A 47,009-nucleotide genomic window follows, 5' to 3' on the forward strand; every position below is an offset into this window, starting at 1 on the left:
GCAACGGCACCCCGGTCGAGACCGCCTCCTCCTACCTCCCGTGGGACGTCGTCAAGGACATCCCCGAGCTGTTCGCCGAGAACCCCGGCGGCGGTGGCATCTACGCCCGACTCGAAGACCACGGGCACGAGTTCGCTGAGTTCGTCGAGACGCTGCAAGCACGGCCGGCCTCTAAGGCGGAAGCCACCGAACTGGCTCTCAGCCCAGGCGCCCCGGTCGTTCACCTGATCCGGGAAGCCCGCACCACGGCCGGGCTCGTCGTCGAGGTCTGCGACACCCTCATGGCCGCTGACCAGTTCGTTTTCGAGTACCGGATCCCAGCAGCCGACTGACGACCGCTCAACTCCTCACAGCCCGTCGCGAGTTCTCTGTCGCGGCGGGTTGACTCATGTATAGGAGTGATGCACTCTTCTTCATGTCACTCATATACATGAGTGACGGAGTCCAGCCTCTATAGAGGAGTGATCCGCTGTGCGTCAGATCCCCGTCGACACCTCCGCCGCGACCGTGATGGTCGCCAAGACTCCGGAGCCGAAGGTGAAGGACCGCCGGACCGGTGAGCTGGCCGTCGACGCCGAGACCGGTGCCAAGCTCATGACCGTGAACGTGATGTTCGCGGCCAACGACGAAGTCGAGATTCTGTCCGTGACGGTCCCGGAGACCGGTATCTCCGGTGAGCTGGCCATGGGTACCCCGGTCGCGCTGACGGGTCTGATCGCCCGGCCGTGGGAGAACGAGTTCAACGGCCAGAAGCGGCACGGCATCGCGTTCCGGGCGGTCGCTGTCACGTCGCTGGCCGCTGCGGGCTCGAAGGCTGCCTGATCATGACGTGGTTCATGGTCGCTGTGGTTGTGGTCGTCGCTGCTGCGGGTCTCCTGCGGTGGCGGCGCCCCGCCTGGTACTGGCTCACCTTCGGGGCCCTGGTCGCGACGGTGCGGGTCCTGGTCCGCTACGCCTCGGTCATGGAAGCGTGCGGGCTGACGGTCCCGCCCTCACGCTGGCGGCTGGCTCTGGCCCGGATGGCGAATCGGCCGGCGCCTGAGTCCCGGCCACCGCGCATCTTGCGGTTACGGTTCACCCGTACCGGCCTGGTCCTGCGGCTCAAGCTCCGGCCGGGACAGGATGCCTTCGACGTGGCTGCCGCTACCGACCGGCTCCGCCACTCCTTCGGCGTCTACGGCGTCACCTCCCGCGAGCTGCGCTCGGGCGTGGTCGAGGTGCGGATGACCGGCTACGACGTCCTCCAGCGGGTGCAGATGCCCGCCATGGCCGAGACGCGGCCGATGCGCATCCCTGTGGCGCTGCGGGAGGACGGTGCGGTGCACTACCGCGACTACCGTGCCGTCCCGCACGGCCTGACCCTGGGGGCCACGGAGTCCGGGAAGTCCGTCTACCAGCGCAATCTGGTCGCCGGGCTCGCTCCGCACCATGTTGCCCTGGTCGGCATCGACTGCAAGCAAGGCGTGGAACTGTTCCCGCTGGCCCGCCGGTTCTCCGCGCTCGCCGACAACCCCGACACCGCCCTCGATCTCCTCGAAGCGCTCGTCGGACACATGGAGGACGTCTACCAGCTCATCCGGGCCGAGCAGCGCATCAGCGTCGCCGTGCCGGATGCGGAGATCGCCGCCGATATCTGGGACCTGCGCGAGGATCTGCGGCCGGTGCCGGTCGTGGTCCTGGTCGACGAGGTCGCCGAACTCGCCCTCTTCGCGAGCAAGGAGGAGGAGAAGCGCCGCGACCGCATCATCACGGCGCTGGTACGTCTCGCTCAGCTCGGCCGTGCCGCCGGCATCTACCTCGAAATCTGCGGGCAGCGCTTCGGCTCCGAACTCGGCAAGGGCATCACCATGCTCCGTGCCCAGCTCACCGGCCGTACCGCCCACCGCGTCAACGACGAAACGTCCGCGAACATGGCCTTCGGCGACGTGTCACCCGACGCCGTCCTGGCCGCCATCCAGATCCCCACCGACACCCCCGGCGTCGCCGTCACCGGTGACTCGACCGGCGGCTGGGCTCGCATCCGCGCCCCGCACACCACGCTGCGTGAGGCCGTGAACATCTGCAACAAGCACGCCGACCGCACCCCCGACGTGCCCGCGCTGGCCGCCTTCCGGCCTGCCCTCGCTCCGCTGCCCAAGGCCCGGGTGCCGCTGTCCAAGACAGCCCCCGCCACCGCCTGACCGTCCCGCATTCACGGTCGGCGCGACCGCCCTTCGCGCCAGGTCCCTACCCCTCCCATGCCTGACGACAGGAAGGAGCTGTGATGGCCCGCCCCGCTCTCCGCATCGACGCCGTGCTCGTCCAGGCCGTCATCGCCGGGGCACTGTCCTTCGCCCACCTTCACGACCTGGCCGCCGCTGCCGGACAGGACGGCTGGAAAGCCTGGGCCTACCCCGTCTCGGTGGACCTGCTCCTGGTCGCCGCGTGGCGACGGCTGCGCACCGACGGACCGTCCCGGCTGGCCTGGTGCTGGTTCGTCATCGCCCTGGTCGCCTCGCTCGGCGCCAACGTCGCCACCGCCGGACTCCTCGACCTGAACGACGTCCCGGCCTGGCTGCGCATCCTCGTCGCCGCCTGGCCTGCCCTGGCCTTCATGGGCGGCACCCTCCTCGCCCACACCGCCGCCCACCACGAGCCGGAAGCGCCGGCACCCACCCCACCGGCGCCCGAACCCCCGGGCTTCGCGGACGATCACGACCTCGTGCGCATGGACGACACGGAGGAGCCCCCGGAACTCCCTGCGCCCGAACCCGAGCAGGCCCCGGCTCCGCCCGCGGTTCCCGCTCCGTCGGTCCCGGCCGCGCTGGTCGACCACGCCCGCAAGGTCGCCGCCGACCACGAACACCGCACCGGCAGCCCTATCGACACCGACACCCTCCGCACCCGCCTCGGCGTCCCGCCCCAGCTCGCAGACGCCATCGCCGCCCAGCTCGCCTGACCCGAAAGGAGAACGACGCCTCATGCCTGCCCGTGACCACTTCCACTCCGTGATGCGGATCGGCCCGGTGCAGATCGGCACCCACCGCGACCGCTACGGCCGGACCAAGCACGCCGCCGTGTGCACCAACGACCGCTGTGGCTGGTCCGCCGACTACACCGCTCAGTCTGCCGCACAGCTCGCCGCCCGCACCCACCGCTGCAAGGTCAGCTAGGAGGCCACCCGTGGACGTCCCGCTCTGGTTCGCCCTGCTCTGCGTCGGAGTCCTCGGCATCAAGCTCATCCGCCCGCCCTGGTGGCTCATCGCCGTACTCCTCCTCGGCGGCTACCTCCTCGCCGACAGCCTCCTCGCCCCCGTCATCGACACCGCCGTCAAGTAAGGAGATCCGCCCATGTTCCGGCCCAAGCACCCGACCATGCCCCAGCCCACCGGCACGGTCACCCCGCCCGCCGTCGTCGAGCCGACGACCATCACGCCCGGCACCCCGGCCCCGCCGCCGGCCCCCACGGCCCCGGCTCCTCCGTCGCGCCCGGTCGTCCAGCTCACCCCGGGCACCGCGCTCGCCCTCGTCGGCGGCGGCACCGCCGTCGTCCTGGTCGTCGGCGCCGTCCTGGTCTCCATGCTCCTCGCGGTCGCCGTCACCGCCGCCTCGCTGGCCATCTGCGCCCTGGTCATCCGCTCACTCGTCAACGCCCAGCACCGCCGCTGAACGGATCACCGGGGCGACGCACAAGCCGCCAAGCACGCCGCCGCCCCCGGGCTGACCGTCCCGCCAAACCAACCGCCATCGCCAAAGGGAGAACACCGTGGACCCGCAGACAGCCGCGACCCTCCTGCCGTTACTCGGCTGGGCACTGCACGGAAGCGTCCTCACCCGCCGCCTCGCCTCCGCCCGCCGCGACCCCCTGACCGGCCTGCACACCCGCGCCGGATGGACCGCCCGCGCCGAACACTGCATCCGCCGCCACCCCCGCGCGGCCGTGCTCCTGGTCGACCTCGACCACTTCAAGACCCTCAACGACACCCACGGCCACGCCGCCGGAGACGCCGCCCTCATCTCCACCGCCCACCGGCTGAGCAGCTGGTGCGGACGCCACGGAACCGCCGGCCGACTCGGCGGAGACGAATTCGTCGCCGTCATCCGCGACCTGGACGCCGTCGACCTCGACGCCCTCACCACCGCACTCCACCAGCCCACGAACTACGAGGGCTCGGCCCTGCCGCTGGCCGCCTCGGTCGGTGTCTGCCGCCTCGTCGAGCTGCCGGTGCCCGCACTCACCGATGCCCTCGCCGCCGCCGACGCGGCCATGTACACCGCCAAGGGCCGCAGCCGCCGGGGCTCGCACACCGCTCGCTGACCGGCCACCGGGTGGCGCACAAGCCGCCAAGCACGCCGCCACCCGGGGCCGTCCCTTCCAACCGCAATCGAAAGGAACCACCATCATGGCCCACCACACCCCGCCCCGGCCGAGGATCTGCCCGGCCTGCGACGGCTTCGCCTCCGTCCACATCACCACCGGCGGCCGCAACGCCCGCGGCCACCTCCGCACCATCACCGCCCACTGCCCGACCTGCCACGGCACCGGCACCACCACCCGCCACACGCGGGAGGGCGCCCGTGCCTGACACCCTGCTCGACCCGACCACCCTCGGCGACCTGCTGAGGGTGGCTTCGGCCCCTGACTACGCCCGCTGGGAAGCGCGGTGCCCTGCACTTCCATGCCGTGATCAGGCTCGATGGACCGGAGGGGCCCGACACCACGCCACCGGCCTGGGCGACCGTCGATCTCCTCGCCGACGCGATCCGCGCCGCCGCCGCGCACTCCTACACCTCCGTCTCGGCCCCGGCCGCCGAGGACCAACCGGCACGCACCTTCCGTTGGGGCACACAGCTCGACGTACGGCCCGTGAAGGCGTTCGGAGACGGTTCCGACATCACTGAACAAGCCGTCGCCTCCTACGTCGCCAAGTACGCCACCAAAGCCGCCGAGACCACCGGCACCCTCGACCGCCGCATCGGCGAACTTTCCGAACTCGACCGACACGACGTCCCCGACCACACTCGCCGCCTGGTCGAAGCCTGCAACATGCTCGACCCCCTGTACCCCGAACGCCGCCTGTGGGCCTGGGCTCACATGCTCGGCTTCCGAGGTCACTTCTCCTCGAAGTCCCGGCAGTACTCGACCACCCTCGGCGCCCTCCGCCAGGCACGCGCCGACTACCGCGCCGCGCAGGAACACGCCGCCCTCGTCCTGGACGACCGCGAACCGGACACCGTCCTTGTCCTCGCCGACTGGCAGTACGCCGGACACGGCCGCACCCCCGGCGAATCCGTCCTCGCCGCCACCATCGCCCGCAACCTCCAGCTCAACCGCGAGACAGCTCGTGAAGCCGTACGCGACCAACTCGACCAGGAAGGAGTCGCAGCATGACCACCGTCACTCCAGAACTGCTGACCGTGCCGGAAGTCATGGCGCGGCTGAAAGTCGGACGCAGCAAGGTCTACGACCTCATCCGCACCCGTCGTCTCGCCTCCCTCAAGATCGACGGGGCGCGTCGAGTGCCCGCCGACGCCGTACGGGACTTCATTCAGTGCCAGTTGGGAGAGGCCATCTGATGGCCAAGCGACGTAGCCGGGGTGACGGCGGCCTCCACTGGGACGAGAAGAGACAGCGTTGGATCGCCACGGCGAACCTCGGCTTCGATCCGAGCGGTAAGCGGATCGTCAAACGGGGGAGTGGCAAGACCAAGACGGAAGCCAAGAACAAGCTCAAAGAGGTTCTGCGCGACCACGAAGACGGTCTCGCGATCGCACCCACGGGGTACACCGTCGCCGACGCGGTGAATGACTGGCTTGCGTACGGTCTTGCGGGCCGTGATCAGCGCACCGTCGAGAACTGCACCAACCTGAGCAGGAAGCACGTCATACCGGGGCTGGGTGCCCGGAAGCTGCGTGACCTCAGCGCAGAGGACGTCGACCGTTGGCTGGTCACCAAGGCTCAAACTCTGAGCACGCGCAGCCTTCAGGCGGTCCACTCCTGCCTGAACCGGGCGGTCAAGCGGGCCATGGCGCGGGACAAGGTGAAGCGCAACGTGGTGGAGCTGTGCTCCGTGCCCCAGGGCCAGCCTGGCCGGCCGTCCAAGGCGCTCAGCTTCGCCCAGGCCGAGGCGGTGCTGAAGGCTGCCGAGGGCACCTCGATGCACGCCTATATCGTCGTTGCCCTGCTGACCGGTGCGCGTACCGAGGAACTACGGGCGCTGACCTGGGACCACGTCTTCCTCAAGGGAAATCCGGACGCCGACCCGCCACAGCCTCCGCACCTCGCCGTCTGGCGCTCGGTTCGGCGTGGTGGAGACACGAAGACCCGGAAGTCTCGGCGAACCCTCGCCCTGCCGGCGCGTTGCGTGGAAGTCCTCTGGCAGCACTTCGAGGACCAGGGTTGGGAACGGCTCGCCGCTGGTGATAAGTGGGCGGAACACGGGCTCGTCTTCTCGTCGGCTGTGGGCAAGCCGCTCGATGCCACGAACGTCCGGCGCGCTTTCCGCCAGGCGCTCAAGGAAGCTGAGGGCATCAACGCCGACGAGTGGACCCCTCGGGAGCTGCGGCACAGTTTCGTGTCGCTGCTCTCCGACCGTGGCGTCCCGTTGGAGGAGATCTCTCGCCTGGTCGGCCACTCCGGTACGGCCGTGACTGAGGAGGTCTACCGGAAGCAGATCCGGCCCGTGATTCAGACCGGCGCCGTGGTCATGGACGGTATCTTCAAGCGCGCTCCAGAGCGGTAGTCACGCAGTTAGACACGCATACGAAACAGGTGAGGCACTTACTCTTAAGAGTAGGTGCCTCACCTGGTGTTTCTCTGTCGGGGTGGCGGGATTTGAACCCACGACCTCTTCGTCCCGAATGAGGTTCGGCTACCACCCCTGCCAGCATGAATCCTGTTTGCCCTGGTCAGGTGGGTGGTCTCGCTTGGTCTCGCGCCGTATGGAACGGGCTTGGGGAGTGGGTCGGCTCCCAAACGGCTCCCACAGCGTTTCCTACCAGCTCGGGCGAGGACCTTCACGCCAGCAACCGTGCGACATTCCCCTTCACTTGGCCCTCCTCCTGTGCCACCGAGTCGGTGTCGTCTCGGCTCTCGCTGAGTGACCCGTCGACACCGACCCGTGACGTACCTGCGCCTTACAACTTGTGAAGGTTTGGCGTAGGTTTCTATCCTCCTGCTTCGACGACCGATCTGGTAATAACCGGTCGGTCTGTCAGTGGATGCGTCTACAGTCCGTGGCAGGTCGGCGGTGTGGTGTGTGACACATCGTCGGTGAACATGGTGATCGACGTTTCAGGAGCCATGCAAGTGCGGCTTTGGCAGTGGTGCGTTGCTGTGGCAGTAGCGGGGGCGGTGTAGGCGTGGCGACGAATCGAGCCGGTTGGATTCCCGACGAGCGTCTGGTTCGCGAGGTCGACGACCTCTTCGAGCGGGCGACCAACTCGTATCGTGCGAATTCGCACCTGATCGCGGAGCACGCCAACCAGGAGGAGTCCATCCGAGTCGGCGGTTACTCGAACCGCACGCTACTGGAGCTGGTGCAGAACGCGGCCGACGCGATGTCGGGAGCCGACGAGCACGAGGAGGGGGCCGGGCGGGTCGAGATCGTCCTCGACCTCGATCGCCAGACCTTGTACTGCGCGAACGCCGGGCGTCCGTTTTCGCGTAGCGGCCTGACCACGCTCGCGCACGCGCACCTCAGCGGTAAGAGAGGTGATGAGATCGGGCGGTTCGGACTCGGGTTCAAGTCGGTGCTCGCGGTCACCGACGCTCCGCAGGTGTTCAGCCGGTCGATCGCCTTCGAGTTCAACTCTCCCAAGGCGAAGGCGGCCCTCGCGGCGATCGCCCCCGCATCCAAGAGGCTGCCGGTCCTAAGGACCCTGACGCGGATCGATGCCGACGTCGAGTTCGCCGAGGACCCGATCCTGGCCGAGCTGGCGGAGTGGGCGGTGACGATCGTCAGACTGCCGCGCGCGTCGAGGTTGGAGAACCTCCGGAGGGAGATCGAGGAGTTCCGCTCCGAGTTCCTCCTCTTCGTCAACTCGGTGCGCGAGGTCCGGCTCCGGGTCGTCGGCGCCGACGCCGACTTCGTGACGAGCCACGTGTCGCGTGACCTCGGTGACGGTAGGTTCCGCATCGAGCGTCCCGACGGTGACCACGAGGAGTGGTACGTCGAGAATCGGATGCACGCACCCAGCCCCGAGGCTCGGACCGAGGTCGGTGAAGCGGTGTCGCGTGACCGGATGAAGGTCACGGTCGCCATGCCAGCACGGTTCGCCCAACTGAAGACGGGCGGGTTCTGGTCGTATTTCCCGCTCCAGGACAGGACGTCGGCATCCGCCCTCTTCAACGCCCCTTGGAGCGTGAACGACGACCGCACCACGCTGCTCGCGAACACGTACAACCGGGAGATCCTCGTGACTCTCTCCGGGATGTTCCTCGACATGTTGCCGAAGGTCTCGTCCTTCGACGATCCTGCAGCGCACTTGGACTACATGCCTGCACGTGGTCGCGAGACCCACTCGTTCGGCGACGAGATCCTCTGCGTTCATATCCCGCAGCTCGGATGCGAGAGGGCTCTGATCCCCGATGCTGCAGGTGTACTGCGCACGCCGCCGGAGCTCCGTCCTCTCGACTTCCGCGTCAGCGAGGCGTCCGAGCGCGACCACGAAGAGTGGATCAAGTCGCCCCACACCAGTGGCGATGTGCCGCACTGGCGTTGCTACGCCAACAATCAGCGTATGACGCGTCTGCGGACGCTTTACGTGTGCAGTGTCTCCTCCGCCTTCGTCGACTCGCGGCCGAGGGATGAGGCTAAGGCGCTGGAGAAAGTACCCAAGAGAGGCGTCCTGTCGTGGCTGCGCGAGTGGGCGGAAGGGGCCGACGCGGCCTCTGCCGCGAGAGCGCTCGACTTCGTGCTGCGGAATCCCAGAGTCGACGGCATCGGCTCCGCGAAGGTCATACCCACGACCGACGGCATGAAGTCCGTCAAGGATCGCGGTCAGGTCTTCCTCCATCGCGTGGAGGGCATCGAGGTCGAAGGATCGTGCTTCGTCGATCCGGATTTTCTGGCCGTTCCCGGCGTCGAGAAGAAGCTCGGTGACAGGGGCTTCCGAGACCTTGACCCGCTCGCGAAGTTCGAGGCCAGGATGGCCAAGCTGTCGCCGGAGTCGGAGGACGACGAGCTTCCGAAATTCTGGGACGCGGCCGTCGACGTGCCCATAGCGCAGGCGCAGAAGGTCGTGGCGGGCAACAAGGCCGGTGCCCTCAAGGTTCCGACACGGGACGGCGGCTGGGCGTCGCCCGAGTACGTACTGGACATCGACGGCCTCGGTGACGGCATTGCCGACCGAGTGTTGGACAGGACGAAGTGCGTTCCCCAGATCGCCCATGCAGCAGGCGTCATCACAGAGCCTGTGGCTTCGTACTCGGTCGAAGAGGAGGTCCATTTCGACGACTACTGCCAGTACGTCCTGGATGAGCTGAACCGGAGGTTGGGGCCCGGGGAGCGCCACGTCGAAGAGGTCGAGTTCGACAAGGGCGACGGCCCGGGTCCGTTCTCGGCACTCCTCATGCTTAAGGAGGCGGAGGCGCCTGAGAGCATCCGCGAACACTGGACGGAGAGGCTGCTCAGGCTCGACGAGGCGGGTTACTGGCTCTGCACGGACGTCGACACGGGGCTCACCCACCGAGTCGCTTCCCCCGTGCGATGGGCGGTGGACCAGGCTGGCCTGCTGAAGTCGAGCCGCGGTTACCGGGCTCCCGGTCACGTCGTCTCCGCGTCGCTCGTCGAGTACGAGGCCCTGCTGCCTCTCTTCCGCGGACCGCGCCACGTCGAAGACGCCCTGGCACTGCCGAAGGCGCTGGACGAGGTTCCGGCGGAAGTCATGCGCGATGCGCTCCGATCGGAGGTCCTCAAGCCGATCAAGAACGGGGCCCTGACGGGGTTCGTCCTCACTGCCGGCAGGACCGCATTCCCGGACGGGCGTCCGGATCTCATCCCCGCCAGGGTTGGACGCGTCATCGAGGCGAGGCGACCCGACGCGGTGTACTTGGCGACGACCGAAGAAGAACGCGCGTTCCTCAGCATGAGACAGAAGCCGTACCTCAAGGCGGACCCCGACGAAGCGGAGCTGCTCGTCGAGGAGGTCGGATGTCGTCGGTTCGAGGACAGCTTCTCCTTCTCGCTGCTGGTCGACGGCCGGCAGGGCGAGGAGCGCGTCATCGACTTGTACGCCGGGCTGCGTTCGACGTTCGTCGAGGACAAGGTCGTGAACGCGACCGTGGCGAAGGCCGTCCAGATCACGAAGCGCGTGACCACCGAGGACGGCGTCGAGGACCAGACGCTCGAGTGGCATCTCGAGGGGCTGACTCTCGTGGTCCATGCCGACCTCGACGAAGAGCGCGTTCTGCAGATCGTCAACGGCGCGTTCGACCTGCGTCTGTCGAACGCCGAGCTGAGCGACATCCTCCGAGCACGTGCAGACCAACGTCTGGAGGAACAGCGGCAGGCCGCCCGGGCCGCAACCGGTGATGCGGAGCGCCTGGAGATCTTCTTCGGCGACGACACGCTGAAAGAGTGCCTGCCGAAGGGGCTCTGGCAGGCACTCGACGGGCAGGGCCTGGTGGACGACTCCACGTCCGTTGCGGAGCTCTTCCTGACGGTCTACGGCAGCGACTCGATCAGATTCCTCAAAGATCAATTCAGCGTCGAGGGGTACACGGACGTTCCCACGGCGTGGGCGGGGGGAGCGTCGACCGTCGCCTGGCTCCGGAAGATGGGATTCGGCACGCAGTATGCCGGACGCCGCGGTCGGCACCAGGACGAGGAGTTCGTCGTGCCCGGTGCCGTGAGGCTCAACCCTCTGCACGATTTCCAGAAGGAGATCAGCCGGGAGCTGAAGGAGGTTCTGACGTCCCGAGAAGCGGACGGGCGCGCACGCAAGGGCATGGTGGAACTTCCGACGGGAGCCGGAAAAACTCGCGTGGCCACCGAAACCGTGCTGCGGCTCTTCGTCGACGGCGACATGAGCGGAACCGTGATCTGGATCACGCAGTCGGAGGAGCTCTGCGAGCAGGCGGTGCAGACGTTCGAGACCGTCTGGCGATGGCTCGGCGACGAGCGTCCGTTGACCATCGGCAGGCTCTGGAACTCCAACGTGGTCCACGAGCCAGACACCGAGTTCAGCGTGGTCGTGGCCACCGACGCCAAGCTCGACAGGGTTGCAGACACCCCCGAGTACGAGTGGCTCAGTCGCGCGTCCGCGGTGTTCATCGACGAGGCGCACCGGGCGGGCGGGTCGAAGATGTACACGAAGATCCTCAGGTGGCTCGGAGTCGACGGCCGTAGCTGGGAGCGGCCTCTGGTGGGCGTCTCGGCCACCCCGTTCAAGGGGAAGAGCGACGTCGTCACCAAGCCGACGGAGGAGCTGGCGGCCCGCTTCGGCCACCACATCATGAGGGCCTTCGGAGGCAACGCCTACGAGGAGCTGTCGAAGAGGGGCGTCCTCGCGCGGGTTCGACACGAGGTGCTGAAGGGCGTGGACGTCGCGCTGAAGCCGGATGAACTCGAGCAGGTGCAGTCGTGGCGCAAACTCGAGCCCAAGGTTCTCGACCGCATCGGGCGGGACCAGGCTCGTATGCGGATCCTCGTGGAGGACATTCTTCACCGGGACCCGGAATGGCCGATCCTCGTGTTCACTCCGAACGTCCTGTCCGCCCAGGTCCTCGCCGCCACGCTTCGTTACCGGCAGGTCGCGGCCGAGGCGGTCAGCGGCCAGACCGGACGGCAGGCACGCCGTGACGTAATCGAGAAGTTCAAGAAGGGGGAGATCCGGGTCCTGGCCAACTGCGATCTGTTGATCCAGGGCTTCGACGCACCGGGTGTCCGGGCCCTGTACATCGCGAGGCCGACGTTCAGCCCCAGCGCGTACATCCAGATGGCCGGCCGCGGACTGCGCGGCCCCGCGAACGGCGGCAAACCGGAGTGCCTCATCGTGGACGTCGCCGACAACTTCGGGGCGGTCAACGATTTCCTCGGATACCGCGCCTACGAAGACCTCTGGCGAAAGCAGGGAGCATGATCCTGGTACCGGATCTCGCCGACGTCGAGACGACGACCACCAGCAACGCCGAACGGCGGGTGGCGCGACTGCTGCGGGCGATCGACGGGCCCCACGGGGCGGTCGCCTTCCACTCGGTGAAGCTGCGGAGTCATGCGGTCAAGCAGCAGGGGGAAGCCGACTTCGTCGTGCTCTGGGACGGTGTCGTCGTCATCGTCGAGGTCAAGGGCGGGGGCGTCAGGAAGTACGACGGCGTCTGGTATTCCATCGACCGCCACGGTGACTGGAAGAAGCTGCGCGAGTCCCCGATGGACCAGGCGCAGTCGGCGATGTACGCGTTGCGCGACATTCTTCAGGAGGAAGGCGTCGGTTGGTTCGCGACCGAGGCCGTCGCCCTCACCCCCGACATCGACGCGCCTCCGGCCGCGGTCGAGTGGAAGGGGAGCCACTGGTGGGCCAGGGACCAGATGACCATCGCGGCGATGACGGAAGCCTTCGAGAAGGTCGCCGGTGAGGCCAGGACCGCACCCTTCGGAGTCAGGATCGCTCGGTCCGAAACCCTGCGGGCGCGCCTCTTCGGCGAGTTCACGCGGATGCCCGTTATCGATGCACAGCGGGGCGCCGTCCTGGAGGAGCAGAACCGGGCGACCGAGGGGCAGGCACGGGTCCTGGCCGCGCTCTCCCGAAACCCGAGGATGCTCGTCTTCGGCGGTGCGGGCACCGGAAAGTCCCTGGTGCTGGTGGAAGGCGCGAAGCAGGAGGCGGGCGAGGGAAAGTCGGTTCTCATCACCTTCCACTCACCCGCCCTCGTCGACTTCTTCGGTCCGCGGATCGAGGGCAGAGACATCGATCTTCTTCCGTTCGCGGACTTGTCAGGTGACAAGCAGTACGACGTCGTCTTCGTCGACGAGGCGCAGGACCTTATGAACGCCGAGGGTATGGACGCACTGGACTCCGTGATCCGCGGAGGTCGCGAGGGCGGTCGGTGGAGGATGTTCCTGGATCCGAACAACCAGGCGCGCGTCGACGGCGAATTCGACCCTGATGTCTGTGAGCTGGTCCAGCAGGAGGCGCTCCAGTACGACCTGGACCGGAACGTCCGCAACACCCGGGCGATCGTCCACGTCGTGCAGGAATACCTGGGCGCCGACGTCGGAGACCCGGGCATCGTCCACGGTGACCGAGTGGAATGGCGGTGGTCCGATGCGACGGCCGACGTCGACGCGGCGGAATCCGTGGCCCGGGACCTCGTCGCGGACGGCGCCCGTCGTCAAGACATCTGGATCATCAACGTCTCCGAGGGTGCCGAGCCTTATAGAAGCGAGGCCGGGTTCCTCGTGACGAACCCGCGGTTCGCCAAGGGGCTGGAAGCAGAGCACGTCATCGTCTGCGGCCTGCCCCGTGAGTACGACGATCGGGGCCTGGCCGCCTTCTACGTGGCAGTCACGAGGGCGCGGGTCACGCTCCACGTGATCGCGTCCAAAGAGGACAAGAAGCGGCTCCAGGCTCTTCTTCGAAAGCAGGTCTGCAAGTGAACCTCACCGTGGCTCAGAAGAAGGCCCTGGAACACCTTCGAGAGTCCTACGTAGGGCCCGAGGCGGGCGATGACGAGGTCACGACGAACCTGCCTCACCGGCAGTACGCCGTCGGCATGCTGTTCCCGGTCGAGGCCGGGAATCGAGGGACTCACGGCGGCGGAGACACGGACGAACACGTTTCCGCCGACGTCCCGGACGGCGAGGTGGAGGAGAGCGGCGCCGGGGTCCCCCTGGCAGAGGACTGGAGGCCCTCGTCCGTCGCGATCTCCTTCGTCACCGACGGCGATTCCGTCGACGTCGACTTCTCGTGCGGCACGTACGCCGTCGTCGACGGGGACGGGCCACCCGGATGGCGGCGTACTCCGTTCTCCGCCGGCGTCATCGAGCTCCGGCGGGAGAAGAAGATCGAGCGCCTGTCCGTCGGGGGTGTTTCGGTCGAGGTCGGATCGCGCTGGCGCGTCTTCGGGGGAAACTCGTTGGTCACCGTCCATGTACGGGTTCTGACCGAGTCCACGGGTGACGACCGTCTCGACATCCCCGGGATGCTGTTCCAGGTCCGTCTGGCCGTCACTCCGCCCGCTGGTGCAAAGATCCTGGAGTACGACACGACGCGTTCGTTCGACGCCGATCCGGAAGCCGCCGAGCTGCGTCTGCGGTACCGCAACCGAAAGGTCTACGCGGTCGGGCACGGAATGGCCGCGGACTGGGAGTTCACGGCTGGCCGTTGCACACGGATCTTCCTCGAACCCGTCCCGGCGTTCGTGGTGCCCGCCGTCGAGACCACGGGTTTCGACGAGGGGACGGCCGAAGCCGGGGCCTTGGAGCTGAGGCACCTCCAGCAGATCGACGAGGACCCCGGAGCGGTACTGCAATCGTTGGATGCCTTCGTCGAGGCGTTCGCCGGCTGGGCTTCCCGGCAGATGGAACGGGCGGAAGCGTTCGGCGACGACAAAGCCGTGGCCGTCCGTATCGCCGAACGTTCGGAGAACACGGTCGGCAGGATGAAGAAGGGCGTCGACCTCCTCCGGTCACCGGAACAGCAACATCTCCGAACGGCATTCTCACTCGGCATGGCCGCCATGCGCCTTCAGATGCGGCAGGGGGCGATCAACCGTGGGGAGCCGGAGGACCTGGTTCGGGAACCGGAGTGGCGGCCGTTCCAACTCGGCTTCCTGCTAGTCTCGTTGGCTTCCACCGTTGACGAGAGGCACGAGGACCGGGGACTCGTCGACCTCATCTGGTTTCCGACCGGTGGTGGTAAGACCGAGGCATACCTGGGTCTCGCCGCGATCGAGGTCTTCCGCCGACGGCTCGACCACGGTACGGCCGGTGGGGGAACCGCCGTCATCACCCGCTATACCCTGCGGCTCCTGACCGCTCAGCAATTCCAGCGGGCCGCGGCATTGGTCTGTGCGATGGAGAGGTTGCGGGCCACGGACGGCCGGGCGAAGGGGATGGCGCCTTTCTCGATCGGTCTGTGGGTCGGCAACGAAGTCACCCCCGGTACGCGTGGAGAGGCGCGTGACGCGCTCAAGCGTCTTCAGAAGGCCGCGCGTCCGGAAGAGGCGAACGAGTTCCAGGTCGAGAGCTGCCCGTGGTGTTTGACGCCGATGGTGCCGAAGCTCAGGAGCGACAAGCCGCATGACTACGGCATGCGTCTGGTGGGACCGGACGTCGTACTCCATTGCGTCGACGAGTCGTGCGAGTTCACCGACGGGCTTCCGCTCGCGGTCGTCGACGAGGTGCTGTACGAGGAACCGCCCACGATCCTGCTGGCCACCGTCGACAAGTTCGCACGTCTGCAGTTCAAGCCGGAAGCCGGGAGGCTGCTCGGTCTCGGGACCATTTTCAAGCAACCGTCCGTGATCATTCAGGATGAGTTGCACCTGCTCTCGGGGCCGCTCGGGACCACCGTCGCCGTTTTCGACGCGGTGATCCAGCTCCTGCTGAGCCGGTCGGGGGTCAGCCCCAAGATCGTGGCTTCGACGGCCACCATCCGCGCGTCCGAGGAACAGGTGGGAGGGCTCTACGGACGAAAAGTCGCCCTGTACCCGCCGTCGGGGCTCGACGACGACCGGACGTTCTTTTCCCGCCCCGTCGAGAGCGGAGAAGGGCGTCTCTACGTCGGTTTGATGCCGCAGTCGGTCTCGCAGCCGTCGGCCGTCATCGCCGCCGTCACCCCCATGGTGGAGATGCCCGAGGCACTCGCCGCCCGCGCTCCGTCCGCCGCGCCACGGGACGCGTACTGGACACTGGTCATGTACCACAACAGCCTCCGCGAGCTCGGGCGTACCGGAACGCTGGTCGTCGACGACGTCAACGGCCGTCTGGAGCCTCGTGCCGAAAGGCTCGGTTTCCCGCTGCGTCCCGTCAGGGCCGGAAAGGTCCTCGAACTGACGAGTCGCCGCGGAGCGGAGGAGCTGCCGAACGACCTCCGTGCGCTCCGGATCGGGGTCGACGAGTCGTCGGACGCCGTGGACGTGGTCCTCTCGTCGAACATGCTCTCCGTGGGCATCGACATTCCGAGGCTCGCGCTGATGCTCATGGTGGGGCAGCCGAAGACCACGGCCGAGTACATCCAGGCCACCAGCCGTGTCGGGCGTGGAGACACGCAAGGCGTCGTCGTCACGCTGTTCCGGTCGAGCAGGGCCCGCGACCGATCGCACTTCGAGACCTTCCGCGGTTATCACGAGGCTCTTTACCGGAGCGTAGAGCCCACGAGTGTCACGCCGTGGTCGTTGGCCTCGCGCAACCGCTCGCTCGCCGGCGCACTCGTGGCGCTGTTGAGGCAGTCGTTCAGCGCGCTCGCCCCGAACGACGCCGCGGGTCGGCTCGACCTCGGGGACGACAAGATCCGCGAAGCGGTCGACCGACTCGTCGACGGGTTTCTCGGTTACGTGACGCGCGCCGACGGTCTCGAAGCGGAGGAGACGCGCTCTGCGGTGGGCAGCCTTCTGAGGGATTGGGACCGGCGGGCGGCACAGGCACGCGAGGCGGACGAGCCGCTGTACTACCAGCGCACGAAGAAGGATCAAGCAGCTCTGTTGAAGAGGTTCGGTCAGCCCGGAGAAGGGTGGCTCGTCGGAGACTCGATGAGGTCTGTGGAGCCAAACGTGGCGGTCGAGGTCCAGGAGCCGCAGGAGGAGGTGCACCGTGGAGAAGATCAGGCATGACCTGCGCCTCTCCGAGACGATCTCGCCGTTCGGTGTGGGAGCGATCGTCGACGTCCGGGGTGAGTCGCTCATGGCGCCGGACACGTCCTGGTGGGACAAGAGATTCGCCCATGAGATCAGCTGTGAGCGTCTGATGGCGCGCCTCGGTGCCGGCGTTCTCAGGCAACCGCCGGAACATGCGGGTCGCGCCGGCAAGGACACTCCCGCGTTGCCCTACTGGCGCTTTCCCGCTTGGCGGTTCTGCGAACGCTGCGACAAGCTCTCGAAGCTGACCGGGAAAAAGAAAGGTAAGTGGAGTAACGCCTGTGAGTGTGGCGGCGCCCTCGTACCGATGCGCTACATCGCCGTCTGTGAGAAGGGTAGCCACGCCCAGGACGTCAACTGGTTCAAGTGGGCGCATCGTGGGCGCGGGGCGAGCCTGAGCGAAGCGGTCCGTTTCTGCCGCGATTACAAGGCGCTCAGGTTCCACAAGCTGGCCACCCGTGGCGAAGGTCTCGCGGCGTTGGTGGTGAAGTGCTATGGATGCGGAAACGAGCGCAGACTCGCGGAACTCGTGACGAAGGGGGCTCTGCACCGGGACGGGATCCGTTGCGCGGGGCGGCAACCCTGGGAGCCGGAGGACTCCGTCAAGAAGCCCTGCCCGTACGAGCTGGTCGCCGTTCAGCGCGGTGCCACGGGCAACTACATCGCCGAGAGAATCTCGGCTCTCGACATACCCGAGGAACGTCCGCAGTCCGCGGAGGCGGCCGACAAGATCCGCGGGCACGTGTTCTTCGAGAAGGTGGTGACGGACAACGGCGGGCCCTTGTCGGAGCAGGTGGCGGAGTGGATCGCCGACGATCTCGGAGTTACGTCGGAAACCGTCCTCGCCGTGGCGGCGGGGGAGGAGACCGCACCGGACGAGATGCTGCTCGATCTCAAGGATGGTGAGTGGGCGGCGTTCCTGAAGAAGCTGGACGGTGGACGCGACGGTTCGGGAAGCGACTTCGTCGTCGACGGACGAAGCCTCGGAGGCGTCACAGGGCCGCAGAGTCTGCTCGGCAAGATCAGCGGCATCGGGCAGGTGCGCAGGGTCCGTGAGGTCCGTGCTCTACGAGGATTCCGGCGTCATGACGCAGAAGCGGCGATGATCAGCGTTGATCTGGGCTCGGACCAGCGGCGTTGGCCCACCTACCCGGCGATCGAGCTGTTCGGGGAGGGGATCTTCCTGCGGTTCGACGAGCGGAAGCTCGCCGAGTGGGAGGCGCAACCGGAGGTGGAGGCACGCGCCGGCATCCTCAAGGAGCGCAGGGCCGACTCTCCCTGGGCCGGCCGCCTCGACATGCCGGAACCCAGGTACATCGCCCTGCACACGCTGGCGCACCTGCTTATCCGGCGACTGGCGTTCGCAAGCGGTTATGCATCCGCCGCGCTGCAGGAGCGGATCTACGCTAACTCCGACCGTACGGACAAGACCGCCGGGATCTTGATCTACACCGCGGCGGGGGACGCTCAGGGGACCCTCGGCGGCCTCGTCAGACTCGGGGCCCCCGAGAAGTTGATCCCGCTCCTGGTGGCCGCTCTGGACGACGCGGACATCTGTTCCAACGACCCGGTCTGCATCGAGAGCGATCGGCAGGGAGCCTCGCAGCTGAACCTCTCGGCCTGCCACGGTTGCTCCCTTGTGAGCGAGACCTCCTGCGAAACCGGGAACCGGCTGCTCGATCGACAGCTGGTGCTGGGCGGAAGCGATGTGAGGGGACTCTTGGACGATGTTCTGGCGGAGGTCCGACAGCCCAGGTGATGTGGCCTCCAGGCCGTCATGCGACGCGCAATGTAGGACGGGCCGAAGCGGCTCGTTGCGGATTGCGAACCCGTGCAGAGCGACTACGAGGTCTGGTCACGCTGGATGCGCCTGCCGCCCCCAGGGCAAATACGGGGGTGGGAGCGGCGTGCGATCCTGGCGGCATGATCCGAGAACCGGCTGAGGCCATGGTGCGTGAGGACGGCTCCGTAGAACTTCCCATGGGGATTCTCGTCGAGGCCGGTCTGGCCCCCGGCGCCCGGCTCCTCGCCTACAGCGACGGAGACGGGCGAATCGTGCTGCGAAGGGAGGCGGACGCCCTGGACGATCTACTCAACGGACGTCCGCTCTGAGCACACGGGCGGCGTGCTTCGACTTGGACTCCTCCAGTCCGAGTCGTACGAGGGCGGCCGCGTCGTCGATCGGCGTGTGCTCCCAGACTCGGACCACGAACCAGCCGTGTTCCACCAGGAGGCTGTCCGTCTCTCTGTCACGGCTCTTGTTGCCTTCGATCTTTGACACCCAGAACTCCCTGTTCGTCGATGGGATCGACCGGTGGGTGGAGCACCCGTGCCAGTAGCAGCCGTCCACGAACACCGCCACCTTGTGCTTGGTGAAAAGCACGTCCGCGGTTCGGCGCAACGTGGCCACCGGCCTGGCGTTCACCCTGAAGCGCAGCCCTTCCCGATGCAGAGAGGAGCGGAGCCTGAGCTCGGGCTTGGTGTCGCGTGCTCGATTGGAACGCATCGACGCCCGGGTACCGCTCGACGAGGCCCAGGAGTTCCCTATCTCCTCCGCCACCAGGAGCCCGGCCTCTTCGGCCAGGAGCCAAGCGGCACGAAGGTTCGCGCTCCGGGTGGGGTGGTCCACTTCGCCGAGGGAGTATCGGCGTCTGCGTCCTGCGACAGCCCATTCGAGTCTGGCGACGACGTGCCCCGTCCTTCGAGACTCGGTCAGGACGACGGTGGCGGGTACTTTGACGCCGGACTCGTCGCTCACGAAACGCTTGGCGTGACCTCCGGCGGCTCGATCCTGTTCACGTTTGCGATCAGTCCTCGTCATCCCGGCCCTTGGGCGCCAAGCGCGGGAGGGCGGGCGGTAGGCAGAGGTGCGCCGTCGGCTCGCGGGGCCGTCGGATGATCCGCGTGAAGGGTGCCCAAGGTCCACTCCTCGAGCTTAAGGTGCTGCATGACCTGATCGAGCAGTCCGAAATGGACCTGATTGGGGGCCGGCGCGAAACGCTGTTGAGCTGTACAGTCGGGAGATTGCCTTCCGGCCTGGTGGCCGGCTACAGTGCGCCAATGCGCCAACCACACAATGAAGTCGACGCCTCCGAAGTGGAGGCGGGGGATCCCGGTCTCGCTCCGCTGAGGACGATCGACCTCTTCGCCGGCTGCGGTGGGCTGACGCAGGGCTTCGTCGACGCGAAGTGCGGCGGCCGTCCGGTGTACCGGCCCGTCGCAGCCGTCGAGCTCGATTGGGCAGCGGCGGCTACGTACGCGGTGAACTTCACCGAGAAGTTCGGGGCGCATATCCACCAAGGGGACATCGCGGACTGGGTCGACAGGCCCGGAGGACTCCCCGAAGCCGACATCGTGTTGGGTGGCCCGCCCTGCCAGGGGTTTTCGAGGCTTGGAAACCAAGATCCGAACGATGCGCGCAACCAGCTTTGGCGCCATTATCTGGATGTGGTTTCAACCGTCCGGCCGATGGCTTTCGTTATGGAGAATGTTGACGCCTTCAGGAATTCTCCCGAATTCGAACTCTTGCGCAGAGAAGTTCGGGATGGGGGAGCTCTCTCCGAATACTTCATCTACGATGATCTTCTCAACGCTGCTGATTATGGTGTGCCGCAACGACGTTTCCGTGCGATTGTCGTCGGAATCCGAAAGGATCTACGATCCGCCGTGGACTCGGCTCGTCTAATCGATGACCTGACGGACATGGAACTACAGGCCGCGCTCATCCCGACTCCGGCTGCCGGGCCCGAACGCACCGTATGGCAGACGATTTCCGACCTCGTGCTGCGCAAGCTCTCCTCCGATCTACCCACACGCGAGGTGTCCGCTAACGGGCGTAAGATCGCCGGCCCGTTCCGTATGGACGAGCTTCATCTGCGCCGAAACGGCATAAAGCCGATCTCGATGGCGCGCTATCGTTCCATTCCCGAGGGGGGAAACCGGTTCGACATCCCCTTCGAGTTGCTTGCGCCTTGTTGGAAGAAGCACAAGAGCGGTTCCGCCGACGTCATGGGGCGACTGCACCGCGACAAGCCGTCGGTCACCATCCGTACGGAGTTCTTCAAACCGGAGAAGGGCCGTTACCTGCACCCTTGGCTGCATCGGCCCATCACACACCTGGAAGCGGCCAGACTGCAGGGCTTCCCGGAGTCTTTCCAATGGTGTGGAAGCAGGAGCGACATCGCACGGCAGATCGGTAACGCCGTGCCCGTCGGGCTGGGACGGGCCATCGCCGAGCACCTCGCCCCGCTGCTACTCGCTCAGCGGGACCTTCAGGCAACGACCACGGTGAAGGCTCCCCGTCCGCCCAAGCGGCGACGAAAGCTGGCGGCGGCTGCCTGATCGGTCCTGCGTAGAACGTTCGGTGATTCCGTACGGGGAACTTCCCGCATCCGGGCCCGGTTGTCGGTGCGCGCGGATATAGAGTTGTTTCATTGGACACCGACGCCGGGGCCTCAGCCGTTGGTTCACCTAGGGGAGGGTGAGCGGTGGTGGCCGTGGCCGACCTGACGTCCGCGGCCGACGGGCGCGCGGGTCGGACGCCGCTCGTATGGCGGTCGACCTGTAGGCCACCCCTACGATCGCGGTACGCCGTGTATCCGAAGGGGTGGGGCTTGCAGGAGTTCGAGGATCAGTACGAGGCGTTCAAGCGCCTGATCAAAACGCACACGCCCGAACAGGCGTTGGCGACGATCAAGCTCTTCGGTATGTCCGACGAGCTCGCCAAGCGCATTGCGGAGCGTCATCAGCAGGAGACCATCGCCGTCCGCGAGAAGCGGGAGCCCGGTTCCGTCGTCCGGAACAACCGCGAGACTTGGTACGTCGGCCCCCAGGACGACGACAGGTGCTGGCCCGCTCTCAGGAACCTGCTGGCGAAACAGTCGTGGGACGAGGACAGCCTGCGCGGCCTCGACTCCGCTTCGACCAAGGTCGTTTCTATGCTCGACCACCCCCTAGAGAGCGCGTTCTCTACCAGAGGGCTGGTCGTCGGCTACGTGCAGTCGGGTAAGACCAGCAACTTCACCGCGCTCATCGCGAAGGCGGCCGACGCCGGATACAAGTTCTTCATCGTCCTCGCCGGCGTCCACAACGGGCTGCGACTGCAGACCCAGCTCCGACTCGAGCGGCAGCTCGTGGAGCCGGTGATAGACCAGTGGCACCCGCTCACCGGTCGCGTCGGGGACTTCGAGCCTCCCGCGGGCAACCCGGCGGCCTTCTTCGGCGACAAGAGTCAGCAGCACGTCCTTTGCGTGATCAAGAAGAACGTGCCCAGGCTGCGGAAGCTCAAGGCGTGGTTGGAAAAGGCGCCCGACTACCTGCGCAACTGCCCGACACTGATCATTGACGATGAGGCCGACCAGGCGAGTGTCGCGTCACGTAGCACCAATCCGCTGATCCGGGAGATCGTTGATCTGTTCCCCCGCGGGGGATACGTCGGTTACACCGCCACGCCTTTCGCCAACCTGCTGATCGACCCCGCCGCCAAGGACCTCTATCCGGAGGACTTCGTCGTCAATCTGCCGAAGCCACGCGGACACTTCGGCACCGAGGTTCTGTTCGGCCGGGACGCTTTGGACGGCGAGGACCCCCAGGAGGTACCGGACGGATACGACATGATCCGCACGGTCCCCGACGAGGAGGTGCCCCTCGTTCGACCGGGACGAGACGAGATCGAGGGGTTCGTACCCGAGATCAGCGGTGCCTTGAGGACGGCAGTCCTGTACTTCTGGCTCGTCACGGCCGCCCGACGGGTGCGTGGTACGGGGGTTCCCCACTCCACGATGCTCGTCCACACGAGTGTCAGCACCGTCGTCCACGAGAGCTTCGAAAGGCCCTTGGAGGCGTTTCGCAAGCGGACGGCGGGGTGGCTCGATGCCGCGGACGGGGAACTGCTCGAGGAGCTGAGGCGGCTCTGGGAGGCCGAGATCGCCCGTGTCCCCGGTAACGAGCCGGACCTCGGGGAGACGCCCGTTCCCTTCGACGCTCTCCTTCCGTTGTTGGCCGGTGTGGTGGACGACTGTCGCATCATCCTGGACAACTCGAAGAGCGTGAAGCGATTGGACTACGAGGCCGGCCCGGTCGTCGCCATCGCCGTGGGCGGCAACACTCTGTCGCGTGGCTTGACCCTGGAAGGGCTCGCCGTCAGTTACTTCGTGCGAAACGCCACGACGTACGACTCTTTGCTGCAGATGGGCCGCTGGTTCGGCTTCCGCGAAGGGTACGCAGACCTGCCGCGCATCTGGATGACGGACGGGATGCGCGACTGGTTCAGGCACATCGCCACCGTCGAGTCGGAGATGCGTCGGGACATCGATGTGTACATGGTCGAGGACAAGACGCCCAGGACCTTCGCCGTCCGCATGCGGACCCACCCGTCACTCCGTATCACGGCGGCGGGCAAGATGCGGGACGCGGTGAAGGCGAGTGCGGCGTACGGAGGGCAGCGTGTGCAGACCCGCTACTTCCGTACGCGGGACGCCGAGTGGTTGCGGGCCAACCGGCAGGCCGCCCACGACCTCGTCGACCGCTCCCTGCGATTGGCGGGAGCCCGACACCAGGACAACGGAATGCAGGGCAGGCACATCCTCCGAGGTGTGTCCTACGACATCATCCTGGACTTCCTCGACGAATACCGCTTCCACGGCAAGTCGTTGGAGTGCGACGCGGGTCTGTTGCGCAGTTACGTAGAGCGTCGGGTGCGGTCCGGGGGCGGCGGTTCGCTGAAGCGCTGGAACGTGGCGATCATCGGCAATCCGCTCAGCGGTGATCCGGAAAAGCGGTACGAGTTCGGTCCCGGGCTCGCCGTGGACCGCGTCATCCGAGCGAAGCTCGGCGAAAGCGGAGGCGACGCCGCCGACATCAAGACCCTGATGAGCCGTCGCGATGCCGGCGTCGATCTCGACCTCGGTGCGCTGACGGAGATCAACGAGGCGGCGCTGAAGAACGCCAGGCGCGAGCAGGCGCCCGACACCGCGTTGCTGACCCTGTACCCGATCGACGCTCTATCGCCGTCACCGACGAACCGCGAGAGGCGTGCTCCGCTCGATGCCGTCGACCACGTGATCGGCGTCGGTCTGGTCTTTCCGATGCCTCGGGGTGAGGACAGTGAGGTGGAGTACTACAGCGCCGACCTGTCCCGCGTACAGGACGACGAGGAGGAAGACCTGTCGTTGCTCTTCGAGGAGGACGACAGTTGAGCGGGGGCGCCGATCTGCGGCGTGTGCTCGACCGGCACTGGGCCGAGTTGGATCTCGCCCCACTCGGCCCAGGAGCTGCTCTCAGGACCTCTCCGCTCCCCGTCGTCACCGAGCACGGGGCGGTCGCTGCGGCTACCGACGGTGACTCGTTGCGTCACTTGCTGATCCCCCTCCGGGGACGTCGACGTGTCCCCACCGGGCGGATCGGCGGAACACTCCGCGTCATGGAGCGGGCGTTGCAGGACGACGAGACCTACGGACGTTTCGCGGACATCGTCTGCACCCGTAGGGATCTCGACGACGTCTTCACGGGGCTGTGCGCCGACGTCCTCGTGGCACTGGAGGCGGACGGGCGGCAGCCCTACCGCACTACGCTGGCGGTGGTGAACCGCTGGCGTCAGCTCTTCAGCGGCATACCCCGCACGCTCACCGAGACGCAGGAGATCGGCCTCATCGGCGAGTTGTCGGTCCTCCTCCGCCTGCTCGTCAAGGACCCGGGCGCCGTGAGGTGGTGGACCGGCCCCGAGGGAGGACGGCACGACTTCTCCGACGGCCTCCGCGCCGTGGAGGTGAAGAGCACGCACACGACCTCGGAGCGTAGGACTTTCGACGTCCACGGACTCGACCAGCTGGAGGCACCGCAGGACGGTCGTCTGATGCTGGCCTGGCAGCGGTTCGAAAAGAGCCCGCGGGGGCGGACCGTCGGTGAGCTCGCCGCGGAGGCGGCCCGGATGTGCGACGACGAGTCGGAGCTGTGGCTTCGACTGGCACGTGTCGGCTATCGGCACGGACAGACGGACGACGAAGGCGCACTGCGCGTGTCACCGCTTGAAGAACGTTGGTACGAGGTCGACGGGGCCTTCCCCCGCCTCACGGCCGCTTCGCTGACGGAGCCGGTACCCGACGCACTCCTGGACGTTCGCTACACCGTCGACCTGGCCGGTGTCCACTCGCCGGTGCTGGACGACGCGTCCGTGGATGCCTTCCTGGACGAGCTGGGGTGGACGCCATGAGCGCGGAATCCCCGCGTTGGTCGTCCGAGCCCTACGCCCCCGGCGGCGGAGGGACGGCCGAAGGTGCCTTGAAGAACCTCGACGGCACCGAGCTCGACCCGCTGACACTTCTGGTGAGGGAGTCGGCTCAGAACAGCTGGGACGCACGAACCGGGAATGGTCCGGTGAACTACCGAGTGGAACTGCGCACCCTCGGGCCCAGTGAGGCTCCGGTGTGGCGCGAACTCCTGGCCGCGGGCGCGCCTCAGCTTCGACACCTCAAGCTCCGGGCCTCGCTGGCACGTCCCGCCCCGCGCATCCTGACCGTGACCGACACGGGGACGAGGGGACTGGGCGGACCCACCCGCGCCGACGTCGCGGTTCCCGGGCAGTCGGACTTCGCGTCGTTCGTCCGCAAGACCGGCAGCTCCAGCAAGGTCACCGGCCGTGGTGGCACCTACGGTTTCGGGAAGGCGGTTTTCCACCTCCTCTCCGCATCGCACACGGTGATCGTGCACACGCGCTGTCGGGTGGACGACCGATTGGAGACCCGACTCATCGGGTGGGCGGTCCACGAGAGCTACACCGTGGAAGGTGACGACGGTGCGAAGACGTTCACCGGCCGCCACTTCTGGGGAAGGGTCCGCCGCGGTTACGTCGAGCCGCTGCTCGGGGATGAAGCGGACGAGGTCGCCGGAAGTCTCGGCCTGAACTCCCTCCCCGACGGCGACACCGGGACTTCCGTCGCGATTCTCGACCCGGTCTTCGGCGAACGCGACGACGCCGAGGCCATGAGGTGGATCGTCGACGCGATGGTCTGGAACCTTTGGCCGAAGATGCTCCCGGAGGGAGGAGACGCCCCCATGCGCTTCTCCGCCCACCACGAGGGCCTGGCCGTCCCCGTTCCCAGGCCGTCGGAGGTGCCCCACCTGCGACCGTTCGTCTGGGCCTACGACGACATGACCCGTCTCGTCGAGCACAAGTCCATGGGGCGCGTCCTCGGCCGACTCGGTATGCGGAAGTTCATCTCCCCGCAGGGAAGGCCCCCTCGGGTGGCGCAGGAGGCGGGTATCGGGGACCGGCTTCACCACACGTGTCTCATGCGGCCGGTCGACCTGGTGGTGAAGTACCTCGAAGGTCCCCCGTTCTTCGAGGAGAGCGGAGGTTACGCCGCGGTCTTCCGTGCCGACGCCGCAGTGGACCGGGTCTTCGCGGCGGCTGAGCCCGCATCGCACGACGCCTGGTTGGTGGACAAGCTCAGTGGCGACGACCAGCGCCTGGCCAAGCACGCCCTCCGGAAGATCAACGACGCGATGAAGGAGGCTTCCGGGCCGGCCCGGGTGGCGAACGAGGCGGGCGAAGGTGTCTCCCTCGCGGGGATGAGCCGACTCATGGCTGGACTCATGGCGGGTACGGCGGGGGAGGGGGCGGAGGCGGTATTCGCCGCGGATACGACGCCCCCGGGAGGTTCGTCGGGCACCGGACGGGGCTCCGGAGGGCCGGCCGGAGCCGGCGGGAGCCCCGGCCCCAGAGGAGGATCCGGCGTCCCTCCCGGTCGCCGGCGCGTTCTGTACGACGGAGCCCCCGAACACGACGTCGTGGACGGTGAAGCCGTCATCGTCCAGCGATTCATCCTGCCCGACGCGGGCTCCTACGTCGTCCACGGTCGCCCCGCCGTCGCGTTGGGCGACGGACGCGGTGTCGAGACGGAGCCGCCCATCGGAGCGTCGATCCCCACGGTGCTGGGATGGCGTGCGGGGAGCGGACCCGTGACTGACGGGTCCTCGTTGCACACGGTCGGCGGTGACGGCACGGTCTGGTCGCTGGTCGTCCGGCCGGCCCCCGACACCATGACCGAGGTGACGGTCGTGGCCGAGGCAGGGGGTGACGATCGGTGAATCGTCGCGCCTACCCCTATCGCAGCGCGGCCGTCGGGTCGGTGACGATGTCCGAGTGGTCCCTCAAGTCCGAGGACGGGGAAGCCGTTCCGCTGCCCTCCTTCATACCCGACTGGGACTTCCAGAGAGACCTGTCCCTCGAGACGGTGGTCGAGGTCGACCTCGACGCAGTCAGGGCTTCGGCCGGACTCCCATACGAGGCCGAGCTCGCCCTCTCCGCGATCTGGAGTTCCACCGGCAGCGGCCTCCGGCGACTGGCCCACCGAATCACACTGCACGGTGGGGGCATCCGATCGGCACAGCTCTCGTTCACCGTGATCGGACGCGACAGCGGCGGCCGATTGTCCCTCGACACCCAACTGGTTCTCGCGAAGGCCCTGGACAATCCGGATCCGACCGGCCCCCGACGCGCGGGGTCCGTGCTCTGGCAGCACCGGGCCGGGGTGCGGCTGCAGGGCGACGCGTCGCAGTTCCCCATGGCCGTGGTCGACTTCAAGAGTGCCGGCTACCCGGAGAACGCTCCCTGGTACCTCGACGTCGGTCCGAACCTGGAGGCGGCGACGATGGGCGCCGTCGTGCTGCTCGTGAACAGCGGCACGCCGGTCGTGCTCAACGCGCTTCGCCGCGCGGAGAAGGCGTCATACGCGGAACGGCTCATCCAGTCCGCCGTCCGACAGGACGTCGTCCGCCTGATGATCGAGCGGGCCGTGTCCGACGAAGAGCTGACGGACTCGTCCCGGTTCGAGCCGGACACGCTCGGTCACACACTGCTCGGCCTTCTGCGTACCTTCCTCCCCGGTACATCCCTCACCTCCCTGCGCATGACACGTCGCACGGATCCGGCGCTCTTCTCGGCGAAGATCCAGCACGCCGTCGGCCTCTTCTCCAAGGAAACGTGATGGTCCACCTGTATCCGCGGCTTCTGCCCGCGGCCGCGGCCAACCTCCGGGAGGAGTGCCTACACCGTTCCGTCGAGTATCTGCGTGATCGTTCGGCTCTCTCCCACCCGGCCATGTTCTACGCGGCCACCGGCGGGTCCCGTCTTCCCGAGCGGAGCCTCGGCTCCCTACGCGAGGCGGTGCTCGCGTGCGCCACCGAACGCGGCTATCCCGCCAAACCCGGCAGGAGGCAGGCGGCGGGTTTCGACATCGACGTGGCGACGGTCCTCCACCGAGACTCGGGCATCGTTCCGGCGGAGGCGGTCGCGGGTGACCTCTGGGCCTTCCTCTCCCTCGTCGTCCTGCCGGACGTGTCCGCGTGGAGATTCGCGGACCTGCATCGCGACCGGGTGCTGGGGACCGACGTCACACGCCACGTCTTCGGCCGGCTGTGGTGGCGAGCACACCTTCTGTACGACGAGGACGGAGGGAGGGAGGACCTCTACGCCTCGTTGTCCGTGCTCAACGAGTCGGACTTCGACCAGATCTACGCCCGACGCACCTCGATCGGCGGGAGCCCGCATCTGGTGCGGGCGATCGTCAGGGTGTGGCAAACGCTCGACGTTCCGCCCAACGCGGAGAGGCGGGTACTCCGCGATTTCCTCATGCGTGTGCTCAGGCTCAACGCCTTCATCTCCTTCGACTCGCTGCCGGCGGAAGTACTCGACGAAGAGCTGGAAGGCGTGTTCCGGGAGTCGCTGTCCGTGGTGGCCGGAGGGTGAATCCCCGAGTGCCGTCAGGCGCGTTCACCCTGGAAGAAGAGCTGCCGGGGTTCACCGTGCGTAAGGACGGCCGGTGGCCGGCTACTGCAGCAGGATTTCCTCGGGGCGTCGGTTCGTGATCGCGACCTCCCGTCCGGCGAGGACGTGCTCGATGCACGCCGCCAGGTCGCCGCCGTGGTCGTCCCTGGCCATGCTCCGCAGTTCCGCGACCAGGCTCGTGCCGTTGAGGAGGATGATCGGATACTGATCCTCCACCATCTCGGTCTGTGCCGACTCGGAGTAGGCGCCGGTGGTGACGTAGACCCCGATCCACCCGCGTCGGAGCCGGGCTACCACCCGGGCGATCTGCTCCGCCGTGATGAGTGTGTCGGGTTTGACGCACTTCGCCTGCCCGAGCACGACGAGGCTCGTGCCCGCCAGGCCGCTTCCGCCGCCGAGGTCGAGACGTCCGACGAAATCGGCTCCGCCGTCACCCGACCGACGTGTGAGCCAGCCTTCCACGTACCCGTGACCCGCCCCACGCAGTACACGAGCCGCCACCGCGGCGGCCAGAGCCTCGAAGTCGTGCTTGCGGCCGTCGAAGTACTTGTAGATCGTTTCCAGGTCCGCCGCTTCACCACTGCCTGGCTTCGGGCGCTGATCACGCACCTTGGCCACCTGAGCCCGGGCGACCCGGCGACGCAGTCCCGGGAGGGCCGAGGAACCGTGCTTGACCCACTCCCGCCATGCCCGTGGCGCGAGGTCGAGTGCTTGAGCGTGGGACACGCCCTTGTCCCTGCGGGCCCCGATCCATTCCCAGTCGACCGTGTCGTCCTCGGAGGTCAGGTCGATGAGGGCGATGTCGTAGACGTAGTTCACGAACGGGGTGTGCTCGCGGCCTCCCCATTGCACCAACCGTTCGGTCCGCTCGATGACGCCGAGCCCACAGAACGCCACATGGCCCTTTGGCTTGCCGTTCCGGGGCACTGCGCGGAACAGCAGCAGAGGCGTGGCGGCGGCTCGTTCATCGGCGGTACGCCCCTGGTGGTCGGTGAAGGCGTCTAGTAGGGCGGCGTTGCCGGTGGTCGTGCCGGGCGGAACGCTCGAACCGGCCTTGTGATCGCCGAAATAGCGGACGTGGCCGTTGTCCATGTCGAAGACGTCGTGCCAAGGCGTCTGCTCGGTGCCGGCCTTCCAGGGACTGGAGCGGATGAGGATCGCCGGGCGCCGTATGCCGTCGGGGGTGGAGACCTTGGCCATCCCGTTGATGCCGGCTTCCAGAAGAGCCCGTTTGTGGCCCGACGAGTGCGTCACGTGGTGGAAGTTCGGGAAGCCGTCGAGCGACTCCGGCTTCGGGTCCTTGCCGCTCGCGTAACGGTAGACCTGTCCCACCCGCAGCTTCCCACCCACAGCCGGCCCTCTCCCTGGACTCGCTCCCCTATGCGTCATCACGACAGTAGCGGCGGGTACTGACAGAGCGGTGTGCTTGCTCCGGGGCCGAGGATCTCGAAGGGTCCCGCCGGCGGCAGACGGGCGCGCTACGGCGATGCCCGGCTGACGCAGGTCGGGTCGAAGGGCGGTGCCTGGCGTCCATCGCCCCGGGTGGCCAAGCGGATGACCGAAGAATCTCCCGCGGTCTCACCGCCAGGGACGCCGACCGGCTACGCGAGAGCCTCGCGCACCGTCTCGACCAGGGAGGACGCACGCACATCGTCGATGCCCCCGACGATGTTGTTCATCGCATACCCGAAGGCGACACCGTGCTCCGGATCGGCGAAGGCGAGCGACCCTCCTCGACCTGTGTGGCCGAATGAGCTTGACCCCAGCATCGGGTTGCTCTCGGTGGGCAGCATGTACCCGGCGCTGAAGCGGCTGGGGATCAGCATGACCTGATCTTTCCCGCCGGCCTGCTCCTCGGTCGCCGACGCCAGGGCGGCCGAGGAGAGCAGGCGCACGCCGTCCACCTCACCGATCAGCGCGGCGTACATGCGGGCCAGCGCACGGGCCGTACCGATGCCATTGGAGGCCGGGAGTTCCGCGGCCTGTACCTCCGGTGAGTCGAAGTCGATCGCGGCCGGGTCGGTGACCGCGTAGGCCCGGTTGCTGAATGAGTTCGGGTCCCGCCAGGCGACGACCTGTTCGCGGAGTTCTTCGGGGACCGACTCGGCGGGCAAGGTGGTGAGGTCGACGTCTGGCCGCTGGTACGCCATGCGGCTGACTCGGTCGCGTTCGCCGGCGGGCAGGCCGATGAAGAAGTCCAAGCCCAGTGGAGCCGCGATCTCGTCGGCGAAGAAGCGTCCCGGCGAGCGGCCGGATACTCGTCGGATCACCTCGCCGACCAGCCAGCCCCAGGTCCGGCCGTGGTAGCCGTGCGCCGTACCCGGAGTCCAAAGGGGGCGTTGAGCGGCCAGTGCCTCCGCCATCGGGTGCCAGGCCAGCGCCTCCTTCAACGGCACCGGGTGATCGAGCGCGACGAGGCCGGCCCGGTGGGACAGGAGCCAGCGCACGGGGATGTCCGCCTTGCCGTTCGCGGCGAACTCCGGCCAGTACTTCGCGACGGGTGCGTCCAGGTCGAGCGCGCCGCGCTCGACCAGCATGTGCACGGCGGTGGCGGTCGCCCCCTTGGTCGCCGAATAGACCAGTTGCAGTGTGTCCCGCGTCCAGGGACGGCCGGTCTCGGCGTCGGCCACGCCTCCCCACAAGTCCACCACCGGGTGGCCGTTCCTGTACACGCACACCGCCGCGCCGAGGTCGCCGTGCCGGGTGAAGTTCTTCGCGAACGCCGCCCGTACCGACTCGAATCCGGGTGCCACCTCGCCGTAGATCATCGTCATGTCGGCCATCCTGGCAGTCTCGCAGCCGTCCTCACGGAGACCGGCGCTTGCCCGGTGGCCGGGTAGTCGACATCAGGCGGCGACGGACAGTTCCAGTAACCGTTCGCGGAACTCGCGGACGGAGGGTACTGACCTGTGCGGCTCCAGCTTCGTGGAGAACTCTCTGAGGCGGTCCAGGGCCCGAATGGAGCTGACGCTGTCCTCCAGGAGCGCGGCGCCGTAGTTCGCGGCGTCCAATGCCCCCTCCAGGTCACCACCGGCGAGCCGCGCCTCTGCGAGACGGCTCGACCGTACCGCCTTGTCCCGGGGAGCGGCTCTCGTCACGGAAGTCTCCAGGGAACTGGTCGCCCGCTCCAGCTGCCCCGAACGCAACAGCACCTTCCCCTCGGTCGACCGCAGCTGTGCCTCACCGAACCAGTCGAGCCAGTCGGGGTTGTCGTCCGTCTCCCTGTGCTCCCACAGCGAGGTGGCACGGTTGAGGGCCCTGCCCGCCTCGCGGTGCGCGCCGTCTCGTGAGAGGGCCTCCGCCTTGTGCAGGTAGAGGAACGACCGGGTGCAGGGCGACAGGGAGTGTGGCGCATTGTCGATTGCGGTCGAGACGAGGCCGACACGCTCGGCGGTGCGTCCCGCCTCGGAGACGTGCACCCCCATCTCCGCGAGGATGAAAGCGCCGAAGGCATCGTCGCCGGTGGTGCGGGCACTGCGCAGGGCGCCGACGTAGTAGCGCTGGCCCGCGGAACGCAGGCCGGCGTCGTAGGCCATCCAACCGGTCAGGTGCGACACCCGGGCCGCCAACGCGTACAGCCGGATCCTGACCGCGTCGGTGTAACGGCCACCGCCGAGGAGACCGGTGACCAGAGCCAGGTCGCCTCGCGCCTGTTCCAGCAGTCGAGCGCCGCCGAGCTGGTCGTCGAGCGTGCGGAGAGTACTGATGCGCTGCTCGATCGTCGAGACCATCGTGTCCGTGACCCGGTCACCGTTGAGCGCCGCGGCCATGGCGGAGGGCGCGTCCACCCAGCTCGCCGCGAGACTGGTCAGGGCGGCTCCCGTGATGGTGAGGAAGCCTCTGCGATCCATCCGTCCACTCCCGACCAGGTCGGACAACGCCTCGACGGTACCGGCCTCCGTCCACGGAGCGGTGAGCCCTGTCACCTCCCAGACGGGGAGCCAGCGGGGCCATCCCTCCGCGCGCGCCTGCTCGTACGGCACGCCCAGCAGGTCTGCGAGGACGCGCTGGGCGTCCGCGTCCGGCTCCTGGCCCTGTGCCCATTTCCATACAGTCGTCCGGTTGGTCGCGAGCGGGAGACCGAGCTTCCTCCCGTGCTCCTGCATGAGCCGGGCGAATTCGGCCTTGCCCCACCCGCGCGTCTGGAGGAGGAAGGTCAGCGGGTGGACTGCTAACGGCTCGGTAGGCACGTCATCACTCCTGTCGTCCGCTCAAGGCGTAGTTGGAAGGCTACTTCCCGTGTCCGAGTACGGGGAGGGCGTCCCCGGCAGAAACCCCCTAGAAACGTTCCGGTGGGCCGATCTGCGCCGTTGACTGGGTATCAGCCGTCGGCGAGCGAACTCGGTTGGACGCTCGCGGAGAGGCTCCTCAGATCGGTGGTTCCATTCCCGCGTCCCCGTCGGGGATGGAACCGCTCTCCAGCTCTTCGGAGGCGTCCGCCATGCCCACGCTCGTCCATCGGTTCGTCCTCACGGGTACCGCATCCGAGGTGCCCCCGGCTCGACGCGAGATCGTCGACAAGGTGCGCGCATGGGGTGTGCCGCTGGACGAGGCGACCGCCGACGCCATCCGACTGGTCGCCTCCGAACTCCTGACCAACGCCGTCGTCCACGGGACGGGGCCGATCACCGTCGGGCTGTCCAGCCGACCCGGCCGCTTGGTCATCGACGTCCTGGACGGCCACCCGGCGGTCCCGCGGAGCCGTTGTGCACAAGCGGACGACGAGAACGGGCGCGGCTTGGCGTTGGTCCGGCTACTCGCGACGCGCTGTGCCTGGGAGTCCGTCGGCCCCGGTAAGCGGGTGTGGGCGGAGATGGCGCTGCCCATGGCGGTGGAGGTGGGCCCTGCCGAAGCCGGGCCGCGCGACTTATCCGCGACGCGGGCCGAGGGCCGGGTCGGACCCAAGCCTGAGTCGCCGCGGTCGGCAGTCGCGTGATGGGAAGGCACGCAGTGCGAGCGGGTCCGCTGCCGGACCGCGACGTGGTCTTCCGCCCCACCCGCCGCGACATCGACCCCGTCACCGGGGAGCCGACGGCGTATGCCCTGTGGGACCGGCACGGATGGCAGGAGCACGGCGAGTGCTGGCTGTGGTGTGGCCGCGACGACGTCGAGGTGACGTGGATCGGGCCCGTTCGGTCGAGCGGCATACACGCGGATCTCTTCGCGTGCCGCGCATGCCTGTACGAACTGGACCAGCGCGTCCTGGAGGCCAACATGCGCCGGGACGTGGCCGTCCTCCCGTGAGCAGCCGAGCCGCCTGGCCGTAGGCGCAGAGCTGCGGCTCACCGTGCCACCCGATAGACCGGCGCCTCACGGAACCCGTCTCCCCCAGGGCCGTGAGGCGGCCATGACCTCCCGCCGGGCCCCTGGTGGGAGACCCGAAGAGGAAGGAGCACGAGGTGGAAGAGCGCACGGCGTCACAGCCGGCCCGTAGCGGCCTGCTGATGGCGGTCGAAGAGCTTACCGCCGTGCACGACCGGTACGACGGTCTCCGTTCCGACAACTCCGGAAGTTCCGGCGACGCGCCGTGGCCGGGCGGCGACGGCAACCTGCACGACGGCGAGTAGGTACGCACGAGCGGCTGGGGCCGTCACGGATGGCCGTGCCGGCCCCAGCCGTGTCCGCATCAGGTGACCACACCGTTGGAGGCACAGCGATGGAACATCGGTTGATCGAAGCGATCGAGACGGCACTCGGGTGGGGTGGGGCCGCGGAGCTGGGCAAGGACTTCGCGCGGGGCGAGCTGGACGACTCCGCACTGCTCTCCCGCCTCCTGACCCCCAACCGGCTGCTCGACATCGCCATGCGCAGAAGCCTGAACCGCCCCCAGTTCCGGTGTTTCCAGAACGGCGTGGAGGTGCACCCCGCCGTCTACTACACCGACAGCGTCAGCCCCCGAGGCCAGAGCATCCCCATGGTCAACATGCGCAGCCTCGGGAACCTCCTGCGAGACGGCGCGACGCTCATCCTCGACCAGGCCAACGTCTTCGACCCGACGATGGAGGTCGCGTGCCGAGCGCTGCAGTGGTGGTCCCAGGAGCGTGTTCAGGTCAACGCGTACCTGACGACGAACGACGCCGCCGGATTTCCCCTGCACTGGGACGACCACGACGTCGTGATCGTGCAGCTCGCAGGCGAAAAGGAATGGGAAGTGCGAGCCGCCTCCCGCAAGGTCCCCATGTACCGGGACTCCGACCCAAACAACACCCCGAGTGACGAGATCATCTGGTCCGGCGTGATGAGGACGGGCGACGTCATGCACATCCCCCGAGGCCACTGGCACCAGGCGACCCGGACCGGCAGCGGCTCGGGGAAGAGCCTCCACGTCACCTTCGGCATCACGAAACGCACCGGCGCCAATTGGCTCGCCTGGCTTGCCGATTGGTGCCGCGAGCGCGAGATCTTCAGGCACGATCTCGACCGCTGGCGAGGTCCCGACGGCGCGTCTCTGACCGAGGCCGCGGCGACACTGCTCGACGCGCGCTCCCCGGCCGACTACTTGGTCGCGTACGAACAGGAGACGACACTGCCTCGGCACGTGCCGTTTCTCGACATACTCGGGCCGCTCGACGCCGTGGTGTGCACCACCCACTTCCCTCCGCGGATCCGGGAGAGCGGGGAGACCGTCGACGTCTTGGCCGCGGGGAAGAAGCTGACCCTCGCGGCCAAGGCTTTGCCGGCGCTGCGTCTGCTCTTGAGCGGTAGGCCGGTCGTGCTGGAACACGCCGTGGCCGTAGTCGGGGCCGACGCGGCAGAAGTCGCCGGGATCCTGGTGGAGGAGGAGCTGTGCGCGGTCCTGACCCCCGAGTTGTCCTCGGGCTACACCGGTCTCGTCACGAGCGCCGGCTTCTGACCGGAGCGCTGGATCTGGGCGTCACCGCGCTCGACACCAGCACCAACTACTTCGGCTTCCGCTCGCACCGGATCCTGGCCGGGATCGCCGATGACCTGCTGCCGAAGTTCACGGTCTCCACGAAGGTCGGCTACTTCCCAGGGCACGGTGGGGCGGAGCACTCACTGGATCCCCTACGGCTGACCTCGGCCGTGGAAGACGTGGCCAAGGACCTCGGTCGGGAGCCGGATCTGGTGTTCCTGCACAACCCGGAACAATCGCTCCGGGAAACTGGCCCGCACCACAAGGAGGCGCTCGCCGCGGCGTGTACCGCCTTGGAGGACGCCACAGAGAAGGGGCTGTGCGCTGCATGGGGCGTCGCGTCGTGGGATCCGTCCCCGCTGCTGAGTCTGGTCGACGTGACCGTGCCGAGGCCGTCGGTTCTCATGGTCCGCGCCGGCTTGCTGGTCGGTGCGAAAACGCTGGACGCATCGGACACCCTCGTCGACGCGTGGGACCTCAATCGCGGTGACATTTGGGGCATGAGCGCCTTCGGGGGCAGCACGAGTGCCCCTGTGTGGGACAAGGTCGACCCGCGCCTCTTCCTTCAGGACGTCGGCTGGTTCTCCCCCGTCCAGGCGGCGTTCAGAACCGCCTACCACCTACCGCGAGTCGCCTCCATCGCTGTGGGCACCGATGAACCGGCTCACCTGCGGGAACTCCTAGGAGCCTTGGCAGGCCAGGTGGAGGAGCGGACCGTCCAGGAGTACCGCAGACTCCTCCGCGTCCGCACACGTGATCACCCTGTCTGAAGCTCGTCGATGACGTGCTCGGCCATGCGCCGCGCGGGCTCCAACCGAGGATCCTCCGGGTGCGCATACGGTCCGAGGATCTTCGAGCAGACGAACAGCGTCATCAGCTTGCCGTCCCGACTTTCGAAGTCCTGTCGACGCTCCTGCCGTACACGGTCGGCCAGAGAAGGGACGGCGAGTGAACTCCCCCATAGAGAGGCGGAGTCCAGCCCCTGCGGGGCGTTGCCCCAGTCCTCCCAGTCAAAGAGACTGAACACCGGCGCCGTTACGTTGGCCCAGTTCAGGTCTGCGTGGGCCGGCACCCAACGCTGGACAGTCGTCTCGAAGTCACCGGAAAAGAGGGCCCGAATGGACTCGGTGACCGACGCCTGGGTGATGGTGTCGGTATCCGGTGTAGCGACCCGCCCGGTTCGGTGCGCTGCCAGCGCGCCCAGGGAGGCGTTCAATCCAGCCCACCACTCGTTCGGGATCTCGGGGTCCTCACTCAAAACGGCGTTACCGACGGGACGGGCCGGCAGGAGGTCGGTCTCGTCGGCCCGCCACATCACCGTGGCGTTCGTGTCCCGCCAGACCACGCATCCCCGCCATGTCGGCTGGGAGACGCCATCCAGGCGGGCGGCACACTCGGCGCCGTTCCATCCTTGATCGGTGATCTTGTCGAGCAGGCGTCGTTCGATGCGAACCCAAGTTTCACGGTCTGTCCGGGCGCCCACGGACCGGCGCTTGCGAACCACCGTGTCCGGGAGGAAACGCACCTGAAGAGACCGCGCGACGCGGTCCAGGATCTCGTCAACCGGCTGTACGCGTAGGTCAACAGCCTGGCTCGTGGAGACCGGGAGCGACATACAAGCGACCGTAGCAGCGGGGGAGCCAGAGGTCGCCCAACTCTGCATCTCAGTTCGCCGGCGGCAGACAGCAAAGATCCACGAAGGACTGGCCAACGTCGCAGCGGCATGTGAACCTGGACGACCTTCTTGCAAAGCGCCAGGTCAAAGAGGTGATTGCCTGTGACTGCGGCGTCCTCGAGTCCCGGATTCTCCACCACCGTCGAGGCCCTGCGGCTTCGTGAGTGGCTGCTCGGTCCGGGTCAGGCCACGCTCGTGATGGATCAGTTCTCCGCCGACGACTTCCGCCTCGTCGTGGACGACCGCGCGGACGTACACGTCAACTCGAAGGACGGTCGCTTCTACCTCGGGTGGTTCCCGTTCGGGCGTCCTGGCACCGACGGCGAGGGATGGAAGATCGCCGTCGCCGGAACAGCCAAGGTACGCGGCTACCAGATGACCTTCGACACCGAGACGCCAGCCGACATCGTTGCCGCCGCAGTCGCTCGCGTCCTGGAGACCTCTCCGCCGGTGTAACCGTCAGAGGCTCGAGTCGACGCCCTCGGACGCCCTGGACGTTCGTCCTCCTGAGACTCCGGCGCAGTCGACCCAGTACCCGTTCAGCTTGCGCACCGCTGGCGGTATCAAAATCACCAAGCTCTTGGAGGCGTACCTGCATCCCGACTTTCCGATCGATCCACCCGCTCCGGCCAGCGTCCCGTCCGCTTGCTGGGTTGGCCCCCGGCACTTGGCCGGTGACGACGGGCGCCCATTTGACGCCGTCGCCGACACGCTCGCCGGCCTGGGCTGGACGAGCCTGACGCTCGTCCGTGGGCGCCGGGAGCCGGACGAGGCGCCGGAGGACCGTCAGGTCCTGCGCAGCATCGTCTTGCACATCAGCCCCGATTCCCTGCGGTGGGCGCAGTGGGTCTTGCCGGACGAGCCGTTCCACCTGGGCAACCTGCCGACGGCCTGGCAAGTGTCCGCTCGTTCGAATCTGGCTGGTCCGCTCGCCCAGTGGTCGGCCTACTTCACCCCGGAGGTCCCCGGAGAGGCCCTTGGCGCCTTCCTCACCGCGCTCGACGCCCGCGATCAGCCGGTCCTGCCGCTTGGTGGCCCCGAGCTGGTCCTTGACGTGGTTACGGCACACGGTTGGCTGCGTGACGTAGACCAGCCCGGCACGGGCGCGGTGGATCCGACGTTCGCCTCCCACCTTCGCCTCGGCGAGGTGCCGCCCCTCATCCAGGATGGCGATCCATTGGCACTGTTGGCTGAGGCTGGCGAGGCGGTCCTGGCCGGGTGGCAGGCGTGGGCCGAGCCGGTGCTCGGCGCGGGCTACCTGTGGGCCGCTTCGTTCAGCAGCAGCGTGCCGCACGACCTCGTCGCCGCCTTCGCCGACTCCCTCAGCTCCAGCGCACCGGTCCTGCGCCGGGTGCTCCCGGAGAGCACACGCGACCGCCTCCTGCGCGCTCCAGCCAGCTAGGCCATCCAACGCATGGAAGCCGGGCCTCCCCTCGGGGAGGCCCGGCTTTATGTTGCTGTGCCCTGGTCGGCGTCCTCATGCGTCACGGCTTGAGGTTGTTGAGAGCGGTCCGCCTCCACGCCTGATGCTTCGTTCTGCGTGACGAGTCCTACCGGCTATCGCTTGGAACGCACACGCCTCTGTGCCAGATGCCGGAGCGGTCGTCGGAGCTGGTCACCAGCGCGTGGGGTACGTATCGGCGCGGGGGCCAGGGTTAGAAGGCGTAGGGGGTGAAGGGACGGATTGGGTCGACGATAAGCCCAAGGAGGCGATCGAGCTCCGCTCGCTCGTCCTCATTCATGAGCTCGACAGCGTTGCCGAGTATCTTCACGTCGAGCCGATCCCAGAACGGGGCCAAGAACTGGTCGAGGGCATCCGGGGCTCCGTCCAGAGTGCGCCGGTAGTCCTCGTAGCGCTTGAGCTGCGTCCTAGCCTCTGCGAAATCGTCGCGAGTGACCTCGTCAATGAGGCTCTGCTCGTGCTTGCTGAACGGGCGCCCGTCGAGGTGGTACCAGTTGCCGGTCTCTATTCGGCGCTCGGCGTCCGTGTCGCAGAACAGGACGACGGTCTCCGGTCGTGCTTGGGTCTTGGGCATACGGGAGCTCCTCCTGGGAGTGGGTGGGTGAGACATCAATGGTCGGGAGAATCGCCGGTTTGCCCAACCGGCGATCGTCGGCTATGTTGCGTCGCTTTCCGGTCAGCGGCGGCGGCTGGAAGAGTTCGCGGTGTCCTGCGCCAGCGGCGTGTTGGGCACTGAGGGCTTCTGGCGGTGACTGCCTTGGGTGAGTGCCTCGTGAGAGCTTTCGGACAGGGTGGGCAGGTGGGCGCTGTGGCGCAGGCGCCAGACGAGGACGTCGCTGATCGAGGTGGCGGTGTCGAGCTCGCGCCGCCGGGCAGCGTCGGCCAGCAGAGCTGCCGGGTCGTGGCCGGCCTTCCGGGTGTCGTCGAGGGTGGTGGCCAGTGCGGACCAGCCGCCCTCGGCCAGGATCCGTTCTGCCAGCTCGGGTAGCACGTGGTGAACAAGGTCGGCCTGCCGCTGCCGGACGCGCGGGGCCAGGCGCCGGCCTCGCTGGCCCAGTGCGGCCAGGGGCTCCCGCGCAGCGGCCTGGTAGGCGGCGCGCAGATGCTCGGCGGTTTGTCGGGCTGCTGCGGCCTGCTGACTGTGGTGGTTCTTGGCGTGCCAGTTCGCCGCGGCGATGGCAAGGAAGAACGCCATGTCGATGAGCATCGCGGTGGTGGCGCCGTCTTCCCCTCGGCCGAGCGCCGGCCCGCTGTGGACGAGGTCGCGGGCGGCTTGACGCAGGGTCCGGGCATGCCCGCGTACGGCCCTCACGTGGGAACGGCTGGCCCGCTCGAACACGAATGCTGCCTCGCGGAGTTCGGCGCGGGTGTGGGCGGCGGACGTTTTGGCCAGCGCGTCCAGTACCTCACCCGCCGCAGCGATCTGGGCCGCTGCTGTGCCGTCGTCACTCTGGTCGATGATCAGCAGGGCCTGCCAGGTAGCGGCGGTGGCCCTGCGGCGCGCGAACGCGGGACCCGTCATGTCCGGCAGGGCGGGCTGCTGCGGCCCGGAGCCATCCGCTGTAGTGGGCTCCGCGGGCAGGGCCCAGCGTTCGCGGATGCGGGGGAGGGACAGATCGGGTGCGAGTTTCGAACCGGAGTAGAAGACCGGCTCCCCGTCCTTGTTGTGGTCGTCGGGCAGGGCGACCTTGTAGCCGAGCAGGTCGCCGGAGGGCGCGATGCGCTTGCGGATCAGCAGACCGGCGGCGGCCAGGCGATCGAAGAACTCCTCCGTGGAGGCGGTGCCTGCGGCGGCGCGGCGGACGGTCTCGCGCAGTTCCTCACGCGCGGTGCGCTCGCGGCCTTCCCGTTTAGCTTTGTGGCGTTCGGCGCTGGTGGGCCGCTGGGCGGCAGTGCCGTCGCCGGCGTGGAGGCGGCGCAGCCCGTAGTCGATCTCGATCTTGCGGGCTTCGTCCTGGGAACGTTTGCCGTCCCGGCGGAGGCGGGCCTGGCGGCCGTCCTCGCGGACGATGGTGGCGATGATGTGGATGTGGTCGTCGGCGTGCCGGACCGCCGCCCATCGGCAGGCGGCGTCGTCGCCGTCGGGTGCGATGCCGGTTGCGGCGACCATCCTGCGGGCGATCTCGCCCCACTGCTCGTCCAAGAGGATCGGGTCTTCGGGGGCGGCGCGTACCGACAGGTGCCACACGTGCTCGGTCGGCCGTCGGCTCTCGGGCAGGGCCATGACTGGCTGGTCGAGCAGCCGCTGGAGAGCGCCGTACGTGGCGTCGAGGTCTCGGCCGGGATCGGGGGCAAGGCTGTCCCATGCAGCCACCAGGTGCGGGTCGATGTGCTCCTCGTGCGTGCCAGGGCCGTACAGGTAGTGGAGCAGGCCGATGGTGCGCGTGCCCCTGGCATGGACGCGTGGGATCACGCAGCCGCCTGGTTGTCCAAGTACTGCTGGGTGAAGGCGTCGACCCGCGTGGCGGCGCGCTGGACGGCGGCGAGGACCGCCTCGGCCTGCGGGGCCTCGGCTCCGGAGTTCAGCGCTCTGGCCACCTGGTTGAGGTTGTTTCCGATCTGCCCGAGGCGCCGCCGCAGCGTGAACAACTCCTGCAGCATCTCCTTCTTGCCTGCGATGTCCGCGGTGGTGCGGTTGAGGTCACGGGCAGCGTTGAGAGCCGAGCGGGCAAGAAACCCGGCCATGCTCATCCGGCACTCGGCGGCTGCCCGGACGAGCAGTTGGTACTCGTCGTCATTCATGCGGCAGCTGGGCTGGCGCACGCGCTTCTTCTCGTCGCGCAGACGCTCACGCTGCTGCACACGGGGCTTCGACGAAGCGGCGTGAGCACAGTCGGTGCTGTGGCACGCGCGCGGTTCTTCCCTCTCAGGATGCGATCCGCCCTCGGTCGCATCCTGAATGATGGGCGCCCCCCGGTGCCGATCTGCTCGCACCGCTGTCGGGGCGGGGCAGGCAGGAGCATTGCTCCCGCCGGGAGCAATGCTCCTGCACCAACTTGCTCCCGACGGGGCAGGGGCGGTCGGCAAGGATTCCTCGTGAGGCTTGGGGTCTTCGTGGTGCGGGGTGTGCATGGGGCCCTTCGGGTCGGGGTCTGGTTGGGAGTGTTGGTGCTGGGGAATCAGCGGAGTGGATCGCCGGCCGTGGCCTTGAGCTGGGCCTTGAACTCGCGGACGACTCGTCCGACGTCGTCGCTGGAGACGGTGTAGCCGACCGCGCGCAGGGCGGCCTCGACCCGGTCGCGTCCGACGCTGCCGGTCTCCTCGTAGATCCGGCGAGCGTGCTTGAGGATGACCTCATCGGAGGCGCGGGCTTTGCCGGTGTGGCGCTTCTTCCGGGCAGCCGGTTTCCGCTCGCGCCTGCCTGACACGCTGCCCGCGCTGTTGCCCGTAAGCGCCGGGCTGTCTTCGGCTTCTGCCCGTGCGGGCAGCCCGGGCACCAGGCGGGCAGGCTCCGAGCGGGCAGCCGGAGGCGCCTCGTCGTCACCCGGGTCTGATGGGTGTGGGCGGGCAGCGTCCTCTGTCCGAGGCAGTGGTGCCGGGCGGGCGGAGCGCGGGCGGCTGTGCCCGCCTTCATGGTCGGGGGCCGAGGCCGGAGTCTGCCAGCGCGGAGACAGCGTGATGGAGGCGAGGCCGAGGGCCTGCTTGCGGGTGGCGAGCTTGCGCAGCAGCAGCTCGTCCTGGAGCGGGTCGCCGTCGACGTCGGCCCGCTCCAGCGCCTCGTGCAGGCGTTCCGTCAGGCGCGGCGGCGGCGAACATCGCGACACGCTCGGCGGCGCCGAAGGACGACAGCTACCGCACCATCGACTCGATGGACTGGCTGTCGGCGCTGGTCGCCAACCACATCGCCCGCACGAAGCCCAAGCCGTGCCCCTGCCACGGCAAGACCTACGTCTTCCGAGGACAGGGCGCGGCCCGCACAGGCGGCCACCAAGGCGCGAAGCTCGTCGACGTCGCCCGCCGTGCCGGCGTCTCGACCGGCACGGTGTCCAACGTCCTCAACCACCCCGAACGCGTCACCGAGGCCACGCGAGAGAAGGTCGAGCAGGCCATCGCGGACCTTCGGTTCGTCCGGGGCGGCGTCGTACCGGAGCCTGCCGCCCACTGGCGCAGGAACGGTTTCGCAACCTGGCTGTTCACGCCAGCGGTCTCCGGCTGGTACCCGAAGAAGGCACCACAGGAGCCACGGCCGGTGCCCCTACTCGGCGAGCCGTGGCCCGGTGTCCCGGCACGGGGTCGGGGTGCCAGCGAACGGGCCGACGCCTGCTGGCTCCCGATAGCCAAGGGACTTACGCCCCACGGCCTCCGCCACACCCACCGGACGATCATGGAGGACCTGGGAACCGAGAAGGTGCTCATGGACGAACGCATGGGCCACATCGACGGCTCGGTCTCGGCACGCTACGCCCACGTCACTCCAGGCATGCGCAAGCGCCTCATGCTGGGGCTGACCGAGCAGTGGGAGGCAGCACTCGACGCACGTTTGGCCATGAGTGCCACGTCACCAGTGTGCGTGCTGAGTGATCTCCTGCGGGCACGCGAGGTGTCACGGGTGTCCGTCAAGTCGTAGCAATAACAGTGCTGTGCCCTCCGGCGACCACTCCCGGAGGGCACAGCCATGTCCGTGATGCCTCCGCGAGGCCGCGTCAACTCCGTGCGGCCGTCTCACTCCAGCAGTTACGACGATTGCCCAGTAGCGGGGCCAACGGACTTGGCTCAATAGGTACATGGAGACTGGCGAGCACTGGGCATACCGCGCAAGGCCGAAGGAGCTGGGCAGCCCTGTCAGGCGGGTGGAAGTCGTGCGAGTGGGCGGTCGTGGCAGGTCTGGCTGGGTCCATGTCCGGTTCTTGGAAGGGGATGACGCCGGCCTGCAGGAATGGGTCAGCCCCGGCTGCCTCGTAGCACCGTGGTCAGACGTCGACGCGTTCCGCGCGGATGACGAGGCAGAGCTCAGACTGGCCGAGGCGTCACGCCACGTACGGGGCGGTACGGATTTCGAGGCCGCGCGCCTGATCCTCGGGTTCGTCCGGCCGAAGAACAGGCTGCGCCTCCGCCGAGGGGTGGCGGACGCGGGAGTTCTGGAACTGAGCCGACTCGACGAGACAGCGCCGCTCATCGGCATGGACGCCACCGCGCTCCGCAGTGAACCGATGGTGCACGAGGACCGCGCCGGCATGTGCCTGGCCGGCTGGCCGGTCACCGAACGCGTCGCCCGTCAGGTAGCGGGCCGCCTCGCCGACGAGATCCTTCCGGAGGTGGACCGCAAGCAACAGGACATCGAGCATGAGCGCGCACAGCCCTCCCGGTACTCCTACCGTCGTCGGGACGACCGCAAGTTGGATGCGGAGGCGGCCGTCCTGCGGACCGTCCGGGTGTGGTGCGGCGAGGACAAAGCTGAGCGCTACGACGAGCTGGTCGCACTGCGCGAAGAGGTCATCCGGCTCGGCCAGCTGGTGGAGAAGGCGGTCAAGGCTCTACGCGACCGTGGGCACGGCGTCATCGCCTCCACCATTGAGCGCGACCTTGGCGTCCATATCGCCAGCCTTGATCCTGACGTGCGTCGATAGAGCCGCGCCACGGCTCCGGGGTCGGCTTCGGCGGCTCGGGCCGTGCCGCAGGCTGCTCCCTCTCCGGCCGGTGCGGGTTCCAGCCGCCGAGAAAGGGCCGTAGCTGATCTCCCGTCGGCTCCGCGTGGAAGTCGAGAACGGCCAGGCCCCTGCCGTTCATGGTGGGGTCCAGCCGGTCGGCCTCCGCCTTCCCCCAAGCCGACCACTCTCGCAGCCTCTCGGCTTCGACGGCGTCGTCCGATATGGCGGCGGCTTCGTCCAGAGCAACGCAGAACACCCGGATCTCTCCAGCCACCTTCCACTGCTCCAGGGCTGTGCCGAAGTGCTCCGCCCGTAGGGCGTGAACCGCCTTGATTGAGGCGGCACTGACGGCGGACTCCCACTCCCGCCTCTCGCGCTCCTCCCGCTCCGCCTGGAGACGCCGACGCTCCGCCTCCTGCCGTTCCCGCTCCTCTCGCAGGCGCCGCTGCTCTGCCTCCCGTTCCAGCCGAGCCCGCTCCTGCTCCTCCGCGCGCGCCTTCAGCGCCCGGAACACCGAACCGACCTGCTCCTCCAACGGCTTCTTGGCGGTGTCGGCCCATTCCTTCTTCCAGCCGTAGCTGTGGCCGTAGCCGTAGCCCGAGTGCTGGCTGATCAGCAGTTCCAGCTCGCCGGAGGGCTCGAACCTGTGCGCCGGCGTCACCCGCTGCCAGTCGTACGTACGTCGGCCCGGCTGCTTGGGCACGTACCGGACCTGCTTCTGCCGTTCGCGGAAGCCGACCTCGTACGTCCTGCCGTGAACGGTGAGCAGGGGCCTCGGTTGCTTGCGCTTCTTGGACACCGTGATCTCGCCGTGGCGGGCGAGTGCCTGCTCGGCGAGGAGCCGGAGAAGCGAGAGGACTCGCGGCAGGACCTCCTCCGAGATCTCGAAGGCGCTGTGGTCCGCAGTGACAGCGGCGATCACGTCCTCGACATCGCTGATCACCCGGCTGCGCGCCAGCCGGATCCGGTTCCACTCGGTGTCGTCCTCACCCGACACCCTGAGCAGACCGAGGAAAAAGTCCCCCTTCGCCCGGCCGCTGTACTTCAGGTGGTACCCCTCGGGCGCACACTGCCGGGCTGCGTCGAAGGCCCTGCGGTAGCGGGCTCGCTCCTGGTCGCTGGGGTTCGGGATCCGGAGGAACCGCCCAGCCTGTTGTACCTCCGCGATCAAGGCGGCTCCGATTTCCGCTGACGACGCCTGCGGGGGCTTGGCGGCGCGTTGCGGCGCCGGCTTCGTCGTGGGCGGAGCTGTTTCTCGCTTCTGCGGAGGAGGGGCCGGTCGTGTCCGTTGCTCGGAACCCGCCGACCGCTGCTTACGCGGCGCCGGTTCCGGCCGGTCCGGGTGATGGCCGTGTTCCAGGTAGAAGCGCCCCGCGTCAGTGATCTCCGCCCGCCACTTCCCATCCTGCTTGGGCATGGTGATCAGACGCCGCTCCTTGAGCGCGCGGGCGGTGAGGGCGAACTCTGGGCTGTCCGACGTGACGGGGTCGGCTCCGCCCCCGATGCGGGTGAGGAGTGCGAGCTGCCGGTCATTTAACGGAGACCATCGGTGCATGGCGATCGTCGTACCGCCTGTGATCGGCCTCGCACAACCGTAGGGATGACCCTTTCCCAGCGTGAGCGGCAAAGAGCGGGCTGGACGGCGGACGGCCGCTCGCTGGGAGCCGCCGGGAGCCGGATTCCGGAAGTTGGCTCCCAAACGGCTCCCAAAACGGGGTCACAAAGCAAATCAGGCCCGGTGCTGATCCCTCAGCACCGGGCCTGACCTGGTGTTTCTCTGTCGGGGTGGCGGGATTTGAACCCACGACCTCTTCGTCCCGAACGAAGCGCGCTACCAAGCTGCGCCACACCCCGATCGTCGCCACTCTCGCGGCGACGTCGTTTACTTTAGCCCACCCGGAGCCGGAGACGAAATCCGGTTCTACCAGCGGCGGCGCAGCGGGTTCGGGCGGATGCGGTCCAGGGCCGCGAGGAGGACGCCCAGGGCGTAGAGGGAGAGGCCCAGGAGGAGGGCGTTGCCGAGGACGCCCTTGTAGCCGTGCTCGTCCACGTCGAGGAAGGGGTAGAGGTAGCGGTCCTGGGTGCCGGGGAGGAGGAGTTCGCCGCGGGCCAGGGAGAAGGTCAGGTAGGCGAGGGGGTAGAGCAGCCACGCGGCGGCCTGGCGCAGGTGGAGGCGGCCGGGGGTGGTGAGGAGCAGCCAGTCCAGGGCCGCGGCGGCGGGGACGGCCGTGTTCAGGATGTGCGTCGCGGCTGCTTGCCAGCCGGTGCCCGCGGCCGCGGCGTCGGTCGCGAAGGGGCTCGACGCGTTGGTCAGGAGCAGGTGGTGCACGAGGCCGGCGGCGACGACGTAGAGCAGGGCCGCGCCGGTGAGGGCGCCCGGCAGGGGGCGGCGGGCGGACCAGGCGCGGCGGGCGGAGGCGAGCGTGACCAGGGCGAGCAGGACGCTGCTCTGGAGTGTGAAGTGGCTGATCGTCCGGGTGGCCGGGCCTCCCGTCGCCAGTGCGAGTGTGACGCCCGTCAGGGCCAGCAGCGCCGTCAGGAGGCGGAAGGCGGCGACCAGCGGGCGGCGTACCGGGGTGATCACGGCGCTCGCCGGGACGGGGGAGGGGAGCAGGGCGGGCGGGCCAGGGACCGCGGGGAGGTCCGGGATGTCCCTGGGGATGGGAGGTATCGGCGCTGTCATGGCCTCAAGCTAGACAGACCGGACATACCGGGCTATGCGGGGTGGGCCGTGTGGGTTACCGCCACCGGCCCGCCCGCCGCGAGGGTGTCCCTCGTCACTCCCGCCCCACCAGCGTCAGCAGCGTCGCCTCCGGGGGGCAGGCGAAGCGGACCGGGGTGTAGCGGT

General features: G+C 68.0%; 40 protein-coding genes, 1 tRNA gene and 3 pseudogenes. 32 read left to right on the forward strand and 12 right to left on the reverse strand.

The genetic code is table 11. From position 1 onward, the window contains the following. The 17 genes and pseudogenes from RIF68_RS00790 to RIF68_RS00870 form a co-directional block, all read left to right on the forward strand. Positions 1-332, forward strand: a 332-nt coding sequence (locus RIF68_RS00790) for a UTRA domain-containing protein (protein WP_309049171.1), incomplete at its 5' end; no start/stop codon positions are given. 139 nt (positions 333-471) lie between these two features. Next, a complete protein-coding gene (locus RIF68_RS00795; RefSeq protein WP_107476561.1) occupies positions 472-822 on the forward strand; it encodes a hypothetical protein in 351 nt (116 codons plus the stop codon). A 14-nt stretch (positions 823-836) separates the two neighbouring features. Continuing rightward, on the forward strand, positions 837-2,180 hold the full coding sequence (locus tag RIF68_RS00800) for an FtsK/SpoIIIE domain-containing protein (RefSeq protein WP_375165652.1): 1,344 nt from the start codon (positions 837-839) through the stop codon (positions 2,178-2,180). Between the two features lie 83 nt (positions 2,181-2,263). Then, positions 2,264-2,938, forward strand: a complete 675-nt coding sequence (locus RIF68_RS00805; protein WP_164419852.1) for a DUF2637 domain-containing protein — start codon at positions 2,264-2,266, stop codon at positions 2,936-2,938. Between the two features lie 22 nt (positions 2,939-2,960). Then, on the forward strand, positions 2,961-3,152 hold the full coding sequence (locus RIF68_RS00810) for a mobile element transfer protein (protein WP_309049173.1): 192 nt from the start codon (positions 2,961-2,963) through the stop codon (positions 3,150-3,152). A 10-nt stretch (positions 3,153-3,162) separates the two neighbouring features. After that, complete coding sequence (locus RIF68_RS00815) at positions 3,163-3,318, forward strand: hypothetical protein (protein WP_309049174.1); 156 nt, start codon at positions 3,163-3,165, stop codon at positions 3,316-3,318. Between the two features lie 12 nt (positions 3,319-3,330). Further along, a complete protein-coding gene (locus RIF68_RS00820) occupies positions 3,331-3,648 on the forward strand; it encodes a SpdD-like protein (RefSeq protein ID WP_164419851.1) in 318 nt (105 codons plus the stop codon). A 97-nt stretch (positions 3,649-3,745) separates the two neighbouring features. Continuing rightward, complete coding sequence (locus RIF68_RS00825) at positions 3,746-4,297, forward strand: GGDEF domain-containing protein (protein WP_107476557.1); 552 nt, start codon at positions 3,746-3,748, stop codon at positions 4,295-4,297. A gap of 85 nt (positions 4,298-4,382) precedes the next feature. Further along, on the forward strand, positions 4,383-4,565 hold the full coding sequence (locus RIF68_RS00830; RefSeq protein ID WP_107476556.1) for a hypothetical protein: 183 nt from the start codon (positions 4,383-4,385) through the stop codon (positions 4,563-4,565). Positions 4,566-4,636: 71 nt separating this feature from the next. Continuing rightward, positions 4,637-5,371 (forward strand): annotated as a pseudogene (repSA, locus tag RIF68_RS00835) (replication initiator protein RepSA); the annotation flags it as partial. Then, the gene (locus RIF68_RS00840) at positions 5,368-5,556 is read left to right on the forward strand and encodes a helix-turn-helix domain-containing protein (RefSeq protein WP_309049175.1); all 189 of its coding nucleotides are present in this window, start codon (positions 5,368-5,370) and stop codon (positions 5,554-5,556) included. The pseudogene repSA and the gene RIF68_RS00840, both read left to right, overlap by 4 nt. Beyond that, positions 5,556-6,722, forward strand: coding sequence for a site-specific integrase (locus tag RIF68_RS00845; RefSeq protein ID WP_309049176.1), 1,167 nt, complete (start codon positions 5,556-5,558; stop codon positions 6,720-6,722). The genes RIF68_RS00840 and RIF68_RS00845 overlap by 1 nt, the downstream gene beginning before the upstream one ends. 619 nt (positions 6,723-7,341) lie before the next feature. Then, the gene (locus RIF68_RS00850; protein WP_309049177.1) at positions 7,342-12,063 is read left to right on the forward strand and encodes a sacsin N-terminal ATP-binding-like domain-containing protein; all 4,722 of its coding nucleotides are present in this window, start codon (positions 7,342-7,344) and stop codon (positions 12,061-12,063) included. Next, a complete protein-coding gene (locus RIF68_RS00855; protein ID WP_100455313.1) occupies positions 12,060-13,577 on the forward strand; it encodes a nuclease-related domain-containing DEAD/DEAH box helicase in 1,518 nt (505 codons plus the stop codon). Before RIF68_RS00850 ends, RIF68_RS00855 begins: the two co-directional genes overlap by 4 nt. Continuing rightward, on the forward strand, positions 13,574-16,753 hold the full coding sequence (locus RIF68_RS00860) for a helicase-related protein (protein WP_309049178.1): 3,180 nt from the start codon (positions 13,574-13,576) through the stop codon (positions 16,751-16,753). Before RIF68_RS00855 ends, RIF68_RS00860 begins: the two co-directional genes overlap by 4 nt. Continuing rightward, positions 16,734-18,536 carry a DUF1998 domain-containing protein gene (drmB, locus tag RIF68_RS00865; protein WP_100455315.1) on the forward strand — a complete coding sequence of 601 codons (1,803 nt, stop codon included), beginning with the start codon at positions 16,734-16,736 and terminating at the stop codon, positions 18,534-18,536. The genes RIF68_RS00860 and drmB overlap by 20 nt, the downstream gene beginning before the upstream one ends. A 164-nt stretch (positions 18,537-18,700) precedes the next feature. Beyond that, a complete protein-coding gene (locus tag RIF68_RS00870; RefSeq protein ID WP_100455316.1) occupies positions 18,701-18,889 on the forward strand; it encodes a hypothetical protein in 189 nt (62 codons plus the stop codon). Here the strand turns inward: RIF68_RS00870 and RIF68_RS00875 are convergent. After that, positions 18,870-19,535 carry a very short patch repair endonuclease gene (locus RIF68_RS00875; protein WP_238156415.1) on the reverse strand — a complete coding sequence of 222 codons (666 nt, stop codon included), beginning with the start codon at positions 19,533-19,535 and terminating at the stop codon, positions 18,870-18,872. The genes RIF68_RS00870 and RIF68_RS00875 overlap by 20 nt on opposite strands. A gap of 137 nt (positions 19,536-19,672) precedes the next feature. On the opposite strand from RIF68_RS00875, the gene RIF68_RS00880 reads away from it, so the two are divergent. The 6 genes from RIF68_RS00880 (at position 19,673) to RIF68_RS00905 (ending at position 28,523) form a co-directional block, all read left to right on the forward strand. After that, positions 19,673-21,118: a DNA cytosine methyltransferase gene (locus RIF68_RS00880; protein ID WP_309049179.1), complete on the forward strand. Its 1,446-nt coding sequence runs from the start codon at positions 19,673-19,675 to the stop codon at positions 21,116-21,118. 155 nt (positions 21,119-21,273) lie between these two features. Continuing rightward, a complete protein-coding gene (locus RIF68_RS00885; RefSeq protein ID WP_309049180.1) occupies positions 21,274-23,973 on the forward strand; it encodes a Z1 domain-containing protein in 2,700 nt (899 codons plus the stop codon). Between the two features lie 23 nt (positions 23,974-23,996). Next, on the forward strand, positions 23,997-24,986 hold the full coding sequence (locus RIF68_RS00890) for a PD-(D/E)XK motif protein (RefSeq protein WP_238156425.1): 990 nt from the start codon (positions 23,997-23,999) through the stop codon (positions 24,984-24,986). 164 nt (positions 24,987-25,150) lie between these two features. Further along, positions 25,151-26,863 carry a hypothetical protein gene (locus tag RIF68_RS00895; protein WP_309049181.1) on the forward strand — a complete coding sequence of 571 codons (1,713 nt, stop codon included), beginning with the start codon at positions 25,151-25,153 and terminating at the stop codon, positions 26,861-26,863. After that, complete coding sequence (locus RIF68_RS00900) at positions 26,860-27,762, forward strand: hypothetical protein (protein WP_151168959.1); 903 nt, start codon at positions 26,860-26,862, stop codon at positions 27,760-27,762. The genes RIF68_RS00895 and RIF68_RS00900 overlap by 4 nt, the downstream gene beginning before the upstream one ends. After that, the gene (locus RIF68_RS00905; RefSeq protein ID WP_100455320.1) at positions 27,762-28,523 is read left to right on the forward strand and encodes a DUF6339 family protein; all 762 of its coding nucleotides are present in this window, start codon (positions 27,762-27,764) and stop codon (positions 28,521-28,523) included. The genes RIF68_RS00900 and RIF68_RS00905 overlap by 1 nt, the downstream gene beginning before the upstream one ends. An 81-nt stretch (positions 28,524-28,604) precedes the next feature. On the opposite strand, the gene RIF68_RS00910 is transcribed toward RIF68_RS00905, so the two are convergent. The 3 genes from RIF68_RS00910 to RIF68_RS00920 all read right to left on the reverse strand — a co-directional run bounded on the left by RIF68_RS00910 (position 28,605) and on the right by RIF68_RS00920 (position 32,752). Continuing rightward, on the reverse strand, positions 28,605-29,912 hold the full coding sequence (locus tag RIF68_RS00910; RefSeq protein WP_100455321.1) for a restriction endonuclease: 1,308 nt from the start codon (positions 29,910-29,912) through the stop codon (positions 28,605-28,607). A 251-nt stretch (positions 29,913-30,163) separates the two neighbouring features. Then, positions 30,164-31,336, reverse strand: coding sequence for a serine hydrolase domain-containing protein (locus RIF68_RS00915; protein ID WP_309049182.1), 1,173 nt, complete (start codon positions 31,334-31,336; stop codon positions 30,164-30,166). Between the two features lie 72 nt (positions 31,337-31,408). Next, positions 31,409-32,752, reverse strand: a complete 1,344-nt coding sequence (locus RIF68_RS00920) for a transcriptional regulator (protein ID WP_309049183.1) — start codon at positions 32,750-32,752, stop codon at positions 31,409-31,411. 251 nt (positions 32,753-33,003) lie between these two features. On the opposite strand from RIF68_RS00920, the gene RIF68_RS00925 reads away from it, so the two are divergent. The 5 genes from RIF68_RS00925 (at position 33,004) to RIF68_RS00945 (ending at position 36,206) form a co-directional block, all read left to right on the forward strand. Continuing rightward, the gene (locus RIF68_RS00925; RefSeq protein WP_309049184.1) at positions 33,004-33,498 is read left to right on the forward strand and encodes an ATP-binding protein; all 495 of its coding nucleotides are present in this window, start codon (positions 33,004-33,006) and stop codon (positions 33,496-33,498) included. A 14-nt stretch (positions 33,499-33,512) separates the two neighbouring features. Then, the gene (locus RIF68_RS00930) at positions 33,513-33,806 is read left to right on the forward strand and encodes a hypothetical protein (protein WP_230535790.1); all 294 of its coding nucleotides are present in this window, start codon (positions 33,513-33,515) and stop codon (positions 33,804-33,806) included. A 155-nt stretch (positions 33,807-33,961) separates the two neighbouring features. Continuing rightward, complete coding sequence (locus tag RIF68_RS00935; RefSeq protein ID WP_158716767.1) at positions 33,962-34,129, forward strand: hypothetical protein; 168 nt, start codon at positions 33,962-33,964, stop codon at positions 34,127-34,129. Between the two features lie 89 nt (positions 34,130-34,218). Continuing rightward, positions 34,219-35,415, forward strand: coding sequence for a JmjC domain-containing protein (locus tag RIF68_RS00940; protein ID WP_309049185.1), 1,197 nt, complete (start codon positions 34,219-34,221; stop codon positions 35,413-35,415). Next, positions 35,349-36,206 carry an aldo/keto reductase gene (locus tag RIF68_RS00945; protein ID WP_309049186.1) on the forward strand — a complete coding sequence of 286 codons (858 nt, stop codon included), beginning with the start codon at positions 35,349-35,351 and terminating at the stop codon, positions 36,204-36,206. The genes RIF68_RS00940 and RIF68_RS00945 overlap by 67 nt, the downstream gene beginning before the upstream one ends. Here the strand turns inward: RIF68_RS00945 and RIF68_RS00950 are convergent. Beyond that, entirely contained in the window at positions 36,194-37,051 is an 858-nt protein-coding gene (locus RIF68_RS00950; RefSeq protein WP_100455325.1) for a hypothetical protein, read from the reverse strand. The genes RIF68_RS00945 and RIF68_RS00950 overlap by 13 nt on opposite strands. Positions 37,052-37,213: 162 nt before the next feature. Here RIF68_RS00950 and RIF68_RS00955 point away from each other — a divergent pair, with 162 nt between their 5' ends. After that, a complete protein-coding gene (locus tag RIF68_RS00955) occupies positions 37,214-37,567 on the forward strand; it encodes a DUF317 domain-containing protein (protein WP_100455326.1) in 354 nt (117 codons plus the stop codon). Between the two features lie 124 nt (positions 37,568-37,691). Then, the gene (locus RIF68_RS00960; RefSeq protein ID WP_309049189.1) at positions 37,692-38,513 is read left to right on the forward strand and encodes a DUF317 domain-containing protein; all 822 of its coding nucleotides are present in this window, start codon (positions 37,692-37,694) and stop codon (positions 38,511-38,513) included. A gap of 253 nt (positions 38,514-38,766) precedes the next feature. Here the strand turns inward: RIF68_RS00960 and RIF68_RS00965 are convergent, their stop codons facing one another. The 4 genes from RIF68_RS00965 to RIF68_RS00980 all read right to left on the reverse strand — a co-directional run bounded on the left by RIF68_RS00965 (position 38,767) and on the right by RIF68_RS00980 (position 42,337). Next, entirely contained in the window at positions 38,767-39,147 is a 381-nt protein-coding gene (locus RIF68_RS00965) for a hypothetical protein (RefSeq protein WP_100455327.1), read from the reverse strand. Positions 39,148-39,249: 102 nt separating this feature from the next. Continuing rightward, positions 39,250-40,986: a relaxase/mobilization nuclease domain-containing protein gene (locus RIF68_RS00970; protein ID WP_309049187.1), complete on the reverse strand. Its 1,737-nt coding sequence runs from the start codon at positions 40,984-40,986 to the stop codon at positions 39,250-39,252. Further along, positions 40,983-41,336: a plasmid mobilization relaxosome protein MobC gene (mobC, locus tag RIF68_RS00975; protein ID WP_234328491.1), complete on the reverse strand. Its 354-nt coding sequence runs from the start codon at positions 41,334-41,336 to the stop codon at positions 40,983-40,985. Before mobC ends, RIF68_RS00970 begins: the two co-directional genes overlap by 4 nt. Before the next feature lie 356 nt (positions 41,337-41,692). Beyond that, positions 41,693-42,337, reverse strand: coding sequence for a hypothetical protein (locus RIF68_RS00980; RefSeq protein WP_375165653.1), 645 nt, complete (start codon positions 42,335-42,337; stop codon positions 41,693-41,695). 11 nt (positions 42,338-42,348) lie between these two features. Here RIF68_RS00980 and RIF68_RS00985 point away from each other — a divergent pair. Together RIF68_RS00985 and RIF68_RS00990 are read left to right on the forward strand one after the other, a co-directional pair. Further along, a pseudogene (locus tag RIF68_RS00985) lies at positions 42,349-43,140 on the forward strand (LacI family DNA-binding transcriptional regulator); the annotation flags it as partial. A 157-nt stretch (positions 43,141-43,297) separates the two neighbouring features. Continuing rightward, positions 43,298-44,140 carry a PE-PGRS family protein gene (locus RIF68_RS00990; protein WP_309049188.1) on the forward strand — a complete coding sequence of 281 codons (843 nt, stop codon included), beginning with the start codon at positions 43,298-43,300 and terminating at the stop codon, positions 44,138-44,140. Here the strand turns inward: RIF68_RS00990 and RIF68_RS00995 are convergent. The 3 genes and pseudogenes from RIF68_RS00995 to RIF68_RS01005 all read right to left on the reverse strand — a co-directional run bounded on the left by RIF68_RS00995 (position 44,070) and on the right by RIF68_RS01005 (position 46,844). Beyond that, complete coding sequence (locus RIF68_RS00995) at positions 44,070-45,716, reverse strand: PE-PGRS family protein (protein WP_100455334.1); 1,647 nt, start codon at positions 45,714-45,716, stop codon at positions 44,070-44,072. The genes RIF68_RS00990 and RIF68_RS00995 overlap by 71 nt on opposite strands. Before the next feature lie 225 nt (positions 45,717-45,941). Then, positions 45,942-46,015: transfer RNA gene (locus RIF68_RS01000), tRNA-Pro, on the reverse strand. Positions 46,016-46,048: 33 nt separating this feature from the next. After that, positions 46,049-46,844 (reverse strand): annotated as a pseudogene (locus RIF68_RS01005) (Pr6Pr family membrane protein). Positions 46,845-47,009 lie beyond the last annotated feature (165 nt).

The organism is Streptomyces sp. (assembly GCF_031178505.1).
GTDB lineage: Bacteria > Actinomycetota > Actinomycetes > Streptomycetales > Streptomycetaceae > Streptomyces > Streptomyces gulbargensis.

What these genes read in the sequence shown, in the direction of transcription:
- RIF68_RS00800 (WP_375165652.1), top strand. Translation starts at nt 837, where the DNA reads ATGGTCGCTGTGGTTGTGGTCGTCGCTGCTGCGGGTCTCCTGCGGTGG.
- RIF68_RS00805 (WP_164419852.1), top strand. Translation starts at nt 2,264, where the DNA reads ATGGCCCGCCCCGCTCTCCGCATCGACGCCGTGCTCGTCCAGGCCGTC.
- RIF68_RS00810 (WP_309049173.1), top strand. Translation starts at nt 2,961, where the DNA reads ATGCCTGCCCGTGACCACTTCCACTCCGTGATGCGGATCGGCCCGGTG.
- RIF68_RS00820 (WP_164419851.1), top strand. Translation starts at nt 3,331, where the DNA reads ATGTTCCGGCCCAAGCACCCGACCATGCCCCAGCCCACCGGCACGGTC.
- RIF68_RS00830 (WP_107476556.1), top strand. Translation starts at nt 4,383, where the DNA reads ATGGCCCACCACACCCCGCCCCGGCCGAGGATCTGCCCGGCCTGCGAC.
- RIF68_RS00840 (WP_309049175.1), top strand. Translation starts at nt 5,368, where the DNA reads ATGACCACCGTCACTCCAGAACTGCTGACCGTGCCGGAAGTCATGGCG.
- RIF68_RS00845 (WP_309049176.1), top strand. Translation starts at nt 5,556, where the DNA reads ATGGCCAAGCGACGTAGCCGGGGTGACGGCGGCCTCCACTGGGACGAG.
- RIF68_RS00855 (WP_100455313.1), top strand. Translation starts at nt 12,060, where the DNA reads ATGATCCTGGTACCGGATCTCGCCGACGTCGAGACGACGACCACCAGC.
- RIF68_RS00870 (WP_100455316.1), top strand. Translation starts at nt 18,701, where the DNA reads ATGATCCGAGAACCGGCTGAGGCCATGGTGCGTGAGGACGGCTCCGTA.
- RIF68_RS00880 (WP_309049179.1), top strand. Translation starts at nt 19,673, where the DNA reads ATGATCCGCGTGAAGGGTGCCCAAGGTCCACTCCTCGAGCTTAAGGTG.
- RIF68_RS00905 (WP_100455320.1), top strand. Translation starts at nt 27,762, where the DNA reads ATGGTCCACCTGTATCCGCGGCTTCTGCCCGCGGCCGCGGCCAACCTC.
- RIF68_RS00915 (WP_309049182.1), bottom strand. Translation starts at nt 31,336, where the DNA reads ATGACGATGATCTACGGCGAGGTGGCACCCGGATTCGAGTCGGTACGG.
- RIF68_RS00925 (WP_309049184.1), top strand. Translation starts at nt 33,004, where the DNA reads ATGCCCACGCTCGTCCATCGGTTCGTCCTCACGGGTACCGCATCCGAG.
- RIF68_RS00940 (WP_309049185.1), top strand. Translation starts at nt 34,219, where the DNA reads ATGGAACATCGGTTGATCGAAGCGATCGAGACGGCACTCGGGTGGGGT.
- RIF68_RS00950 (WP_100455325.1), bottom strand. Translation starts at nt 37,051, where the DNA reads ATGTCGCTCCCGGTCTCCACGAGCCAGGCTGTTGACCTACGCGTACAG.
- RIF68_RS00965 (WP_100455327.1), bottom strand. Translation starts at nt 39,147, where the DNA reads ATGCCCAAGACCCAAGCACGACCGGAGACCGTCGTCCTGTTCTGCGAC.
- RIF68_RS00990 (WP_309049188.1), top strand. Translation starts at nt 43,298, where the DNA reads ATGGAGACTGGCGAGCACTGGGCATACCGCGCAAGGCCGAAGGAGCTG.
- RIF68_RS00995 (WP_100455334.1), bottom strand. Translation starts at nt 45,716, where the DNA reads ATGCACCGATGGTCTCCGTTAAATGACCGGCAGCTCGCACTCCTCACC.